44 protein-coding genes and 1 pseudogene are annotated in these 55,909 nt (G+C 36.5%); 6 read left to right on the top strand and 39 right to left on the bottom strand.

The window, feature by feature from the left end:
* Positions 1-113: 113 nt before the first annotated feature.
* Positions 114-542: a PTS galactosamine/N-acetylgalactosamine transporter subunit IIA gene (agaF, locus tag EDD61_RS11325; RefSeq protein WP_008690595.1), complete on the bottom strand. Its 429-nt coding sequence runs from the start codon at positions 540-542 to the stop codon at positions 114-116.
* A gap of 18 nt (positions 543-560) precedes the next feature.
* Positions 561-1,739: an SIS domain-containing protein gene (locus EDD61_RS11320; RefSeq protein WP_008690594.1), complete on the bottom strand. Its 1,179-nt coding sequence runs from the start codon at positions 1,737-1,739 to the stop codon at positions 561-563.
* A gap of 317 nt (positions 1,740-2,056) precedes the next feature.
* Between EDD61_RS11320 and EDD61_RS11315 the strand changes: the two genes are divergently transcribed.
* The gene (locus tag EDD61_RS11315) at positions 2,057-2,605 is read left to right on the top strand and encodes a hypothetical protein (RefSeq protein ID WP_008690593.1); all 549 of its coding nucleotides are present in this window, start codon (positions 2,057-2,059) and stop codon (positions 2,603-2,605) included.
* A 228-nt stretch (positions 2,606-2,833) separates the two neighbouring features.
* Here the strand turns inward: EDD61_RS11315 and EDD61_RS11310 are convergent, their stop codons facing one another.
* The 11 genes from EDD61_RS11310 to uvrA all read right to left on the bottom strand — a co-directional run bounded on the left by EDD61_RS11310 (position 2,834) and on the right by uvrA (position 14,798).
* Positions 2,834-3,748: a GNAT family N-acetyltransferase gene (locus EDD61_RS11310; RefSeq protein WP_008690592.1), complete on the bottom strand. Its 915-nt coding sequence runs from the start codon at positions 3,746-3,748 to the stop codon at positions 2,834-2,836.
* A 2-nt stretch (positions 3,749-3,750) separates the two neighbouring features.
* On the bottom strand, positions 3,751-4,053 hold the full coding sequence (locus EDD61_RS11305) for an AI-2E family transporter (RefSeq protein WP_008690591.1): 303 nt from the start codon (positions 4,051-4,053) through the stop codon (positions 3,751-3,753).
* 91 nt (positions 4,054-4,144) lie between these two features.
* Complete coding sequence (locus tag EDD61_RS11300; RefSeq protein WP_008690588.1) at positions 4,145-4,429, bottom strand: helix-turn-helix domain-containing protein; 285 nt, start codon at positions 4,427-4,429, stop codon at positions 4,145-4,147.
* Between the two features lie 24 nt (positions 4,430-4,453).
* Entirely contained in the window at positions 4,454-5,002 is a 549-nt protein-coding gene (locus EDD61_RS11295; protein ID WP_008690586.1) for a thermonuclease, read from the bottom strand.
* A gap of 37 nt (positions 5,003-5,039) precedes the next feature.
* A complete protein-coding gene (gene whiA / locus EDD61_RS11290) occupies positions 5,040-5,978 on the bottom strand; it encodes a DNA-binding protein WhiA (protein ID WP_008690584.1) in 939 nt (312 codons plus the stop codon).
* 5 nt (positions 5,979-5,983) lie between these two features.
* Positions 5,984-6,931 (bottom strand): gluconeogenesis factor YvcK family protein, encoded by a 948-nt coding sequence (locus EDD61_RS11285; RefSeq protein WP_008690583.1) that lies wholly within the window; start codon positions 6,929-6,931, stop codon positions 5,984-5,986.
* Between the two features lie 3 nt (positions 6,932-6,934).
* Positions 6,935-7,789, bottom strand: coding sequence for an RNase adapter RapZ (rapZ, locus tag EDD61_RS11280; RefSeq protein WP_008690580.1), 855 nt, complete (start codon positions 7,787-7,789; stop codon positions 6,935-6,937).
* An 851-nt stretch (positions 7,790-8,640) separates the two neighbouring features.
* The gene (gene trxB, locus EDD61_RS11270) at positions 8,641-9,564 is read right to left on the bottom strand and encodes a thioredoxin-disulfide reductase (protein WP_008978218.1); all 924 of its coding nucleotides are present in this window, start codon (positions 9,562-9,564) and stop codon (positions 8,641-8,643) included.
* Positions 9,543-11,015, bottom strand: coding sequence for a prolipoprotein diacylglyceryl transferase (gene lgt, locus EDD61_RS11265; protein WP_132225450.1), 1,473 nt, complete (start codon positions 11,013-11,015; stop codon positions 9,543-9,545). The genes trxB and lgt overlap by 22 nt, the downstream gene beginning before the upstream one ends.
* Before the next feature lie 10 nt (positions 11,016-11,025).
* Positions 11,026-11,970: an HPr(Ser) kinase/phosphatase gene (gene hprK, locus EDD61_RS11260; RefSeq protein ID WP_008690570.1), complete on the bottom strand. Its 945-nt coding sequence runs from the start codon at positions 11,968-11,970 to the stop codon at positions 11,026-11,028.
* Between the two features lie 14 nt (positions 11,971-11,984).
* Positions 11,985-14,798, bottom strand: coding sequence for an excinuclease ABC subunit UvrA (gene uvrA / locus EDD61_RS11255; protein ID WP_132225448.1), 2,814 nt, complete (start codon positions 14,796-14,798; stop codon positions 11,985-11,987).
* A 161-nt stretch (positions 14,799-14,959) separates the two neighbouring features.
* On the opposite strand from uvrA, the gene EDD61_RS11250 reads away from it, so the two are divergent.
* From EDD61_RS11250 to EDD61_RS14265, 4 genes and pseudogenes are all read left to right on the top strand, one after another.
* Entirely contained in the window at positions 14,960-15,451 is a 492-nt protein-coding gene (locus EDD61_RS11250; RefSeq protein WP_132225446.1) for a hypothetical protein, read from the top strand.
* Positions 15,452-15,499: 48 nt separating this feature from the next.
* Positions 15,500-15,979: an RNA polymerase sigma factor gene (locus EDD61_RS11245; RefSeq protein WP_132225444.1), complete on the top strand. Its 480-nt coding sequence runs from the start codon at positions 15,500-15,502 to the stop codon at positions 15,977-15,979.
* Entirely contained in the window at positions 15,966-16,754 is a 789-nt protein-coding gene (locus EDD61_RS11240; protein ID WP_132225442.1) for an anti-sigma-I factor RsgI family protein, read from the top strand. The genes EDD61_RS11245 and EDD61_RS11240 overlap by 14 nt, the downstream gene beginning before the upstream one ends.
* Positions 16,755-16,821: 67 nt before the next feature.
* A pseudogene (locus EDD61_RS14265) lies at positions 16,822-16,905 on the top strand (IS3 family transposase); the annotation flags it as partial.
* A gap of 41 nt (positions 16,906-16,946) precedes the next feature.
* Here EDD61_RS14265 and EDD61_RS11230 read toward each other — a convergent pair.
* From EDD61_RS11230 to EDD61_RS14120, 25 genes are all read right to left on the bottom strand, one after another.
* Positions 16,947-17,915, bottom strand: coding sequence for a hypothetical protein (locus tag EDD61_RS11230; protein WP_132225440.1), 969 nt, complete (start codon positions 17,913-17,915; stop codon positions 16,947-16,949).
* Positions 17,916-17,952: 37 nt separating this feature from the next.
* On the bottom strand, positions 17,953-18,150 hold the full coding sequence (locus tag EDD61_RS11225; protein ID WP_008690564.1) for a hypothetical protein: 198 nt from the start codon (positions 18,148-18,150) through the stop codon (positions 17,953-17,955).
* 1,317 nt (positions 18,151-19,467) lie between these two features.
* Complete coding sequence (locus EDD61_RS11215; RefSeq protein ID WP_132225438.1) at positions 19,468-20,322, bottom strand: DegV family protein; 855 nt, start codon at positions 20,320-20,322, stop codon at positions 19,468-19,470.
* Between the two features lie 132 nt (positions 20,323-20,454).
* A complete protein-coding gene (locus EDD61_RS11210; RefSeq protein ID WP_008690561.1) occupies positions 20,455-21,309 on the bottom strand; it encodes a DegV family protein in 855 nt (284 codons plus the stop codon).
* A 264-nt stretch (positions 21,310-21,573) separates the two neighbouring features.
* The gene (gene pulA / locus EDD61_RS11205; RefSeq protein WP_008690560.1) at positions 21,574-23,691 is read right to left on the bottom strand and encodes a type I pullulanase; all 2,118 of its coding nucleotides are present in this window, start codon (positions 23,689-23,691) and stop codon (positions 21,574-21,576) included.
* Between the two features lie 207 nt (positions 23,692-23,898).
* A complete protein-coding gene (locus EDD61_RS11200; RefSeq protein ID WP_008978209.1) occupies positions 23,899-25,068 on the bottom strand; it encodes a M20 family metallopeptidase in 1,170 nt (389 codons plus the stop codon).
* A 429-nt stretch (positions 25,069-25,497) separates the two neighbouring features.
* Complete coding sequence (locus EDD61_RS11195; protein WP_119983436.1) at positions 25,498-27,912, bottom strand: glycogen/starch/alpha-glucan phosphorylase; 2,415 nt, start codon at positions 27,910-27,912, stop codon at positions 25,498-25,500.
* Positions 27,913-28,058: 146 nt separating this feature from the next.
* Positions 28,059-29,117: a hypothetical protein gene (locus EDD61_RS11190; protein WP_243642723.1), complete on the bottom strand. Its 1,059-nt coding sequence runs from the start codon at positions 29,115-29,117 to the stop codon at positions 28,059-28,061.
* Positions 29,118-29,314: 197 nt separating this feature from the next.
* On the bottom strand, positions 29,315-30,367 hold the full coding sequence (locus tag EDD61_RS11185) for an NAD-dependent epimerase/dehydratase family protein (RefSeq protein WP_008978206.1): 1,053 nt from the start codon (positions 30,365-30,367) through the stop codon (positions 29,315-29,317).
* Positions 30,368-30,387: 20 nt separating this feature from the next.
* A complete protein-coding gene (locus EDD61_RS11180; protein ID WP_119983434.1) occupies positions 30,388-31,113 on the bottom strand; it encodes an IspD/TarI family cytidylyltransferase in 726 nt (241 codons plus the stop codon).
* A 90-nt stretch (positions 31,114-31,203) separates the two neighbouring features.
* Positions 31,204-33,936, bottom strand: coding sequence for a bifunctional glycosyltransferase/CDP-glycerol:glycerophosphate glycerophosphotransferase (locus tag EDD61_RS11175; RefSeq protein WP_132225434.1), 2,733 nt, complete (start codon positions 33,934-33,936; stop codon positions 31,204-31,206).
* 2 nt (positions 33,937-33,938) lie between these two features.
* Positions 33,939-35,597, bottom strand: coding sequence for a CDP-glycerol glycerophosphotransferase family protein (locus EDD61_RS11170; RefSeq protein ID WP_230327008.1), 1,659 nt, complete (start codon positions 35,595-35,597; stop codon positions 33,939-33,941).
* A complete protein-coding gene (locus EDD61_RS11165) occupies positions 35,590-36,738 on the bottom strand; it encodes a CDP-glycerol glycerophosphotransferase family protein (RefSeq protein ID WP_132225430.1) in 1,149 nt (382 codons plus the stop codon). The genes EDD61_RS11170 and EDD61_RS11165 overlap by 8 nt, the downstream gene beginning before the upstream one ends.
* A gap of 15 nt (positions 36,739-36,753) precedes the next feature.
* On the bottom strand, positions 36,754-37,797 hold the full coding sequence (locus EDD61_RS11160) for an acyltransferase family protein (RefSeq protein WP_132225428.1): 1,044 nt from the start codon (positions 37,795-37,797) through the stop codon (positions 36,754-36,756).
* A gap of 70 nt (positions 37,798-37,867) precedes the next feature.
* Positions 37,868-38,707, bottom strand: coding sequence for an ABC transporter ATP-binding protein (locus EDD61_RS11155; protein ID WP_008690543.1), 840 nt, complete (start codon positions 38,705-38,707; stop codon positions 37,868-37,870).
* 13 nt (positions 38,708-38,720) lie between these two features.
* Entirely contained in the window at positions 38,721-39,551 is an 831-nt protein-coding gene (locus EDD61_RS11150; protein ID WP_008978200.1) for an ABC transporter permease, read from the bottom strand.
* A 284-nt stretch (positions 39,552-39,835) separates the two neighbouring features.
* A complete protein-coding gene (locus EDD61_RS11145; RefSeq protein ID WP_207901037.1) occupies positions 39,836-42,001 on the bottom strand; it encodes an Ig-like domain-containing protein in 2,166 nt (721 codons plus the stop codon).
* A gap of 28 nt (positions 42,002-42,029) precedes the next feature.
* Positions 42,030-44,588: an RCC1 domain-containing protein gene (locus EDD61_RS11140; RefSeq protein ID WP_132225426.1), complete on the bottom strand. Its 2,559-nt coding sequence runs from the start codon at positions 44,586-44,588 to the stop codon at positions 42,030-42,032.
* Positions 44,589-44,684: 96 nt separating this feature from the next.
* Positions 44,685-45,551 (bottom strand): ATP-binding protein, encoded by an 867-nt coding sequence (locus EDD61_RS11135; RefSeq protein ID WP_132225424.1) that lies wholly within the window; start codon positions 45,549-45,551, stop codon positions 44,685-44,687.
* Positions 45,526-46,338: a hypothetical protein gene (locus EDD61_RS11130; RefSeq protein ID WP_132225422.1), complete on the bottom strand. Its 813-nt coding sequence runs from the start codon at positions 46,336-46,338 to the stop codon at positions 45,526-45,528. The genes EDD61_RS11135 and EDD61_RS11130 overlap by 26 nt, the downstream gene beginning before the upstream one ends.
* Before the next feature lie 2 nt (positions 46,339-46,340).
* Complete coding sequence (locus EDD61_RS11125; RefSeq protein ID WP_230327036.1) at positions 46,341-47,054, bottom strand: LytR/AlgR family response regulator transcription factor; 714 nt, start codon at positions 47,052-47,054, stop codon at positions 46,341-46,343.
* Positions 47,026-47,847 (bottom strand): hypothetical protein, encoded by an 822-nt coding sequence (locus EDD61_RS11120; protein ID WP_132225409.1) that lies wholly within the window; start codon positions 47,845-47,847, stop codon positions 47,026-47,028. Before EDD61_RS11120 ends, EDD61_RS11125 begins: the two co-directional genes overlap by 29 nt.
* 2 nt (positions 47,848-47,849) lie before the next feature.
* Positions 47,850-48,641, bottom strand: a complete 792-nt coding sequence (locus EDD61_RS11115; protein ID WP_132225407.1) for a hypothetical protein — start codon at positions 48,639-48,641, stop codon at positions 47,850-47,852.
* 191 nt (positions 48,642-48,832) lie between these two features.
* The gene (locus tag EDD61_RS11110) at positions 48,833-50,692 is read right to left on the bottom strand and encodes a fibronectin type III domain-containing protein (RefSeq protein WP_132225405.1); all 1,860 of its coding nucleotides are present in this window, start codon (positions 50,690-50,692) and stop codon (positions 48,833-48,835) included.
* A 142-nt stretch (positions 50,693-50,834) separates the two neighbouring features.
* On the bottom strand, positions 50,835-52,637 hold the full coding sequence (locus EDD61_RS14120; protein ID WP_243642722.1) for a hypothetical protein: 1,803 nt from the start codon (positions 52,635-52,637) through the stop codon (positions 50,835-50,837).
* Between the two features lie 158 nt (positions 52,638-52,795).
* On the opposite strand from EDD61_RS14120, the gene EDD61_RS11100 reads away from it, so the two are divergent.
* Positions 52,796-54,001: a D-alanyl-D-alanine carboxypeptidase family protein gene (locus tag EDD61_RS11100; RefSeq protein ID WP_165877210.1), complete on the top strand. Its 1,206-nt coding sequence runs from the start codon at positions 52,796-52,798 to the stop codon at positions 53,999-54,001.
* Positions 54,002-54,188: 187 nt separating this feature from the next.
* On the opposite strand, the gene EDD61_RS11095 is transcribed toward EDD61_RS11100, so the two are convergent.
* Complete coding sequence (locus EDD61_RS11095) at positions 54,189-55,742, bottom strand: O-antigen ligase family protein (protein ID WP_132225401.1); 1,554 nt, start codon at positions 55,740-55,742, stop codon at positions 54,189-54,191.
* Positions 55,743-55,909 lie beyond the last annotated feature (167 nt).

Raw genomic sequence — 55,909 nt, 5'->3', positions numbered from 1 at the left:
TCCATAGTTAAATTATACCAAAAAAATACGCCATTCTCTTATGAGTTTGACGTATTTTTATTTGTGAGGCTATTTCTTATTCGTTACAGCCTCTTCTTATATATTATGATTTTTTAGATGCCGTCTGAAGATTCTTCCTGAACAACTGGTTTAAATTCATAACGAACTACCTGATCTTTTCCTGTGTTCATAGCCATTTCTGTTAAAGCCCCTAAGTCTTCGATGAAAGAACGGCCCATATTCACTTCGATCAGCATAGGCAGGTTAGTACCAGCTAATACTTCGACATTACCTCTTGGATATCCAACCATTACAGCTGTTTTGAAAGGAGAACCTCCACCAAGATCAGAAAGTACCAAAATACCATCACAATCTTTTAAAGAATCTAAAGCTTTAGTTAATTCTCTTTCTAAGTCTTCCACTGAATATTCCTGTGGAAAGTCAACAGCTACATAGTTTTGTGGATCACCAGCAATTAATTTCAAAGAGCTAGTAAGACCTGTTGCGAAATTTCCGTGTCCAGTTACGATTAATCCTATCATGTTATTTACCTCCAACAATTATTTCTTTGTATATGGGTGCAAGATGACACCTTTTACTACACGGTTAACTTCTCCTGTAGGACATGGATTGTCTGGAGTAGAACCATATGCTAATGATTTGAATAATGCTAAAATCTGCGCAGCTACGATGTAGTTGAATCCTAAGAATGCATTGTCATGTTCATTTTTCAAGTTGCAAGCATATGCATAATCAACTAATTCAACGATTTCTTTATCTTCTTTATTCATGATCGCAGCAATTTTATTGCCTTTACGCTGTGCGCTCATTTCTTTGATCAAATCCACTTCATACTGGCGAGTATATGGATCATCACTAACATAAACAACTGTTAATGTTTCATCATTGATGATTGATTTAGGTCCATGACGGAATCCCATTGGCGTATCAAACATTGTAGCAACTTTACCTGCAGTAAGTTCCAACATTTTCAGCTGACTTTCCTGAGCGATACCTTTTAAGCAGTTTGCTCCAAGGTAAACGATACGGTTGAAATCAAATCCATCAGCGATTTCTTTAAATGTATTCCAATCATTTGCGCAAGTATTTTCAGCAGCTGTGATAACATCTTCTAATTCTGCTTTTACTTCATCCAGATTATCCAAGCTGAAGCATAACAGCGTTGCTAACATCATGTTAGAGAAACTGCTAGTCATAGCAAAGCTTTGATCGTGTGTTTCTGGAGTTAAATTGATAGCATATGCATTATCACGTTTTGCAGCTGCTTTACTCAAAGCACCTTCTGCATTACAAGTGATGAATAAGTGATATACATTCTTACCGCATACTTCATCCGCAACATCAACAGCACCTACAGATTCTGGTGAGTTACCACTTCTTCCATAAGATACTAACAGGGTTGGTTTGTCCTGAGATAAATAAGCTTCTGGAGTCGCAACGATATCGGTTGTTCCATAAGATTTTGTTTTGTAATTTGTACGTCTTGCAACATACGTATAAATAGAGTTACCAACAAATTCACTTGTTCCGGCACCTGTCAGAATGATGTCATAATCTTCATTCTTTGTAACATTTTCAATAAATGCCTTTAATTCATCTTTGCTGTCTTCGATCTGTTTGATGGTTTTTCTCCACGTTGCCGGCTGCTGGTTAATTTCCGTTGCAGTGAAGGTTCCCTTCAAACTTTCCCACTGTGCTGAGTCTTTTCCAAAAATCATGTTTCATCGCTCCTTTTCTGAATTTTGAAATCCTTTTCATTACGACTTCATTATATCTCACGATAGTAAAAAAAACAACGCACTGTGCATAAAGTTGTTAAAATGTGCAAAAACCTCACTAATTTTCGATATTGCCTTTTTTATAGCGTTAATTATCCGCTGACAGCCTTAATAAATGTGAAAGAAGCGGATTCTGATATGGGATAAGAAAATAGGCATGCGATGCTTTAAAAAGCATTATTTTCTTTGTATTTCTTTCTTTTAAGGTAGACGAACTTCTTGTTTCCATATATAATAAGCGTTAGAGGTGATTTTTAATGGCTATAAAAGGCAGAAAAACTGCGATGTCAGCAGAAGACAATAAAATAGGCGGTCTTAATGTATATCATGATGAAAAAGGACGTCCGGTATATCTTAACCGTATGAATCATGTAGGTTATGTGTTAACAGATAAAACCAAACCATTCCGTACCTATAGTTCGCGTTTCTTTATCGGTGGCATTGCCGCAATCTTTGCATATATGTTTGAGCTTCCTTTGATTATGTGTATTTTCTTAGGTATTGCAGCATATGCACTCATGGAATTCAAATTCCGTAAATTCCTGCAGACTTTGCCACAGATACCAAATTTCAAACCGGTTAATCACATGGGAACGATACAATCAGAAGCAAATTTAGATGCGAAAAAAATTGTCATCAAAATCTTTTTATTTATCGCTTTATCTGTATTGCTGATCATCAATGCATATCAGCAAGGGTATGAAGGTGTCATCCTGTATCTGAATTGGGCAATTGCCGTTGCCGCTGCTATCATGTGTATAATTGAAATCAGAGCGTTTCTATTCAAGAAAAACAACGTTGGTTAAGAAAAAAAACTGTAATCAAAAGATTACAGCATAAATTCATTGGGAAAGAAGAGAATTCTAAACGGCTATTCAGCCATGTATAAGAATTCTCTTTTTATTTCTTGATTTCGCAAAACAATCTTTTTAAAGCATACGGTATATTACAAAAAAAGCTAAAGATGTTATTTTCATCCTTAACTTTCTAAATATCTTTTGCTTAGGCATCTGCCAGTTTTACACTTGACTACCTTAATAATACTCATGCAGCCATAACGGCTTTTTTAAAATGGCATACGCTTCTTTGGGCGTTTTTGCTTTGGCATTAAACAGCTTATTGAACAATGGATAACTGTTAATGCGGGCCATCATAAAGGCTGAACGTTTAGGTATCGCCAAGGTAAAGATTTTTTCAAGTTTTTCACTTTGACTGACTTCCACGATAATAGCCTCATGATCACCAAGTATCTCTTTCATCATTCGCTGTAAAGCAATCGACTCCATATAAACAGCCTCTTTCACAACAAGATCATTTTTCTGCATTTGATAAATCAAATACCCGCAAAGCGTCCCATGCGCATCACGATATGTTACCAACTGCTTAATTCCCAGAGTCAACTCTTTTAACAATGTTTCATAATAGGCCACATCTCGTTCATAATATCCATCAAAATGACGGATAAATTGCCGATACGCCTTTAACAACTCTTTTGCTTCAGCCTCATGTGCCACTCGCAGTGGTATGATCTTATTAAGGTATTCCCTTTGAATGAGATATTGTTTGCGTTCATATAGTACCTGAAAGCCAAATTGTTCATATAGTCGCGGATTGAATGCTTTCACCAATGTAATTAAATGGTTATGACTCGCCTCATCCAATGCACTGTTCATCAATTCACGCATATGTCCGCGGCGGCGATAATCGGGTAATGTGCTAACTCCTAATATATAAGAGATATTCAATAATTTACCTTGAAACCGCATGACGTGTGTATTCATTTGCAGACTGGAGATAATACGATGATCCTGTTCCTGTACCAAACAAACACCTTCATCAAATAAATGACGGAAATAGAAGCTTAAATAATTACGATTTTGACTTGGATAGGCATGTTTCCATAATTCATAAACCTCAGATTTGTCGTCTCTTCCAGCTTCCTTTACCATGCTTACCACGCTCCATTATCATCTTTTTCTTCCGTTTCTGTATATTCAACATCAATGATATCATCTGTATCACTTGTTCTACGCTGATTGTCATACCTACGATAGTCTTGAAAATCCTCTTGATCATAAGAATCCATATCATCTTCAAACTTTTCCATGTTTTTTTGGATTTTATGTTTCATATATAAAATATAGAAAAATAATGCCAAGACGATGAATAGAATAATCGGTAAAACAATTGGTAAAATCATAAAGAATACATAAAGCAATAAAATAGCTACGATAATATAGATAAGAATGTCCATGATATTCCTCACTTTCATTAAAATATTACAGATTCATTATAATATAAAATCTTTGTTCTGTATATGAAAAGAGGGATTTCTCCCTCTTCTTCTATAATAAGTCTTTTTCGTGTACACCCAATGCTCTCGCAATTGTTTCCACTACCCGCAGCGACACATTCCGAACACCACGCTCAATGTCGGAAATATAATGTTGATGAACATGGCAGAGGGCTGCCAGTTCTTCCTGCGTCAAATGTCGCTGTTTTCTCAAAGAACGCACATTGCGTCCAAAGCGGGCTTCAATACGCAGTCGTTGATCTCCTCTACACTCTTTTTGCCGTCTTTCCAGCTCCTTTTTCGAAACATTGGGGGTACGTGCAATGTATGCCTGCATACACGCTTCCCACCTTTCTAGGTTCTATTGTATCATATTTTTATGACGTAAAGACGACTTTTTCGCTTTTTTATGAAAGCCATAATAGAGCAGCATACCTAACCATAAAAGAGTACATATTCCAAGATATATAGGCCCCTGAAAAGGATAACGTTTATGTTTTTTTTCTATCGTTGGTTTTGCCATCGTCTGTGTTGTTTTTGTTTCTGCTTTCTCCATTTGTTCCTCATATACATATTCAGGATTGCGTATTAATATATAAGCAAGACCCTGTGAAAGCAATTCTTCTTGTATAAGCGTTCCATCCGCAAACAGATATACACTTAACTTTTCATTAATTTGTGTTGTAGGATCTATTTCCATTGTTACATGATCTGCCTCCATTAAAATAGAACAGGTTTTCTTCCAAGCATTCTCATTTTTTAAATGGATATTAAATAAAGAAAGATTTAATTTACTTCCTTGACTCTCTGCTATAATCTGATCTTTTTGGCAGTCACTGATTTGTACTTCATAAGGCGTATTATGTAGAAAAGGAAAAAGTGCAGCTATTAGTATCATGAAGATTTTCATATCATCACCCTTTTTAGTCTGCACTTTTCTATTTAATTTATACCTTGCGGTACTGGTCGGCCATTTCCTTTAATTTTGCCAAGCGATGTTTCATACCTGATTTCGATATGGTTTCATCATATACATCTGCGCAATAATCACATAGCTCTAAAAGGCTAGCTTCCGGTAATTCCTTTCGCGCATAAGCAGCATGCTGAAGCTTTTCAGGCAATGCCTCTAAACCACGATAATTTTCAATCCATTGAATATCTTCCAATTGTTTTTTTCCCGCTGCCATACTTTTCATCTCATTTGCCAGCTCACAATTATCCAAACGTGTCAATGAGTTCATGAAATCTCGTTGAATACGACTATCTTCAAACGTAAAGACTGCATCACTTGCGCCGATATAACGAAGAAAATCACCAATCTTATCACTAGCCTTTAGATAGATTACATCTTGATTGCGGCGTTTGATATATTTTGCCGGCAAATCAAAGCGGTTCATCAGCTTTTGAATAAACTTTGCCAACCCTTCATTGTTGGTACTAATTTCTAAATGATAATTTGCTTTATTCGGTGAATTAACGCTGCCTCCAGCCAAGAAAGCTCCTGCTAAATATGCTCTGGCACAGCATTCTTTACGCAACATACGGCTAGATGGATGAGCCTGCAAACCTTTTTCGGTGAATATTTCCAAATCCTTTAAGATTTCCATTGCTTTATTTTCCACACGTATCACATAGATATTATTTTTTTTCAGTTTCATCTTTTTGATAACAGAAAGTCGTGTAGTTACATCATAACGTTCTTTCACCAATTTATAGATACGTTTCGCCGTTGTGGGATTTTCTGTTTTAATTGTCAGATGCACCCCATCACTAGTGAAATTCATCGTTGAACACATTTGTAAAACAGCGCTCAATTCTGCTTTCATACAGCAAGGATGCAACTCATTCGCCGCTATTTCCGATTTAACTTCCGTCGTAAAAGACATCTACATCATCCTAACTCTTTTTCTATAACTTCCTGAATTACATCTCTAATCTTATCTGAATCATGACGAATCAGCTGATCTTCAAAACTTAAGACATCACGATATAATATTTCATAATCATGCTGCTCTTCCTTTACCTTGACCGGTTCACTTCCCATAGCTAAATATTTATCAAGTAATTCTTTGCTGACAACATTATTATGCGTAATGACAATATCTACGGCATCCGCAAAGGAATGACGCTGTAAAGCCCGAATATGATCTTCAACTGAGAAATGATCTGTTTCTCCCGGTTGTGTCATCGCATTACAGAAATATATCTTTTTTGCTTTATTTCTTTTTAATTCATCCACCACACCATTGACAATCAAATTAGGCATAATGCTTGTATACAAGCTGCCAATGCCGTAGAAAATGATGTCCGCTTCATGAATGGCTTGTAGAGCTTCTCTAGTAGCTTCAACATCATCTTGATAAAAAACCTTTTCAATACGGTTGGAAAACTTAGGGATATTACTTTCACCGCGAACAATCGTTCCATCTTCCATAATAGCGTAAAGCGTAATGACCTGTAAAGAACTTGGTATGATATTTCCACGCACTTTTAAGAATTTTGAAAAGGCACGGATGGCCTCCATAAAACTACCGCTTGTCTGTGTTAAAGCAGTCAAAATCAGATTGCCTAAATTATGACCGCCGACATCACTGTCATCCCCGTCAAAGCGAAAATTCATCAGCGAGGTAAACATCGTTTCTTCCTCTGCCATAGCACACATCACACTGCGGATATCCCCCATAGCGGGGATATGAAATTGTCTGCGAATACGACCTGTACTGCCACCATCATCTGCGACGGTCACAATAGCGCTCAGGTTAATGTCAGGAATCTGTTTTAACCCTCTCAGCATAACCGATAACCCAGTGCCCCCGCCAATGACTGCTACATTTTTCATAGTTTAACCCACTTTCTTATCACGGTGTGATTTATAACAGGTATATTGATCACGATAATGAGAATACAGCCAATTGGTAATTGTCACACTGCGATGATGCCCACCGGTACAACCGATCGCTACCATAATGTGACTCTTATTTTGGTTTTTATATTGTGTGAAAACAAAATCTAAAAAGTTTTTTAAATGTCGGACATATTCTTTTGTCTGATCAAAACTCATCACATAATCATAAACCGGTGCATCATCACCCGTTTGTTTCTTCAGTTCCTCTATATAATATGGATTTGGTAGGAATCTGACATCAAAAACTAAATCTGCATCCATAGGAACTCCGTGTTTATAGCCAAAGGATACAAACGAAATCGAAAAGACACGGCGACTGTCTAACGCCAGCTTTTCCATCAACATGCTCTTTAATTCATGTTGATCCAATTTCGTGGTATCAATATGCATGATGGCATGTTCGCTTAAGGCATCAAACATATCGCGTTCCAATTCAATTGCCTCTTCTAAGGTTTTGGCCTTATGAAAGATGATCATGGGATGATGACGTCTTGTAAATTTGTAGCGCAATAGTAACTTCTCATTGCTGGCATCTAAAAAAACAATATGAATATTCACATCGATATTCTCAAAATACTGTAAAAATTTAGGATAATCCATTGCTGTTGTTGCCAAGGCAATGTTTTTATAGCGTGGATCCGGTTCGGTGTTGATAATTTTTCCCAGTGATGCAATTAACTGTACAGGGAAATTATCAATACAGTGATACCCCATATCTTCCAGAATACCCATGGCAGTCGTTTTACCTGCTCCAGACATCCCGGTTATTAACACAACATTCTGTTCATTCATCTGTATCACCTCGCTATAAGTTTACCACAGCGAGCACACATTCGCTACTTTTTCTCACAAAAGAATCCTCTTTCCCTAATCATAAAAAAGAAGCTGTTTCCTTCTTAGTAATCGGATAAAATCAATTACACGTAACAGCTGCTTTTACTGATTTGCTCTTTATCGAAAATGATATTTATTCTTGCTTTTCACTCAACTCTCCGCTTTTCATAATTAAAACTTTGTCGCAAAGGCAATCAATATCTTCTTTATTGTGACTGGCAATAATAATTATGCATCCCGCATCTCTTAGTTTTTTGAATAAATCTCTAATTCGATAAATACTAATCTCATCCAATGCATTTGTAGTTATGCAACAATGTTTCTACACGATAGAATTTTACAATCATGAAAACCGTTTTAATCACATTCGCAGTTAAGGCCATAATGAATGAACACCCTACAAGCGCCGGGAGGCATTTTTTGAAATATTGTGTTCTTGTCATACGCGTTATTTCAAATGATTTTATTGGTGGGATAAAAATTAATATAAATAAAAGAAACATCAAAATATCTCTTGTGAAAAGACTTGGATCTAATCCTGTAAATATATTAATTTCGTGTTCACTTAATACTTCTCCATAAATTCTATAAAACACAAGATGCCATCTTGTAATTAAAAACAGAATATAAAAAATATAGGTAACTGTAAAAGTACTTATTTGTCTTTTCCACATTTGGTTTCACCTTTCTTCCTGTAAGAAAACTATAGCACGAAAAAAAGCGATTCTTATGGTGATGTCTGAAATAAGGATATTCTTGTCTTAAATAAGAAAAGTCATATCTTTTTTACGGATATGACTTCTTTACCATTATAAACCTTTTATAACATGAAAGGCATGCTGTGCCGCAATTGCACCATCATTGGTTGCCGTTACAACCTGACGTAATTGTTTTTCAATCACATCACCTGCACCGTAAATACCTTTTACCTTTGTTTCACAGTTCTCGTCCACAACCATATAACCACGTTCATTTAGTACAGGCAAATCTGCTAAGAAAGAAGTTGCCGGATCTAAACCAATATATGGGAAAATGCCATGTGTCTCGATTGTTGTTTCAATACCTGTATCAACATTTCTTACTTTTAATCCAACCACTCGATTACCATCATCTATAACAGCAATTGGAATGTGTTTTGGAATGACATGGATTTTAGGATTCTCTCTAATTGCTTTTTGTACGATACTGTCTGCCCGAAATACATCTCGACGAATTATGATATTCACGCGGCTTGCGAATTGCGTTAAGTAATTTGCCTCTTCTAAAGCCGAATTACCGCCACCGATGACACAAACTTCCTGATTGCGGAAAAATGCCCCATCACACACTGCACAATAGGATACACCACGCCCGATATTTTCTGCTTCGCCTGGAATCTTCATCATACGCTCCTGTGTTCCGGTTGCGACAATAACAGCCTTTGCTTCATATACCTCACCATCATCACAGATAACTTTCTTATAATCTCCTGCATCTTCTACCTTGATAACATTCCCATACAGATATTCTGCACCGAATGCCGTAGAATGTTCAAACATATCACTAGCCAGTTTAGCACCGTTTGTTTCTATGGTTCCCGGCCAGTTACTGATTTCATTTGTCTTTACTAACTTACCTCCGGGTGCTCCCATCTCCAGCATAGCCACTTGTAAGCCGGCACGGCTTCCATAAATAGCAGCACTCATTCCCGCAGGGCCAGCCCCGATGATAACTAAATCGTAACGTCGCTCCATTCGTGATCCTCCTTTACCAAATTGATGATCTCTGTCATGTCATGTATTATAGCACAAGGTTTTTCTGCTTTCATCTCTTCTGCTCTTACCTCTTCATATACAAATGCGACGGAATAAGCAGCCATCTTCTTACAAGCCTGTATATCGGTCGGAGAATCTCCTATGTAAATAACATCATCGTGCGGCACATGGAGTTTTTCACATGCTTCCAAAATACCAACTGGGCTTGGTTTGGGCTCGCTGATTTCTTCACCACCTAAGATGACCTCAAAATATGCTTCTAAATCAAATTGCGCTAACCCCATCTTCACGATATCCAACAGTTTATTCGACATGACTGCTAAAGGATAATCATGTTCCTTCAGATAGGCAAGTGTTTCTTTCACATGCGGTATTTCCGTTACATATTCATCATGATGTGCATGATTAAACGCACGATAATAGGCAATGATTTCATCAACTTTTTCGACATCAAAATAACGTAAAAACGATTCTTTTAATGTCGGCCCTAAGAAGGAGTGCAATTCCTCATCCGTTAAGGTATGCTCTGGCAGATACTTTTTAAATGTATGGCGAAAAGAAGCAAAAATAAGTGCTTTTGTATCAACAAGCGTACCATCTAAATCAAAGATAATAGCAGGCTTACGGCGCTTAAATGGCCAAATATTTTTAAACAGGCGGTCAAAGGCACCAAGTATACCTAAGACACCTAATACGACCCCAAGCAAAGACACGACTTGTGCGATACGTAAAGGTCCAAGCATTAAAGAGTCGGTTCTCATTCCTTCCACAAAGAAGCGTACCATACCATACCATGCCAAATAGGCAAAGGCCAGATCACCACGTTTTCTTCTGCCATATTTTTTATAGACAAAAGTAATCAAAAGGAAGCCGACGATATTACCGACACTTTCAAACAAAAAAGTTGGCTGACGATAATATCCGTCAATATACATCTGATCTTTTATAAAGGAAGGCCAATGGGCATAAAAGTCACCACTGACAATTTGTCCATAGGCTTCTTGATTCATAAAATTACCCCAACGACCAATCGCCTGAGCTAGCATTAAATTAGGAAATATAGCATCTGCAATGCGCAAACCATCTATCTGATGACGATGGAAATACCAGACACCAAATAAAGTTCCGGCGATTACTCCACCATGAATCGCCAATCCACCTTCCCATATATAAAAAGCGGAAATAGGATCTGCAGCATATAGATTATTCCATTCAAAAATCACATAATACAATCTTGCCCCAACGATGGCAATCGGCAGCATTAGCAGGAAAAAATTTTCAAATATTTCTTCTTTATAGCCCCATTTGCGAACTTGGCGTAAGGTCAGATAATAAGCTACAAAGGCACCTGTCAAAATGATAATGGCATACCAAGTTATCTGAAACCCACCTATGGCAATAAAAGTTTTCATATCAGGAAAAAACGTCATAACACCCCTCCTAGTTCTCTTGCTTATTGCGTTCAATATAATCTAAAACGCGTTGTTCAAATTCTTTTGCGCTGTCCATACCCATTTCACTCAACATGAAGTTGGTCACGGCAGATTCAATAATCACTGCCATAGAACGTCCTTCACGCACAGGAACAACGATTTTCGGTATTTCTACGCCGAGGATGTTTTCGTGTTTTTTATCTTCTATGCCAACACGATCATAATCCTGATCAGGATCCCATGGTTCTAAAGTAACCTGAAAGTTGATTTCTGTTTTTGGCAATACCGAACTTACTCCAAACATGCGTGCCACATTAATTACACCAATACCACGGATTTCCAGCATGTCTCTTAATAATTCCGGTGATTTACCAATAATCTTATTATGAATACGATAACAATCCACACGATCATCCGCAACTAATAAATGTCCGCGTTTGATCAATTCCAAAGCAATCTCACTTTTTCCCATGCCACTTTCACCGCGAATGAGCACACCTTTTCCATAAATGGATAACAAACCGCCATGCAGACATTCACTGGTTGCCAGTTGTTCATCCAGAAAAGCCACCATATCGACGATTAACCGCCAAGTCGGTGAAGCAGAGCGAAAGATCGGAAAATTCTTTCGCTTTGCACATTTTCGCAATAATTCCGGGCATTCATGATTTTTTGTGATAATCAATGCCGGAGTTGCTTCATTGGTAATAAAGTCAAAGGATTTTCGCTGTTTTGCGACGCTCATCGTCTGAATATAAGCGATTTCCTTATCGCCTAATACCACCAGTCGCTTTACTTGACTGTTTTCAAAAAATCCTGCCAATTCAAGACCGGGACGATTTGTATCCGCGATGGAAATCGGGCGATCCAATGATTTATCATTTCCGGTAATCTGTTCAAAGTTAAATGCTTCCACTAAACGACGTACCGGGCAGCTGATTTTTTCTTCCATGATGACATCCTTTCCTACAGAACTTTTTTCAGATATTGTCCTGTATAGCTGTTTTCCACCTGTGCAACTTCTTCCGGCGTACCACATGCGATGATCGTTCCACCTTCATCTCCGCCTTCTGGACCAATATCGATCACATAGTCAGCTGATTTGATAACATCGAGATTATGTTCAATAACCAAAACAGTATCTCCATTGGATACAATGCGCTGTAATACTTCTAATAAACGTTTGACATCATGACTATGTAAACCTGTCGTTGGTTCATCCAACACAAACAATGTCTTACCAGTAGCCTTACGCTGTAATTCACTTGCTAATTTCACACGCTGTGCCTCTCCGCCGGATAATGTAGTTGCACTTTGCCCCAGCTTAATATAGCCAAGACCGACATCTTTTAAGGTTTGCAGCTTATGTTTTATTTTATGCATATTTGCGAAAAAGTCAATTGCCTCTTCCACACTCATTTCCAAAACATCATAGATGTTTTTTCCCTTATAAGTAACCTGTAAAGTTTCATCATTATAACGCTTACCGCCACATTCTTCACAAGGTACATAAACATCTGGCAAGAAATGCATGGAGATACGTAGGATACCATCTCCCTGACATGCCTCACAACGTCCTCCTTTTACATTAAACGAGAAACGTCCCTTATCATAACCACGCATCTTTGCTTCCGGTGTCTGTGCAAACAGGGCACGAATATCATCAAAGACTCCGGTATAAGTCGCTGGATTACTTCGTGGTGTACGACCGATTGGGTCCTGTGAGATATCAATAATTTTATCAATGTTCTTAATACCTTTGATTTTCTTATGCTTTCCTGCTTTGATACGCGTTCTTCCTAATTCATGCATGATGCCTTTGCTTAAGACTTCATTCACCAGTGATGATTTTCCACTGCCACTGACTCCGGTAACAACAATAAAGGTTCCTAAAGGAAATTGCACATCGACATTTTTCAAGTTATTTTCACAAGCACCGATGACCTCTAACTTTTTCTTATTACCTTTTCGTCGCTCACTTGGTACTTCAATTTTCATCTTACCACTTAAATACTGACCGGTAATGGAATTAGGATCCGCCATTACTTCTTCCGGTGTTCCGGCAGAAACAACTTGTCCGCCATGAATTCCGGCACCCGGACCGATATCGATGATATAATCACTTGCCCGCATAGTATCTTCATCATGTTCAACAACAATCAAGGAGTTTCCAAGATCTCGCATATCCTTTAACGTATTGATCAAACGATCATTATCACGCTGATGCAATCCGATACTAGGCTCATCCAGCACATATAATACCCCACTTAAGTGAGAACCAATCTGCGTTGCTAACCGAATGCGCTGTGCTTCTCCACCGGATAAAGTACCTGCTAAACGATCTAAGGTCAGATACCCCAAGCCGACATTATTCAGGAAACTCAAACGTTCACGAATTTCTTTTACGATTAATTTGGCAATTTCTTCTTCCTGTTTTGTCAGTGTTAATCCTTCCATAAAGACAGCTGCCTGACGCACTGACATCGTCGTCCATTCATAAATATTAATGCCGCCGACACGCACGCTTAAAGCCTGTTCATTTAAACGTCGCCCGCCACAGGTCGGACATGGTGCTTCTGCTAAGAAAGTCGCATACCATTCCCGTGACATCTGTGAACTGGTTTCCATATAACGTCGTTCGATTAAAGTACATACACCTTCGATAAACTCCGTTTTTTTCATCACATTCCCACTGCGTGATTCAAGTTTATAAGAGATCAGATCTTTAGAACCATACAAGACAATATCCAATTCTTTTTTGGTAAAATCTTTGATTGGTTTATCAATACTGATATCATAATAGTTTAATAAAGCCGCAAATTTTTGCCATTCCAGATTTTCCGTATTGACAATATTCTTATAATAAACGATACCACCCTGACGTATGGATTTTGTACGATCCGGTATCAGATATTCAACATCAACCTTTTGGGTAATACCTAACCCTTTACATGTATCACATGCTCCAAAAGGCGCATTGAAAGAAAACAATCGAGGTTCTAGCTTAGGAATGTTAAATCCACAATATTTACAAGAATAATTACTGGAAAACAAGACTTCTTCATGGTTATACGTGACGATTGCCAAGCCATCACTCATCTTTAATGCCGTTTCTAATGAATCATGCAACCGTGAACGATCGCTTCCTTTTACGATACGATCAATCACAACATCAATATTATGTTTCTTATTTTTCTCTAATGCCTCGACATCTTCCAATAGCTTCATTTCACCATCAACTCGCACGCGAAGATACCCTTCTTTACGTAAATGGTCAAATAAATCCTTATGCGTTCCTTTTTGACCATGGACGGCCGGTGATAAAATCGTTAAACGTGTCTTATCTTCCAGCTCCATGATTTTATCTACCATCTGTTTAATTGTCTGAGATGTAATAGGTTCATTATGCGTAGGACAATACGGTACACCGATTCGGGCATACATCAAACGCAAATAATCATAAATCTCCGTTACGGTTCCAACCGTTGATCGCGGATTATTACTCGTCGTTTTCTGATCGATGGAAATGGATGGGGATAATCCTTCAATAGAGTCTACATCCGGTTTTTCACTATTGCCTAAAAACTGACGGGCATAAGCACTTAAAGACTCCACATAACGTCGTCTTCCTTCGGCATAAATCGTATCAAATGCCAAAGATGTTTTTCCTGAACCGGATACTCCGGTCATAATGACAAATTTATCGCGTGGTACCTTAATATCGATATTTTTTAAATTATTCTCACGGGCACCTTTTATATCTATATAATCATGGCTCATATTTCTACCTCCAAACAACTACTATTATACATTAGTATGACCTTTTCGCCTAACTTTTCGCATTCTGAATCGCATTATTTTAAAAAAAACAAAAAATTTGAAAGGTTTTATAAAATAGCATCGTGTTATAGGTGTACAAGGTACTCAAGGAGGAATTTATTATGAAGAAGAAAAAAACAGTCGTCGTAATTGCAGTCGCTGCCACCCTTATACTCTCAATAACTTTATTGAAGGCAAAAGCTGACACCTTTCCACATTTTGGTGTTCATCATGGTTATGAAACACATGAACATTGTGACAATACACAAAAGCATAAAGAAACACACCATGCGATATCTCAAAACAAGGCATCTATAAAAACAGCCACCCCAAAACAAAAAAGCCCTCTTACGCCAACAACGGTGTCCACAAATACTACAAATACGCGTTCAGTAAGCAATAATGATGATTCGCAATATAGAAATCAGCAGCCTTGCGCTAACGAGAATAGACAGTGTCAAAACAACAACCAAACCTTATGCCCAAATTGTCAAAAGCAACATCGTACACAGATACCATGTCCAAACAAAGGTAACTACCAGATGAAACAAACACGTAGCGGAAGAAGTAATCACACTGCTTGTAATAGAGGATATCACGGAAATCACCACTAGGCAAAACAATTAGAATTCAGTATACTAAGAATAAGGGATGAGGAAACCATGCGAAGTGAAGAGGAAATGAGGACAGCGATTCATCGTTATGCGGACATGATTCGCAAAATCTGCTTTATCCATATGAAACAGGAGAGTGATGTGGATGATGTTTTTCAATCTGTCTTTTTGAAATATGCGAAACAATCAAGCTTTCATGATGATGAACATGAAAAGGCATGGCTGATTAGGGTGACCATCAATGAATGTCATGATACTTTAACTACATGGTTTCGCCGTAAGGTCATTTTGAGTGATGAATTGGAAAGTTATGCACCCGGTGTTACTTCTATGCATTCCACAATGTTGGATGCTGTTCTTCATTTGAAACCAAATTATCGCAATGTTATTTATTTATATTATTATGAAGGTTATAAGATTCGTGAAATTGCAGATATTCTGCAAAAGAAAGAAAATACGATTCATACCTGGCTGAAACGAGCAAAAGATGATTTGAAAATCATGCTGGGAGGTGATGATCTTGACTAATCCATTAAAAGACTTAGATCAGCTGCATGCCAGTGAAGAAACGAAAGAAAAAACATTACAGTATGTTTTATCAAAACAACGTCATAAGAAAACATTGCCAATATGGCAAGGAGCACTCGTATGTGCGATCAGTGTTTTGTTGGTTATGCTTTGGCAGCCTTGGAAAGTTGATGATCTTCCAACAAAACCAACTTCACCGGCAGCCATTGCCTCAACCATCACCTTAGATGTGAATCCAAGTATGGAATTATCTGTGGATGCGCAACATCGCATTTTACAAACAAAAGCTTACAATAAAGATGCGAAACAGATTTTAGCGAGCATTGATCTTAAAAACAAAGAACTTGATGAGGCATTAACTTTATTATTTGCGAATGCTACCTATCAGAAATATTTAGCAAATGGTATCTTGGAAGTCGGGATCTATGCCGATGATGCAGCTCTGCAAAAAAGTCTAGAGGAAGAAATTGGCGCTTATCTGAAAAGCAATGCTACGGCAAAACGATATCACTGTGCATCTATTGATTCCAAGACACATGAAGCGGCCAAGACGCATCATACAAGTCAGGGCAAATATCGTGTGATTGAACAAATACGTTCTTATGATGCAGCTTATACAATTGAAGAATTGTCAAACTATAGTATGAAAAAATTATATGCGCTATTAGAACAATACGATGATTCCGCTGTACCTGAAGGCTGTCATAGTGAGCGTGCACATGAGAGTAATCAGGAAACACATCATCAAAACCGTCATCATGGCAATCATGATTAGTCCCTTTAAAAGGGACTTTTGTATTATAAAGTTAGGAGTTAAATCGATTTAATTCCTAGCTTTTTATTATAATACACAAAGAATCACAGTAAAATTAAAAGGATTAACTCCTATACAATATAGGAATCAATCCTTAATCAGTCGGGTGTGATAATCTGTGTCCAACTTTATGGGTTCACTTCAATCCTAAGACTAACTGCTCTGATTGTAATGAAGTGCTTGTATTTTCTTTATCACTTCTTGTCTGTAATTTTCAATATCTAAAGTCCTTTTTCTACCCGCTGTTAAGTGCATAATCGGTAAATCAATTTTTTCAAGATCATTCAACAGCAATAGCGGTTCTTCAAAAACGCAAAACGATTGTCCCGTTTGATAATTGTTGCTTTCTTGATAAATTCTAAAATCCTCGAATAAAAATTCGTTTTGAGGAAGTATGATATTTTTCGCTTCTTCTTTATACAAGTACCTTGCAAAGTTATACAATCCAAATGCAAAAAAGGAAATTTTTCTTGTAAACGGATTTTCGCCATAATCTTTTGATTTTTTATGTGCTTTACAGAGATTAGCTAATTCCAATGAAAATTTCTCCCAATCTTTTTCAAACAATGAAAGGAAAGTGCTTATCACTGCCATTTCTTCTGATGTATGTTTTCCTTGCAAAAATCCTTTGCTTTCTTCAATCACATATTGTTTCCACGCAGGTTCTTGATAATACAGATACATCACTAAATTTGTAATACTGCACGCAGATTTTAACCCATTCTTACTAAGTCCGTTTTCTTTTGGAAATATATTTTCAATATCACGAAAGCGGTTTGCACAGAATATATGCGGTAAAACATTCCAAGCGTAAATGGAATGGTCGCAACTGCTGTTTGTTATTGTGAGTTGTCCCCATGTTACTGCCGAATTGAATGCATTATTTAAGTAGCTCATATCCTTTTCTTGTAATGCTAGATAACTTCCTAAATAAACAATCTTTTTTCCGAAATTTTCATGCAATAATTTCAGCCATATAATAATTTGTTCTTCTTGCTTTTTACTTTGACAGTATTTCATATATTTCTTTAATCGCTCATCAATATATGCGTCCATGTTGGCATATCCGAACATTTTATCCACATTTTGTAAATAAAGTTTTATAAGTTCCTTTTTATCCATAGAGTCCCTCATTTCACTTGTAAAGTTCCGATGTTTACTATATAAATGCTTTAAGACCAAGTAAAATAAGCACAATAGCTATTACTGGAACAGGCATTATACAAATAAGAAATACATTTAATTTTTTCTTTGCCTCGTATGTATCTTCTTGTTTCGTTTTTTTGATTTTTTGCAAAACAATAAATGGAAAAGAAAGAAAAATAAGAACACCTATTAAAATCATTGCAATATTCATTTATATAATCCTCCTTGATAAGTTTATATATTTGCCATGTGAAATAGATACTTTTTATATCACACCTTATAAAATGCAGTTTTACCTTGTAAATACAACGTTTTACGTTTGTAAATGTCTATTGTCTTTTGTTTTTTCTGCCCCCCTTGTTAGATAACGGGGGCTTAATCTTCGCTCGCCACAGGCTCACTCACAGACGAAGTGAACCAGCCACTTGCAAGACATGGCAGAAAAATCCGAGAGATTTTCCTGCCACCGTGTCTGGATCACTCCGTCTCTACAACTAATAATATAGCATAATATAAAACGGGAATTTTTCATATTACTCAACTACATATCCATATTCTGTATGTGGTAAATATCTTACAGTTATTTTATCCCCTATATCACTACCTGTTCCCTAATACTTTAATGAATGTTCTTCTCTCGTTTTATCATCTCTAATATGTATTCTTCTTTCACTATTAGAGTTTTCTCCAGACATTGAGCCTTGTGTGACTTCGCCTGTAACTTCAACTAAATCACCAGAGAGTAAATAAGGTATATCCAAACAACAAGGAACAGTTATCAATATACCGAAAATCTGTGCCCATTATGAATAAAGATTTATTCTGTTTTTTTCCAAAGCCAAACATAAAAAACCTCCTTAGATAAAAAACAAATTGTTTAAAAAATTTATTTATATTTCAATAAGATTATAACATTTACCCAGTATGTAGTCATTACTTTTCTGCTATCTGTCATAATATTTTTTATCCCATGTCTTATCAAGAGTGCAAGCATTGCTTACGCAACAGGCTCTTGACAATTCATGTTCTAAAAAATGATTAATAGTCAAGCAGAAAAAGAATACTTATGCTGTATCGTACCAACAAAAAAGACATCTCATATTCTGTATGAAATGCCATTTTTGCTTTTTTATGCTGTTTTCTTTGTCGTATCAAGGTTCTTTCAATCGTAGTAAATTAGTGGTAAATTTCTTTTATTTTTCGTTTATATTACTTAAAATCCCTGTGATTATGCTGATAATCAGATTTTTGCTCTTTTTTTCACTGAAAAAATGAAAATTATAAGGCAAACCATTTAACATAAGATCAATAATTTAACATGCATCTAGGTTTTGATGAAATGAGAAACCCAAACCTTATTTCAACGCTTGACACGATATTATTGGAATACTAACTTTTAAAAAAGGCTTGAAAAAGTTCTTTTGGGCACATGGCTTTCATATAAAACACATGAAAAAACAGGATTTGATTGATTTCATCTTCTCCTGTTTATTCTAATCTTTAGCACGTAAGTTATTGGTCTTTTTCCTTACTCCTGTATCATTTTAAAATATTGTACAGCCTGACAGCCTCTGCCGGTATGTACTCCCACGACACTTACCAGCTTAATGATTTGATGCTTTGCATTAGGAAAGGCTGCTTTGATCTTATTCATATAATATTCTGCTTCTACTGCATCATCCGCATGTGCGACTGTTATCATATAACTATCATCCACATGCTCATTACGCATGATTTCAATCGCCATATCCATTGCTTTATGCATGGTTCTGACCTTATCCACAACATCAATTTTTCCATTGGTTTCTTTATTTATTTTCAGAATTGGTTTGATTTTTAATAATCCCCCTAAGGTTGCGGCCAACGGTGTTAATCTTCCGCCACGCTTTAAATGCTGTAGATCATTAGGCAACAACAAAGTATCTGTCGTATCCACGATACGAGATAACACATCTTTGATTTCTTGAATTGTCTTGCCTTCTTCATGCAGCCTTTTGGCTGTCTTTATCATATATTCCTGTACCACCGCCGTAACATGACAATCAACATAAGCAAATGCTAAACCTACTGTTCTGGCACACATTTCCATAGCGTTAATCGTACCGCTTAGTCCACTGCAAATCGGTACGGCAAAAATTTGTTCATATCCGTCATTTTTTAAATGTTCAAATAAAGCCTCAATTTTCCCAAGTGAAGGCAATGAAGTAGATAGCATCACCCCATCACGCATAAGTTCATAAATGCGGTCAATACTTAATTCTTCCAGATCTTGATAGTTTGTATTGTCATAGCTCACCTGTAAAGGTACGCTGAAAATACCTTCCTTTGCTAATTCTTCAACTGTTTTACCTGTTCCACTGTCTGTCACAAACGCTGTTTTCATGGTAAACCCCTCCAATATCTAACACATATTATACTTTATTTCATAGAAGATGAAAAGCCATTCGCCAGAAGTTGTCATTCTTCTTGGGATGGCACGTAAAAAGAGGAGGCTTCCTCATTCCTCCTCAAATGTTTACATTTTAACTTTGCGGATGTATTGTATACCCAAGCATCCTAACCCGGTGTGACAAGAAATCACAGCACCAATGAGCCCAAAATAGAGTTCCATTCCAGGGAAAGCCTCTTCCATCAAAGTTTTCAGCTTTAACCCTTCCTCTTCTGAACCACTATGTAAAACGGTTAAGGTATACGCATCATCAAGCTTTGTTTCTTGAAATGTAGTAACGGCTTTGCTCATCGCCTTTGACATCGTACGCACCTTGTCAAATACATCAATTTTACCTTGTGAACCTTCATCCAGCTTTAAAATAGGCTTAATTTTTAACAAACCACCTAAAGCAGCTGCTAACGGTGTTAATCTTCCGCCACGTTTTAAATGCTGTAAGTCGTTAGGAATGATCAATGTATCACTATGTGCCACACTATCCTGCAAGCGTTTCACTATTTCTTCTGCCGCAACCTCCTGTTTTACTAACTGCTGCGCGCATTTTGCTAAGTAGCACTGTATATTACAAGTAGAATACGTTTCAATAATATGCAGCTTCAGTTCACATTCTTTCGCAACTGCATGCATCACGCTGGATGTTGAAGATAAGCCACTTGTTAAAGGTATCGCGATTACATCTTCATATCCATCTTTTTTTAATTTATGGAATAATTCTTCAATGATTCCCATTGGCGGCATTGATGTTGTCGGCATTTCACCTTGTTTCAACATCTCATATATTTGTTCTACCTGGATATCCACCCCGTCCAGATACATGTTGTCGTTTACAATAATTTGCAATGGCAGATAATAGATACCCAAAGCATCTGCCTGTTGTTTATTTAATCCGCTTCCGCTGTCGGTTACAATCGCTGTTTTCATAGGTAACCCTCCCTTTCGTGTACGGCTTATCATTACATTTCAGGTTATCAAACAATCCTGATTTGCTTTTATATTATAACAGATGAAGTTTGAATGTCAAACGACAATTCGGAAAGGATGTATATGCCCATACTAGATAGCATATATCTAGATACCTTTTATTATAAAAAGCTTACCCCTCATAATAAAACGTCTATTGTCATACATACCACTAGCATCACTTAAAGGAAACTTTAGGTACATTTACAATAGACGCTTTTTTCATCAAAGCTTTCTGGTAAAGACAATGACACTGTATGGTTCTACATTTACTTTCTGAATCAAAATATCCTCTGCCTTGCCATTGTAATACAATAATTTATAAGCCGTATTCATATCGTGAGTGAAATACTCCTGTGAAGGATTGAACAGAATGATCATTTCTTCTGTATCATCTAGCAGTTTGTAAATCAATGCCTTATTTTGGATGGTGTCAAAATGCACATGCTGTTCTACATCCTCCTTGCGGCAATAACGCAGACAGGCATGTGCTCTACGCAGCTTAATCAGCTCTTTTGTACATTCCACGATGTCTTGATACTGATTCCGACGCAGATAATCTATTTTATTTATCTCATCACTTTCTTCATACGTATTTGGTAATCCATGCTTACTACGGGCAAATTCTTGACCGCTGTGTAAGAAAGGAATCCCTTGCGCTAATAAAACCGCCGCAATCATCATCTTATGCTTTGCGATGCGGATATCTTTGCTATCTTCCTTACAGCATTCTTTCAATTTATCCCAGCTAGTCATATTATCATGACATTCCACATAATTCACAACATTTCGAGGATTGGCAAACATAGCTTCCATTCCTTCATTTGTACAGCTGGCACTTAAACAGTTTTTCATAATATCAATCAGATACAATGCGCCACTGCAATATCCTTTTACATTCACTTCATTGCTTGCCGTGCGACCTTTTACAACATCTCGGAAACGATCAGAGAAATGTGCGATAAATGGCATTTGAGCATTATTGCCAATGCTTGCACGCTGACGGAAATCTAAGAAACTTGGCATATCCCAACCTTCCCCATAGATCATAAAATCTGTATTAATTGCGCAACATTCCCGATAGACGGCATTCATGGTATCAATATCTAAAATGCCCATGAGATCAAATCGCAATCCATCGATATGATAAGTTTTTACTAAGAATTTGCAAGCATCGATAATATATTTAGCACACATGCGACGTTTACTGTCTACATCATTCCCACAAAAAGTACCATTAGAAAAATCGCCTTGCTCATTCATTTGAAAATAATAACTAGGGACCGTCTTGTCAAAGAAGCTTTCTTCCTTATCATATACATGATTAAAGACTACATCTAAATTGACACGAATGCCTGCTTTATGGCATTCTTCCACCAGTTTCACAAATTCAAATATACGGCTATAAGGGTTATTCGGTTCACTGCTGTAACTGCCTTCAAAGACCCGATATTGGACCGGATCATATCCCCAATTGTAATGTAATAAAGGATAAATTTCATCAACAGATCCAAAATCCATGACCGGCATCAGCTGTACATGTGTAATGCCTAATGATTTTAAATAAGAAAAACCCGTCTGCATGCTTTTTGTTTGTTCATTTTCTTCCACAAATCCACGAAAAGTTCCAGGACAGCTTACTCCGATATTGCTTTGCATCGTAAAATCACGCACGCTTGTCTCATACACAATTGCATCACATGAACTTTGCAATGGCGGTAAAGGATAATCCTTTACACGAATCTTTGCCAAATCAACAATAGCCGAACGTCTGCTGTTTTCTATGGAAGATACACCATATGGGTCAATGGTCTCTTTCCATTCGCCATTTACTCTGACAAGGTATACATAGGTCGCATTTTCTAAATTTTCTAATATCGAATAACGAAATACCCCATGTTCACTACGTTTCATCTCATACGTATACGTAACATCATTTTTCATGATTTCTAACTTTACACGATAAGCTGTAGGTGCCCATAATGCAAAAGATGTGGCTTTTTCATTATACGTATAACCTAAATCGTCCCCATCATAATAAAACAATTCATCAAATTTCGCTGTTTTTACAACAGCGCTGTATTGTAAAACGGTAGCGCGTGCATGTTGATGCACTACATAATACTCATTTCCTATTTCAATTGAATCATAAAGAGCCAACGTATATTTATTGTAATTGCTATGAGTTGTTTCAATAGACTGAATATGGAGATCATAAATATGTCCTCTGGTGTCTTTCAAATAAAACTTATTACTGACACCTTCATAGCTGTTACGAGACATAAATACAGTTATCTTATCAAAGTCATCCAGATAAGCTTCATAATATTTCTGTTGTCGCATATTTTATCACCTTGACCTTATTATAACAGACTTTCTTCTTTTTATCATTCTCAAGTGGAATTTCCTAGCAAAGCACCTTATTTTAATATCATTTCCGGCTAAAAAAGCTAACGGCATCTTTTCATCGTTTGTATGCATACATGCTTACATCTTTGCTAAGCAGTTGCATCTTGCCTCATATTGTTCCTTAGAAAAAGGATGATTCCTTTAACGTTTCAGCGTTTTATGAAATTCATCCTGTACCTTTCGTAATAAATCTTCTTCCATGAGTAATCTTCTTCCAAGGTTCGCCAATGCGATGGCACCATCACGTAAAGCTTTTCTTCCTGCCTCATGAATGGTAGCTGCTGCCATTTCTTTTGAATGTCCATTGACGCATGCATCGGCAATCTTGATATAGCCATGCAATGCCGGGCAACAATAGCTGACACTTCCGATATCACTAGAGCCATTTGGTACCTCATCTACCGGTTTCACATCCGTTCTGCCTAATGCCACATATTCTTCTTTCAACAAATCACATAAGGTATAATTTATGACACAGTCTTCATAAGGGCATTCATATGTCGTTACCTGATAGGTACAGCCACTCGCTTTACAAGCTCCCTCAACACAATCAATTGCTCGCTGACTGAGCTCTTTTACATACTGCATAGAGGTTCCACGGAAATAATATTCCAAACTGGCATAGGCCGGAATGACATTGGCAGCTTCACCACCATCACGAATAATACCGTGAATATATGTATTTGGCAGTGCATATTGGCGTAGCAGATTAATGCCGATATAGCTCATAACCGCTGCATCCAAGGCTGATTTTCCATGCTCAGGTGAACAACCATGTGTATTTACACCATAAAATTCAAACTTCAATGGTAACAATGCCAAAGTTCTGCCCCCGACTCCATCTTCCGTATCTGGATGAATCATCATCGCCACATCCACATCGTCAAAAACATGCGCATTCGCCATAGACACTTTCCCACCGAAATTCTCCTCTGCCGGTGTTCCTATCACACGTATTTCTCCGCCAATATCATCAATGATTTCTTTTAGGGCCACTCCCGCAGCAATGGATGTTGCCGCAATCAAATTATGTCCGCAACCATGTCCCACTTCCGGCAAAGCATCATATTCGCATAAATATGCAATTACCGGACCTGCCTTGCCACTTTTATACACTGCTTGAAAACCAGTTGGCACAACGAAAGCCTTTTGCGTTTCAAAACCAAAAGATAATAACCCTTCACTTAACAACTCCATCGTTTCAAATTCTTCATTACCGATTTCCGGATGATCGTACATATGTTGTACATAGGACATATAAGTATCTAAGTTTTTTTCAACACTTGTGATTAACTTTTCTTTTAACTCCATCTTCATTACCCCTTTTCTGTTGCCTATTATTTTAACGAAATTCACATAAAATTGCAAATACAGCTTTTTATAAAGTAAGTATCCTCAAGTCGTGCGTGTATCTATGCCCTTTTCCATCGTTAACACTTCATAAAAACCCCTTTATGCATCAAGGGAACAGGATACCTCTTTGCGTGAGCGTTCGTTACCGCACTTATCCTTTTTGATAAGCTGGGATGTAGTAATAGTACACAACAGAATTAAGCTTATCGCTCCTCATTTATGTGAATGCTTGAAATTATGTATTTGGTAAGCATTCTTTCCCGTGTTTATGAAGAAAAAAATAGCCACATGAGTAAATTTAAGCATAAAAAAAGGAAGCATGACACGATTGCGAAATAGTGCAATTGCCATACCTCCCAGTTGATTATTTCCAAGGAAAAATCTTTCTTATTTAACCGTCACCGGTTTAATATTCCAAATATCACGTGCATATTCATGGATCGTACGATCACTTGAGAAATAGCCAGACTGTGCGATATTTATCAGACACATTCTTGCCCATGCTTCTGCATTACGATAGCGCTGTTCAATATTGCCCTGCGCATGCACATAAGCTTCAAAGTCTGCCAACAACAGATATTCATCATTTTTGAACATCAGTTCATTATAAATCTGCTTGAAATCTCTAGGATCATTTGAGAAGGTACTGTCTACCAAGCTATTGACAACCTTCTGAATATCACCGTTTTGATTGTATTTTTTCCAAACATCATAAGAATTTTCATGACGAATCAAGGCCACATCATCTGCACGAAGACCGAAGATTTCAGCATTCTCATAGCCGACACGTTCTACGATTTCCACATTAGCACCATCCATCGTACCTAAGGTAATCGCACCATTCATCATAAACTTCATATTACCGGTACCGCTTGCTTCTTTACCGGCTGTAGAAATTTGTTCTGATACATCGGCAGCATTCATCAGGATTTCCGCAATGGATACCCCATAATTCGGAATGAATACGACCTTCATATAACGGTTAATATCACTATCGTTATTTACCTTATCAGCCACACAGTGAATCAGCTTAATAACTTCCTTCGCAAAGGTATAGGAAGGTGCTGCTTTTGCGGCAAAGATAAAGGTTCTAGGATAAATACGGAAGTTAGGATCTGCTTTCATACGGAAATAGAGATGAATGATGTTCATCACATTTAACAGCTGACGTTTATAAGCATGTAAACGTTTCGCCTGTACATCAAAGATGGAATTTACATCAATGTCAATGTTCAAGGTATCCTTAATGTACTTCGCAAGTATTTTCTTACGTTCCATTTTCACATCCATAAATTTCTTCTGAACTTCGCTGTTATCTACATACTTCATCAGATCTTCTAATTTTTCAGGATGTTTTTTGAATGCAGGACCAATGGTCTTTTCTAACAACTGTGTTAATTGTGGATTAGAATACAACAACCAACGACGATGTGTGATACCATTCGTCTTATTGTTGAATTTGCCAGGATATAAATCATTGAAGTTCTTCATTACATCTTCTTTTAAGATTTTAGTATGCAAAGCCGCAACACCATTCACACTGTGCGAACCGATGATGGCAAGGTTTGCCATATGCACTTGTCCATCCTTGATTACACAACATTCATTCATTAAATCAGAACGTCCTAAATCATGAGAGCAGGCATATTTGAAACGACGGTCGATTTCTTCGATAATCATATAAATACGTGGCAATAAATCTTGTACATACTGAATCGGCCATTTTTCCAATGCTTCACTTAAAACAGTATGATTCGTATATGCCATCGTTTCTGTTACGATTTTCCAAGCATCATCCCATTCGTAACGGAAATCATCCAACAGGATACGCATCATTTCCGGAATACACAATACCGGATGGGTATCATTCAACTGAATGGCATTCATTTCCGCAAAGTTGTCCAATGTTCCATATACGCGTAAATGCGCATCTATAATGTTATTTAATCCTGCCGCAACAAAGAAATATTGCTGTTTCAAACGCAATAATTTTCCATGTTCTGTAGAATCATCCGGATAAACATTACGGCAGATTTCACGAACTTCATTTACATATTCATTCAAGTTAGCCGCATCACATGCATCATCGGCAACTTCTGCACTCCACAGACGTAACGTATTGGTCAGTTTCGTATCATAGCCAACCACAGGTACATCATATGGAACTGCACGAACAACCAAGCTTGGCACATGGTTTACAACCGCCTTGCCATCTTCTCCCATCCACATGTCCACATGACCGCCGAATTTAACATTGACTGCATGCTTTGGTTTTCGCACTTCCCAAACGTTACCTAAAGACAGCCATTGATCAGGTACTTCTACCTGTTCATTATTTACAATTTTCTGTTTAAATAATCCATATTCATAACGAATACAGTTTCCATTGCCCGGTAAATTCAAAGATGCTAAAGAATCCAGGAAACAGGCAGCCAGTCTTCCCAGACCTCCATTTCCTAATCCTGCATCACTTTCCAGGTTTTCAAGTTCATTAATATCCAGATCCAGATCAGCTAAACCTTCTTTGACTAAATCATAGATACCGAGGTTCATCAGGTTGTTTGTCAGAAGACGTCCCATTAAGAATTCCATAGAGAAATAATACATCTGCTTGCTTTTCTTCTCTGCGATGGCATTCTTAGAGTCGTTCCAGTGAACACTGGCATAATCTCTAACCATTTCCCCTAAAACCATGTATTTTTCTGTTATGTGCGCCTGTTCGATAGAACGGCCGTAGCGTTCAATAATTCTTCTTTTAAACTCTTCTTGAAACTCTTTCTTGTTCTTGAATTCGTTTATCATATACTCGCTTACTCCTCTCAGTAACATATTAATTTTACAATATTTGTCTCTTAATTACAAATGAAATTAAGAAATGCATACAGTTACTATATTCATTATGCGAAAGATGTGTGAATTCATTCAACTGTAAAGGCTTTCTTTATTTTTTAGGTAAAATCATTCTCAGTTTTTTCCTTTTGATTGTACTGTTTCCTATCTTGATAATGGTTATAATCCCTCTGAAATTGCTTGTTCACTTCGCTGTCTTTATTGCCGCTGATACCATAAGATTGCTGAATATAAGCGGCGATCATGCCACTTACCTTCTCCGCCCCATATACATTCATATGATAACCGCCATCTTTTGTGTCCGTTAGCCAGTTGATCTTAGATGAATAGGGCTCTAAGTTCATATCCAGATAATCGACCTGTTCTTTTTCAGCAAATTTACTTACCAAACGCGCTCTGGAAAAGGACCATTCTCGAGCACCCGGTACGCGCAACAATAAGATTTGCATTTTCTGTTCTTTCGCAAGTCTGATCAGCTCTTTCACCCCTTGTTGATTGATTGCATCAAGCTCTGTTATCTGTTCATTATTGTGCATATAATCACGATCATAGAATGGTTCTATTTTGGTATTCATGATGAAGCCATGTGTTGTATGTTTACTATCTAGTTGCTGTTTAGTTGACGTCAAACGTTTTCGTATGACATCTCTTACATAGGAGTGAAGTAACGTTGCTTTGGTTTGTTCATCCATACTGGTATCCGTATAAGAAAGCAAATGTCGTATAGCTTGCATGCGTTCTTTCTCCGGTTTCATGGCATTGATTGCCGCGCAATTACGCGCTAATCTTCCTTCATTTTGGGCACGAAATAAATTTGCGTCAATAATCAACACTTTTGGCTTTTGATAGCGCAAGGCGCTTTTTAATAGGTAAGTACTGGTCCATGTTGTCTGTGTCGCACTTGCCAGTGTATAGGAGATGATACCTGTTTGTTTCCATACGATCAAAGGATTGATGGAGCGAGTAAAATTACTATCACCAAGAAATAAGATATCTAAGCTATTCTCTTTTTTTTCATAAAAGCCTTGGATTCCATCACTTTGTGCAGTTGTACATTGATCGAGATTTTCCGCAAAGATTTCTTTTTGCGTATTCCCTTTCAAGAAGAAACAAAAACATACACATAACAATACCATACCCTTCTTCATTACTTTCATATGACCACCTGCCACCTGCATTATACTCCTAGTTTCATACGACACATCTTAACTTTCCTTAACTACTTATCTTTTTTACTCTTTCTATATGAGGATAACAATCACGCGATAGGAACAACCCAATCTTTTATGAAGAAAAGAAAAAGTCTTATTGCTTACAATCTTATAAGATCATGGCAGCAATAAGACTTAAGTTGTTATAATCTTCCGTTTGCTTTTTCATACTCCAAATAACGTAAAGTTCTTGTAAATCCTTCTTCAATTGTGTTAAGTGGTTGCCAACCAAGCTCGCGCAAGCGTTCACTCGATAAGATTCCCATGGTAAACGGTGCACATCCTGTGTTCGCATCCTTAGGAATATCAAAGCATAACTTTAAATGTTTCTCGGGATTTATCTTCACTAACAATTCAGCCAATTCACGAATAGAAACTTTTCCGTTTTCATCTCCAATGTTGTATGCCAGTTCTTCCCCATTTAGTAAAATGCGCCACATTCCGGCAATGGCATCTGCGATATAGGTGTAAGTTCGCACACTGGATCCATCACTTTTTAATACAATGTCTTCATTGAATAGGACATTCTTCAAGAAGTCCGCCTGGACACGGCCATCATAAATGGACATGCCTGGACCATATGTATGGGCTAATCGTGCAATTTTCGTATTTAAACCATACTGCTTATGGAAGGAAGCACACATGGTTTCAGCCGCTTTTTTCCCTTCAGGATAGCATGATCTAGCATCTAATGGGTCCACAAGACCATACGTATTTTCATAGAAGAATTCCTGGTTTTCATCTGGCTGTCCATAAATTTCGCGGGAAGAAATAAACATATAGCCTTTGGCATTCTTCTCTTTCGCTAAACTTAGCGTATAGAAAGCTCCAAGTGTGTTAGCCGCAATCGTACCTACCGGATCTTCGCGCATGATCAATGGACTGGCCGGGCTTGCGGCATGAATGATATAATCAACCTTTCCATCATATACCATCGGCTTACTAACATCATGTGCCACAATTGTTACGGCCGGATTGTTTGCTATATCTTCCGGTATCTTTTTGGGATTACGCACAACACAGATAACCGTAGCATTCATCTTTCTTGTTTCATTTAATGCTAAAACCGTTCGCACAAAATAGGTTCCTACCATTCCGCTGGCACCGGTAACCAAAACGGCGGCATCTTTTAATTTATCCCAAGCGATATCCTGTGCGCAGATACGTTGTAAATCTTCTTTTACTATTGGATTCATAGTAGCCTAGCCTCCTCAATCTATTTTAAGCCTAAGATCTGCTCATTTTCACGATATTGCAATAATGCACGTAAAATATAGAAATCTTCTGGCGTCGTTACTTTAATATTTCCGCGATTTCCTTCAACGATGTACATTTTCTTACCCAGATTTTTATATAAGTTACAAGAATCGGCAATATCAACATAGTCTGGATTTAGTTCCCGCATTTTCTTATGCGCCTCCATGATTTCACCTAAGTAAAAGCTCTGTGGTGCCTGTGCTGTAAACATTTCTTTTTTCAATGGCATCTCTTCTACTTCTTCGCCGCCTTTACTTAAAATCGGTGTTTCAAAGAAAGAGGTACAGGTAACAGCACTGCCATGCTGTTTTACACATTCTATGTTTTTCTGGATCACTTCTTCACTGACAAACGGGCGTACGCCATCATGAATCAAGACGATGGCATCCTTGTCATTTTCTGCATCCGCTGCACGCAATGCACGATAGATGGAATCCTGTCCGTTGCTTCCACCTTCCACAATGCCGCACACCTTCGTAATCGCAAAACGTTTTGTCAGATCTTGTAATGTCGTGATATAGTCTTTTTTACAAGAAATATAAATCTTATCAATGGATGGACTATTTTGAAAATTGTCCAAGGTATGAATAATGATTGGTTTCCCATTGATTTCTAAAAATTGTTTTGGCATTCCGGCACCCATGCGTACCCCGCTGCCACCGGCAAAAATGATTGCTATATTCATATGAATCCTCCTCGTTTGTATCTGTTTTTATCAGCCTTATTATACTCCTAAACAGAGGTTCTAACAACTGACGATTTCGTAATATATCATCTAAACACGCAGCTTATCGATGTCGATTTGTTTTTGGAATTTCATAATTTCCTGATAAATTCGCTCACAATTATGATGATCATTTTGAGCATAGAAATTATCTGCGCGCTTGCGATACTCCTCCTTCATGACACAGCCTGTTTTCATATATTCACATAACATATCAATCAGCTGCTCACTCTTTGTACATATTTCACCAAAGCCCATCGTATCGTAGAAGAAGATACCATCATCATAATGTGGCGGCAAAACATCCGGATGGAAATACACAATCGGTTTTCGCATATACGCAAAGTCAAATTGCACACCGGAATAATCGGTAACCATTAAGCTGGATTCGGTTAAGATTTTTTCATAGCTCAGATCACCAACGGAAGGAATAACTTCTAATTCATCATTTTTGGTAAAGTCCTCAAGCTGCGAACTTAAGATTGGATGCAGCAAGAATTTAATCTTATATCCATAAGCTTTTGCACAACGTAACAAACGTTCATTGTTGATTAAATTGTTATACACATGGAAATATGTTGAATTTTTAAATTCCGGATTATAGCCTCTTTGTTCACCTTCACTGGTTGTTACAGGCAAGGCATTGTACATACGCCATGTCGGTGATAATAAGATCTGTTTCTTATCGTTATTAATTAAGCCGTCATAACGTCCGATTCCGGTTAACTTCAAAATATCAAATCCCTGATAGCCATAAGCATGTTTTGATAAATTTTCATACTCAAACTTACTTGCTAAAAAATACATCAGGGTATTATCTATGATACGGCGCTGGGCGATTGCACACTTTTGCACCGATAATCCATGCTGCAGACACATGGAGCCAAAGTTACATAAGCCTCTGATATATTTAGAAGTACTCTTATTATAACCATTAAATGGGAATAAATGAGAATTCGTTATTAAGACAATATCGGCGTGGACAAAAACAAGTTTATGCTTTAACGAGCCGTTCTTTAAAGGCGTATAGCCATCTTCCTTCAACTTTCGATAATCACTTGTATTTTCATTGATCAAATAATACTTCGTGATGCCATCATCAAATTTGGCACTATAGCGGTATAAATACTCACAACTGTCTCCGCCTTTATACAGCTTATCCAACATGAGCCAAATGCGTTTATTCTTATACCATGGATACGTGATCCAATATAACCAACGAAAGCCTAAGGCCGCAAAATCCTTTTTATGATGGTTTTTAATTAAATTTAATTGAAATTGTATCTCTCGTTTTATGACATTTGTCTTCGTCGCTTTTTTAATGGTAATACCATTATCGGCATGATGACATAAATATTTATGGAAGCGCCAGTAGGAATACCGCGGTGTCTTGGATAGTTTTGCCCAATGATTCGCAAATGAAATCTTCATCTGATATTCTTCTCCCTGAATGCGGGCATAGAAGGTAATTCTCTGCATTGTTTTTTTCTCATCTAAAGGAAATTCCAGATGATATGTGAGACGGCGATATCCTGGGACCCCAAAGTATTTTGTTAAGGAATATGCATCAGTATCTACTACCGGATATTCTTTCCCATTAAATTTTGCGTAATATTCTACCTTCCCATGCTGAAAGATACTGATCAATGAACCATCGATCCAAACCTTTCCCTGAATGTAATTCATGACATTGATCGTAAAGCGATGTTTATTCAAAGAAGAGATGCGCAAACCATGAAAACACATTTCTACATCCCGCTCATTCTCTTCATCCAAAACACTTTGATAGGTGTATGCTACTTGATCTTTTCCATATTTGATACGCAAATACATGCAACGAATCTCTGGATTTTTTGTCATATAGAACAATTCATCTTGATTCAAGAGATAATAATCATCAATTTGTAGAAATAATGTTTGGACTAAGTCTAAATACGTATCTAGTTTTTTCCCTAAGACGACTTTTTTATTACGATTATCTTTATTGGCCATCATTCGACAATTTACATAATAGACACAATAATTTTGTAAAAAGGCCGGAATCGTTTTCTGGGTTTTTTTCGCATATTCTAACAATGGGAAAAGATAGCTCTGCAAAGATTCATGATACCAGCGTGCATCATGGGATGGAACATGATAAAGCACTTGATTTTCACGTGGCGCAAAGTATTCATATTCCGCTTTTGCTACGGTGGCATAAACCGGTTTTTCTAATAGAAGCTTCATCACCATATCGGTGCCTGCTTCAAATGGCAGGGTTTCATTGAATCCTATCCTTTTGATCATTTCACTATGAAAGATGGAAGAATCTAAAGCGGTATGTAAAGCAGAATACTCTTTTGACAGATCATAGACAGTGTCTTCTTCAATAAAAAGTTTACTTAAAATGTGCTGTTTGCGTGTTTTTGTCATCAATGGGTTATTACAATAGGATTTACCGACAACAAAGGTAGCGGCAGGATTTTCTTCCATTACTTTCATTGCTTTCTTGATAAAATGATGATTCATCGTATCGCCGGTTTCCATAAACATCACATAAGTTGTATCAACATATTGCATCGCCTGATTCAATAAGGCTCCTCGCATGTTGGCATCACTTTCTATAAGCTTTGCATGAAATGATGACAATGCTTCTTTTTCAACTGTTTCCCTATCTTTTGGTGCACAGACAAGGATAAGCTGAAAAGCTTTTTCTTTTTGTTGGCGCAGGCTTTCGAATGTTTTCGCTAGCCCTTCTACCCCATTCTGCATCGTCAATACAATTGTCAGTTTTCTTTCATCCATACTCAACACCTCTCGCCTTTCTCATGTAAAAGGATGCTGTCTATCACGATATCACTCGACAGTTTCTCATGTGTATCAAAGCATTCTTCAATAAATGCAGCCAGTTTTTCCATTTCAAAAGTTTTATTACGAATGGTCGATAAGACCTCATCAAACGTTGTACACACCTTGCCGCACGCATCATCCAAACTGCGATGCACCCCTCTACGCAGCTGATAATAATCTTTATCAAACGCATAGAAAATGATTGGCTTTTTATGTAACGCAAATTCATAAATATTACTTGAAAAATCTGTAATTAAGATATCCGTAATATAAAACATATCATTGATATCACCATATTGTGACAGATCTTTCACATAGGTTGCATAAGCAACAGGAATATCCACTTTTTCCTGAATGAAAGGATGCATCTTAAAGATAAAGGCATAGTCTTGTTCACAAAGCTTTGCAATACCATCCATATCAATCTTATCATATGGATAATATGCATCACTTTGCGTATTTCCTCGATAGGTTGGCGCAAACATGATGATCTTACGACCTTTTAATTCCGGGAAATCCTGATAGAACTTCATTTTATAAGCGTTTATACGTTCTTCATCTAAATAATTATCCAAACGTGGCAATCCGGTTGCTAAAAAGTGCGAACGATCAATTCCGAAAACTTCTTCATATACCGGAATTAAGCCTTTACTGCCTACTAAGGCATAATCATATTTACGATGACATGAATCTTTCGGTAATGGTGAGCCGGCTTTTCCAAAACGTGAATATCCTACCGATTTAAAGCCGACTCCGGCATGCCATGCCTGTATCAGTTTTGTTTTAGAGCTTAAAGTAATCGTTTTAAAAATAGGGACATAGTCATCCACAAAAATATAGTCCTGTTTCGCAATGAGCCACAACAATCTTGACCATGTAAAGAAAGTTTTAAACTTGCTTTGCTGCAAGGTTTTTGAGAACGAATAACTTATTTTAAAAGTTTTATCTAAGCCGCGTTCTTTCATACGATCATCAATCGCTTTTAAATTACCGCCAATCGGTGTTCTTGTTTCAGACATGAAGAGCACATGTTTGCCATCCTTTTTACGACAGCTGCTTAATACCGCAAAAATCCCTCTGATTGCTGCTTTGGTAAGAATAAAAGCTACTTTTCGGCATCCTTGTTTCAAGGATTTTGATTCTAATCGCACATCTTTTCGATTGGGATGGTCATTTCTTTTCATATAGGTGGTAAAGGCACATAAAATCAAATCTTCTTCATCCCCATGGATGACCAAAGGAGTCTGCGCCGCTTTTTTCTGTAAAACCGCCATATCGCTAATCTGAAAATTAATGGCATAGGCATAGCATTCTTGACCATAACGATACAGCTTATCCAATTGTTCCAGTTTATATCCACATGCCGCTGTGATACTGAGATAATATTTTTCATGATCTTTTTCATAATAAAAATACCATTTCCCATTATCTAAAAGTTTGGTTTCATTTATGTTTACCATATTTATCGTCAGCTTATTGTCTACAGGTTGTTCCAGAGGATATACTTTTTTTAAATCCGTCACATAAAAATGGCAATCCTTGATGGCATCCCCTTGTAAAGATAATGTCAGATAAATATTATGCCAATAAATATCGGTTATGATAACTTTATTCATGTGCATCGTTTCCTTCTTTCATCAAATTCAATATAAAATCGGCAATATGAAGACTTGTGTTCCCATCATATACCACATATTTTTTGCAGAAGCGTTGTAATTCATCCATATCATACGGCTCTTTTTCAATAGAATCAATAATGACTTTAGGATCTTTACTGATGACTCCGGGAAGCTCGTTTTCATAGTCAATCGCAAGACCTCGTTTACCGGTATAATTTTGCATATCAAAATTATAAAAATACAGAGGGATATTTAATAAAGCCGCTTCATAAATAATACAAGAATAATCACTGATAACAGCATCGGCAACAAACAACATATCAAAGGAGGTAAAGGAAGTATCAACCAATACATGAGGATTGTGAATCGTCAGCTTTGATAATGGATGCCGTTTTACCACTAGGATCTGATCATCATATAAGGCATCACACAGTTTATCAACATATGTCTGCATCATCGTTTCCTTTTTTCTAAATGTCGGAACATATAAAATAACTTGCTTTTCTTTCAAGATTGGATATTTTTGATATAGCTTTTTACGCATTTCTTGTTTATAAGAAGCATCAGTTAAGATATCCACTCTTGGCAAAGGATAAATGCGTACAATGTCTTCGGGGCAATGAAATCCCTTTGCTAAATCGGCTTGATAAGCAGGGGAACTGGCGAATACATAGGAATACTGTTCATGCATGCGCATGGCCGTCGCAATCTTCGTACTTGTTCCTTCTGCCGTATCCAATGCGGTATAACCAAATTTTTTCATCGTTCCTATTGAATGCCACATCTGAATGATTTTTAAAGAACGTCTATGTTTCAAAAGGGAGATGACGATACAATAGGTATCTAAGACGACCACTTTACTGCTGGCAATCTCTTTCATCTGCTTCAACATATGAAAGGCATATTTGATTTTATCTTTGTACGATGATTTTAATCCGCCATCCAAGGTGTGACATAAAAACACGACATCAACGGATGCATCTTGTTGTTGAAGAGCTTTTTTCAACAAGATGAAATCTATGGATGGTGTATTTGACTGTCGGGATATCATGACAACTTTATTTTTTACCGGTAAAAGTTTTATGAAAAAATATAAAACATTTAAGGCTGCGGTACCTAGCTTAATAATTGCCTGCATCTTTTCACTCCGTTCTTAAAATCGATGAATTATGTTTTGTAACCTTTTGGGCATTTTTACTATAAAATATAAATAACGGTTAATAAACCATATAAATATCACCATAATGAAGTATATGATGATGGATGCTAACACGGCATAAAACTGACTTGTTAAAAAAATCGGGAAAGCCGCCTGGAGAATACGTAACATAGGGATGTGCAAAGCTAATATGATGATGGTATTCTGTCCGATATAGGATAATAGCTTCGAGTGGAAATTAAACTTTTTCGCAAGAAAGATGAGAATGAAGGATAATGTGAAAGAACTAATCAGCATATAGGTGATATTGCGATACAGCTCATTGCTCATATCTACTTGCTTATTGATAAATGCCGAAAAGGTTCCCACACTGAACAACAGAAAGATTTTAAAGCGATAATGCTCCTTAAAGGCATTCATGAAATTCGTAAAATACTTTCTTATCAAATAGCCACACCCATAATAAAATTGCGCAACTAAAGATACATCAAAATGGAATGGAGCATCCAAAAACTCTTTTCCCAACGGTGCCATAACACCGATGACACCCAAGATACACGACATTAAGAAAACCGATTTATCATCTTTTAAATAATAATGTATCATATAATAAATAACCTCAGCAAATAATAAGGTCATTAAAAACCATGTCGCATTGGATGGAGCTCTGACAACGGCGCTATTGGAATAAAAGACGCCGAATAAAACTTCTATCAAAGAATCCGGTTGGATCATATGGGTTTTCATGTTGATGTACCAAAAAGGTAAAGATAATATATTTAACATGATGTAGGGATGAGCTAGTTTTATGATTTTATCTTTCACACAATCCATGATCGTCGTATATTTATCAGGACGAAATGTTAAGCCGGATATCATGAAAAATAATGGCATATGGAAGGAATAAATAAAACGAAATAATTTTCCTTCTTTAAACTTTAACAGTGAATGACCTAAAACGACGAAATACATGGAAATAGCTTTTAATTGGTCTAGCCACACTAATCTCGTCGTTGTATTTTCAACTGCTTTATCCATAAAAAACTCCTTTCATTGCATGTTCTTTCCCTTTCAACTATAGAGCAAAAGCAACAACGATGTTGTTGCTTTATTTTTTCGTGAATAATTTAGATAAGAATCCCTCTTTATAGTTATGAATGATTCGCTGTTCAAATTTTTCGTTTAACATTTTTTTCTTTTCTTTATCACTCATTGCATTCAATTTATCTACATACTCTGAATAGTGGTCACATACTTCATTAATTTCCCCAAATTCAATAAGCTTTCCACCTTCAATCCACATTCCCGTCTTACAGAATTCTCGTACCTGTGGCAATGCATGTGAGATAAAGAAGATTGTCTTTCCTTGTTCATCACGCAGTTTTTTCATACGATTCATACATTTCTGGGCGAATCCTTTATCTCCTACGGATAAGGCTTCATCGACAATAAAGATATCCGGATCCAATGCCAGAGATATTGAAAAACCAAGTCTTGATTTCATACCGCTAGAATATTTTTTTACCGGCTGATATAAGAAATCGCCTAATTCTGCGAATTCAATAACATCCTCCGTAATTTCCTGAATACGTTTTTTAGAAAGGCCCATCAAAGCACCCTTAACGTTGATATTTTCTAAGCCGGTCAATTGTTGATTCAGCCCTGTATTGATGGAAATTAAGGCTTGTTCTCCACTAACATTCATTTCCCCGCCATCGATATCGGATATACCGGCTAAAATAACGGATAACGTTGATTTACCGGAGCCATTGGTTCCTAACACGCCAACAACATCGCCTTTTTCAACTTTGATACTAATATCTCTTAACGCATAAAAGCTTTCGTTATCATTTGACTTTTGTCCGTCTTTTTTCTTTAATTTATAAATTTTAGAAATATGATGTAATTCAACCGCATAAGGGTTTGTTTCATATGTATTTTTTGCCATTCTTATCACCTGCCTAAATTAAGTCAATGAACTTACGTTTAAACTTATACATCAGCATACAGCCAATTACAAATAAGACAATCGTTACTCCCCAGAAATAAATCGTCTGTGCCGGGTGAGCAAATATCCATCGGTTATAGAAAATACAATCACGGTAGCCATTTACGATATAATACACTGGATTTAATTTCATAATAATGTTTAAGATATTATGAAATGGAACACTTGCCGCAAAATGACATTCCCAAATAACGGGTGAAAAATACATCAGCATTCGCATTAGCGAAGTTACCAGTTTTCTGACATCTCTCCACAACATCGTTAAGACGGATAAGATCAAGGTGACAGATTCAACGAACATAAAGGAACAGATCGTGAAATAAATCAATCCTAACCAATATACATTCGGGAAGAAACCGCACATAAATAACATCACGATTGCAATCAGCATCATACAAAGGTGATTAAAGAATTCCTTCGCACAAATCGTTGCCGGTAAGACACTGACAGGGAATTTCATTTTAGTAATAACGCTGGTTTTGGAGAAAATGGCATTACAACCATTCTGGATACATGGCTGAATAAACCACCATGCAGCATACCCAACGACCAACCAAGGCAGATAATTAATTTCAATACCATCATGTTTGATAGGTTTTCTTGACCATGCCAAACCAAAAATCAGGAAATATGTGAGCACCTGAATTGCCGGTGATGCAAAATTCCAAAATAATCCAAACTTAGAGTCACGCATATCCGCAAGTAATTCATACTTCGCGATGCAAAATATACGATATAAGTTAGAGAAGTTTTCTTTTACTACATACTGTACGCTTTTAAACATATACAATACTCCTTTTTTCATTGCTTCCTATAAGCACTATTTGCACAATCTACCACATTATACAACATATAGCAAGTAGAAACTAGAGTTTTTTTACCATTTCTAAAGGGAACATGCATTTCTTACCATCGTATAAAAGAGGTAATATTTCACGGATACATGATGATTATAGAGGAAAAAGCGTATGACAGGATGAAGATGGTACAAGTAAAGAAAAGTGTTTCTTACGCACAACATTCGCGATAGAAACACTTCTTTATCTTTCCATAAGATGGTTTTTAAGCTTACTTTGTTTTGCAAGGTTTCATCGAACTATAAGAGCCATAATACTTTTTACCATCCATTGTCTTATAAGCTCTTACTTTTATATAATACGTCTTATTTCTTGATAGTTTTAAGGTTTTACTTGTACCACTTGTCACATACTTCAGTTTTCCTTTAGCACTTGTGGCATAAGCTATTTGATACCCACTTGCTCCGGTGGCTTTGGCTGTCACCTTTAAGCTTCCTTTGCCTGCCTTGATACTCACACTTGGTTTTTTCGGTACGATTTTAAAGCTTCTAGTGATTGTTCCACTATAGTTGCCTTTTCCAGTGATTTTTACTGTGCCTTTGCCAGTAGCTACATTTTTTCCATAAGACAGTGTGTAATCACGTCCGTTTTTCAAGGTCGTCTTTCCATATTTCACCGTAATGGATGGTTTGATGGCCTTTCCTGTATAGGTTCTAGTAGAAAGACTGTTATAGCTTAGTGTGGATACGCTTCGTTTATTGATCGTAAATGTTTTAACGATTGTGCCGGTATAGTTACCTTTTCCACTAATCTTTACACTTCCTTTACCAGGTGAAATATTCTTTCCATAAGAAATCGTATAATCGCGCCCATTCTTTAAGGTTGTTTTCCCATACTTCACGCTAATGGATGGTTTGATCGCCTTTCCCGTATAGGTTCTTGCAGAAAGTCCGCCATAGCTTAATGTGGTAACACTTCGTTTGCTAATTGTAAATGTTTTTGAAATCGAACCGGAATAATTCCCTTTCCCACTGATTTTTACCGTTCCTTTGCCTAATGAGGTATTCTTCCCATAAGAAACTGTATAATCTGTTCCATTCTTTAACGTTTTCGTACCATCTTTTATGGTAATAGATGGTTTGATTTGTGAGCCAGTAAACATACTGTTTTTTACTGTAATATTAGTCTTTGTTATGGATGGGAGAATGACCGTAATCTTTGCCTTCACTTCTAACCCTTCTGGTGTTTTCGCATATATATAAGTATTACCTGCATTTACAGCAGTTACTTTACCATTATTATCAATTTTGGCTACTTTACTGTTACCTGTCCTCCACGTAACGGATTTAGATGCGCTAGTAGGTGAAGTCGTTAGTTTAAAAGTATACGTTGCGTTTTTCTCTAATGCTTTTGATGCACAATTCAGTGATATCTTTTCCGGTATCGTTATAACATTCAATCCTTTTTGCTGACATATAGTATATGCATAAGAATCTTTATAGCATCTTATGGATGCTTTCACACATCCACTAAAAGCTGATGTTCTGACATCATCAACGAAATTTGTCACATTTTTCCCAATTGTTAGTTGTTTCATCTCACCACTATCATATCCGCTTAGCCAAAATGCATATTGCGATATTGTTTTTGTATTATTAGGAACAGTATAAGATTGTCCTTTCGCATTTGGATAATATATGAGTTTAGAACAGTCTTTATTGAAAAGAACACCATCAATAGTTGAAAAATTTTGATTTTCGGCATCAACTTCAAACGCTTTTAGCTGTTTGCATTTACCGAATGCAGGTGGCATATTAGAAATAGCTACTCCAAAAGCGATATCTTTTAATGCCTTATTAATTTTTAATTTTTGAATATTAGAATCATAAAAAGCTCCAAAACCAATAGAAGTCAAGTTTCCAGTATCCAACGTCTGTAAATAACGATTAGAAATAAAAGCAAAATTCTCTACCTCTTTTACATTCGCTGGTACCTTAAAGCTAGTTTCCGGTTTTCCTGCCGGATAGTATCGTAATGTAGTTTTTCCTTTATCATAAAGTACCCCATTCAGACTAGAAAAATAAGCATTATCTATCGCTACATTGATTTCTTTTAACTTATTATATACTTCCGCATATTTATCAAGGCCATAGGCATTTCTTTTAATAGCCAGTTCTTTTACTGGATAGCCTGCAATTTTGGCAGGCAAGGTAAATACCTCTGTATCTTTAGGTAATAACACTTCTACATATGCATCTTCATAAGGAATATGCCTAAAATAACAGTCTGTTGTTACATCATATTGATAGCCATCATAGAAATCATCTGCAGCTTTGCTTACCTCTGAATAACTCCGCGTTTTCCCCTCTATCGGCAACGTCATACAAGACATCGACAATATCCCAATAATCATACTTATTATAATTTTTTTAATCATCTGCTATACACCCTTTCTCAATAATCAATTATTTTGTCTTTATCCGTTTCATCGAACTATAAGAGCCATAATACTTTTTACCATCCATTGTCTTATAAGCTCTTACTTTTACATAATACGTTTTATTTCTTGATAGTTTTAAGGTTTTACTTGTACCACTTGTCACATACTTCAGTTTTCCTTTAGCACTTGTGGCATAAGCTATTTGATACCCACTTGCTCCGGTGGCTTTGGCTGTCACCTTTAGGCTTCCTTTGCCTGCCTTGATACTCACACTTGGTTTTTTCGGTACGATTTTAAAGCTTCTAGTGATTGTTCCACTATAGTTGCCTTTCCCGCTGATTTTTACTGTGCCTTTGCCAGTAGCTACATTTTTTCCATAAGACAATGTGTAATCACGTCCGTTTTTCAAGGTCGTCTTTCCATATTTCACCGTAATGGATGGTTTGATGGCCTTTCCTGTATAAGTTCTAGTAGAAAGACTGTTATAGCTTAATGTGGATACGCTTCGTTTATTGATCGTAAATGTTTTGGTGATCGTGCCGGTATAGTTGCCTTTTCCACTAATCTTTACGCTTCCTTTACCAGGTGAAATATTCTTTCCATAAGAAATCGTATAATCGCGCCCATTCTTTAAGGTCGTTTTCCCATACTTCACGCTAATGGATGGTTTGATGGCCTTTCCCGTATAGGTTCTTGCAGAAAGTCCGCCATAGCTTAATGTGGTAACACTTCGTTTGCTAATTGTAAATGTCTTTGAAATCGAACCGGTATAATTCCCTTTCCCACTGATTTTTACCGTTCCTTTGCCTAATGAGGTATTCTTTCCATAAGAAACTGTATAATCTGTTCCATTCTTTAACGTTTTCGTACCATCTTTTATGGTAATCGATGGTTTGATTTGTCCTCCTGCATAGGAATATTTACTTCCCATTGTACATGAAAACTTTTCTATGCCGCGTTTCTTTATCACAAAACTTTTTGCTATGCTACCTGTAAAGTTCCCTTTTCCTGTTATGATAACCGATGCGTTACCAGCATTGGTATTATTCTTATATGTTATCGTATAATCCGTATTATTCAGTAATACCTTGTCACCGTATTTTACAGTGACAGAAGGTTTTATTTCTTTCCCTGTATAGGTCACAGAATTGATACTACTCATCGTTGCTTGTGAAAGACTTTTTACTTTTGGCAGTACGATTTTGCTTGGTGTCGAGACAGAGCCTGTATTCCCTAATAAAAATCCTATATTTCCACCCCACGCATAAAGCTCACCTGTATACATTAACGCTAAAACAGAGTTATCTACTAATTTAACTTTTTTGACATTTGTTAAAACTTTTATCGGCTTAGTAGAATTCGTCTTAGTTCCATTTCCTAATTGTCCAAAAGAATTAAATCCCCATGTATAGACTTCTCCGTTATTCGATAAAGCAAGACCATTACAAATTGATAACTCGATAGATGCAATGTTTGATAATATTTTAACCGGCCTTTTTTGATTTCCCATTGCTTGCCCATTACCTATTAAGCCATTATCATTATTGCCAAACATATATAAGTCATCATCTTTTGTAATAACTGCCGTAACATTTTGAAATAAAGAAACCGACTTTACATTATCCATAATCTTTACTGGCTTCGTCACTTCATATTCCATATCATTCCCATTACCAATTTCACCATAAAAGTTTTTACCCCACATATATAGAGAACCATCTTTTTTAATAGTGGCAGTACGATCGTTGTTTATGCAAAAAGACACTACATCACTCATGACTTTTACTGGTGTGTCTTGTTCCGTATTCGTTCCATTACCGATTTGCCCATTATGATTATTTCCCCATAAGAATAAATCACCATTAGTTTTCAAAACACCCCAGAATTGATCTTTTATGTCAAAGTCTGCCACATCATCCAATTTCATCTGACCATTTTCACCAGTTCCCCATAGGTATAAATTGTCCGTTGCAGATAAAGCTCCGGTATAATATTTATAACTTTTATACTTCACAGCATTACTTATTAATTTTTTAGGTGGTGTGCTCGTTTTACTTCCTTGACCCGTCATCGCAGACAAAGAATCACCGCCCCATGTATACAGATCGCCATTTTTCTTTATAGCAGCACAATCTGATCCCGGTATATAGGTTTTGACATCACTCATAATTTTCGTTGGTGTAAGTTTCTTAGTATCCCAAGATGCTGAAATACCCAAATCTCCATATCGATTTGATCCATTAGTATATATACTTCCATCTGTTTTTAAAATAACGGTTGACCTTGCTTTTTTTTCAACCGCCTTGACATCCCCCATAATGCGCGTTGGCATATGTTTGGCAGTCGTCGTATTGTCCCCTACTTCGCCATTCGTATTACGTCCCCACATATAGAGACTACCATTTTTCGTAACGGCTGCACCTTCCATACTATCCGAAGCATCAAAGTCAACAACTTGATATCCATCATCTTCTGCTGCCTTTACCTTTGACATCCCTAATGTTGTATTTTCCACATCGACTGGCAACATCATACAAGATATTGACAATACACCTGCAAAAATACCTTTTAAAATCTTTTTCATCTTTGTTGTTCCACCTTTCTTTATTCATCAATCATTTTTATTATAGTCGAAAAAGAAATCGCTGCCTTACGAATAATGACATGAAACTTGATGTTTTTACGATATGGTACCAACATTTACATTTTCCATAAACACGCTGACGCTTACCTCATGTCCCTTATCCTGGATTAACATATCGCCATGATACTTTTCAGCTGTCCGCTGTAAAATTTTTAACCCCAGTCCATGCGGTTCACTCGTGTCTGTTTTTGTCGTTTTCCCGCTGTTTTTATCAATGTGTAGATTGGCAGGTTTTGCGTTTTCTACCTTAACGATCAGCTGATTCATTTTTAATGCCGAAGTTATTTTTAACATGCGCTGTGTTTCATCAACTTGACAATTTGCCTCAATTGCATTATCTAATAAGTTCGCATAGACACATATCAGGTCGACATATGCAATATTGAGCTGTTGTGGTATTTGCACTTGGATATCAAAAGGAATGTGCAAGCTTTTCGCTAAGAGTGATTTATTATACAGGATAGCATCTATCGTTTTGTTATCACAAAAATCTACTTGATAAAGCTGCTCACTGTTGGAAATAATCTCATTTACCGCTTCATGGAACGCTTTTTCACTCATTTTATCTGCATTCATTTGTAGATTTTTTAACATATGTGAAACTTGCTCTTTGATATCCTCCAATTGATCATCCAATTGCGCTTTCACCTTTTTGTGTTCTTCGGCATACTTTTGTTGCTTCAGCAGCATACTTTGTTTTTTCTCTTCTTCAATGTTGCGAAATATTTTACGAAATAAATAATATAGCACGATGCAGGAAATGACCTGCAATAAGAATACTCCTGCAAATACATACATATCACTTGTTTTATGCCATTGTCCAAATGCTAAAACAATGAAGATCAGCACTTGCATGATACCTAATAAACCGATTTCCTTATTCTTCTTTAAAAATTGAACCATGCTGTTCCTCCTGATGTAACAGCATATGTGCTGTTTCCATATAATTTTGTAAATCATGATGTAATACATGCTGGTACATTCGATTATCTTCACAATTTCTTAATAACAATTCATAAGAAGCATAAGATGCTTTTACCTTTTCTTGTCTTTGATACATAAGACTGACATGATGTGCTTCATAACAAAAGATGATAAAAAAGACACTTTGGACAATTCCTGTTATAAAGTAGTTGATTTCGTTTTTCGGACAGCAAAGTAAATAAAATACCGGTGCTAAAAAAATAGTAAACATTCCGCTGGCACACAATAATAACAAATATTCCGGATTTTGGGGTGGTGTTGTTAGAAAATATGAACGTAGGATTTTTTGTACAAGATAAGCAAAGCCCCAAGTAATCAGAAAGCATATGCCATATACCCATGGTTGTTCCAACAATATCGTCAATATATCAATATGAAAACCATACATAACAACAAAATCGAATAGAAATTCCGGTAAGAACAAAATCATAAGATATGTAATCATGACAAATAGTTGATATTTAAATTGATCTTTAAATAAGAAGATGACAAAACCAAACATTAACGTATATGCAATCAGTGATCGTACGACTCTGTCACTTGACAAAAATGGCAACGTATCACAAATCATAAAGATGAGCGCGAAAATGCCGTATTGCCATAGTTTCCCTTTGAAAGTAAGGCAGCGATAGCAAAACCATACGAATACGATGTTTAACATTGTCTGGTAAAATAGCTGAAAAGATGTAACTGATAAGATATTCATAACTACACCATGCTTTCATCCATTAGATGATAAATTTTTTCTTTTGCGGCTTTTTCATAGCTTCGACTGACAGGCAATTCTTTTCCGTTTTTCATAATAATTTTATCTCTTGAAAACGAACGAATGTAATCAAAATTGATGATAAAGCTATGATGAATACGAATAAATAAATCCTCCGGCAATTGATTCATAATATCATCGATCTTCTGATAAACGGTTTGTTCTTCATCACACATAATAATATTTGTTTTACGTCCTTCCCGTTCGATATAAATAATATCGGGAATACTTAATAAGATAACTTCTTTTTTCCAATGAATCGGCAATATGTTACGCTCTTTATTGTGATAATGTTTAATGGCTTTTGCCAGTGCTTTAGGAAAGCGATTTAAGGTATTTTTTTTATAAATGAAATAGACATGGTCAACTTCATACACAAAAGGAGCGTACGCTAAATAAGCGCTTATAAAAATAACTGCCGTATGCGGGTAGATCCGCTTAACTTGTTTTGCTAGTTCAATACCATTGGCATTTGACAGACGAATATCCATAATGAGAATATCTATCCCCTTCCCTAATTTCATATGTTCTTGCAAACCTTCAGCATCCATATAACAAGTGATTTTATATTGCTCCCCTTGCAAATATTGTTCACATAATGTTCGATATTCTTCCAATTGGATATATTCATCTTCTACGACTACGAGTTGCATCATCATTCTTCCTCCTCTGTAATGTTTTGACTATTTCTAATTGATTTTGCAAATCATGGCGAAAAAGTCGTACATATTCATTTCTTTTCTTTACATCGTTTAAATACTGTTCATTCACTTCTGTATAAAATACTTGGTGGTTATGGAATGCTAATTCACTCCTTTTCTTTCGCACATACCCCCATAGGGTAATCACACTTCCGACTAAGCAGGCCATTGCCAATACAAAACATATTCGCATATCATTTTTATAATAACCGCCGATAATAACAAATAACGGGAACAATACAATCATAAAGAAGGTTAATAGAAAGATTATCCATAAATACAGGTCGATTGATATGGAAAGATGGTCTCTTTTTCGTATACTGCGAGAACATAAAACCATGCATGGGTATATCAAAAGAAGTGATAGAAAGATAACATCCATATGCTCTGCATAAAAAGAAGCGATATCCCCATTTAGTAATAACAGCACAAAGTCAAATGGCAATTCCGACAAGATCAACAGACAACTGATTACTAGAATATGGAAGACATATCGTTTTGCTGATCCTTTATAAAAGATATGTTGAGCGAAATACCAACATACATATGTAAAAATATTACGCATCACTACTTGATGGATAAGTATGGTTTCGGTAATCAGAGCTGCCACAGAGCAAATAATGATACATGCAGGCAAAGACAGTTTCTTATATTTTCGTTCTAGTAAAGAATCAAAGAAACAAGCAATGCCAATCGATAAGAGCACATTATAAATTAAAAAATTTAAAGATGTATACGCTGTTTGCATTCTTATTCATCTTCCCTTCTTTCAATAGTATTATCTTTTCTATACATGCGTTCTAATGCCGCTAATTGATTTTTTAAGTCATGACGCAAGATCTGCTTATATTCCACCTTATACTCCTTCATCTGTTCAACCTCTTCTAACATCGCCTGTGTATTACTTTGCATTCGCTTGATTTGCAGCATACTGTCATAGTATTTTTTCAATACATAATGATTTCCCCATAGCAGCAAGATTTCCATCATCAATAAAACTGGTGATTGTGCTTCTAAAAAATCTTGCAAGTAAATTAACAACGGTATAAAAAATATTAATACGAAATAAGATAAAAGCAGCACTGTCAGATAAACATTTATGTGTAAAACCGTTTGTCGTCTTTTTCTTAAAAAATATGACACTAGCCATAAACCGATAAAATTCCAAAGCCCTAATAATGGCATGGTTAGCGGATACTGTTGTAAAAACACTTCAGGTGAATACGTGGTGCAATTTATTACATAAAGATCCAGAGGTATTTCAAAGATTGGAACCATCAGCATAAGGATTACCAGAACGACCATTCTCCATAATAAACGATCTTTATATAAGAAGCAGATAATAAAAAGCAAACTGCTAAAATATAAGAATTCGCGCATCAAGAGTTCTTCATAAAAAATATTCATAATAACAATGGAACTAAACAAATTACAGATAAGATGAATACACAAGGAAGTTTTTCCATGAGCTCTTGTCAAGAGAGTATCAAGATAATAGGTGACGGCAATTGCATATAAAAAATTATAAACAGCAACATTCATTTCATTCTCACCTACCCCGATTTTACGTATATATATTATCTCATATATTTCTTTTTAAATATGTCAATAATTACATGAATTGCGATATTTTTACAATATATCCTTACAATTGCTGCACTATATAGGAAAAGCGTTTAACCAATTAGAAGATGATTGGCTAAACGCTATTTTCATCGCTATTCAGATTCTTATTATTTCGTTCTTATGCATCTTAACGTGCTGTAAGAGCTATAGCATTTTTTATTGCCAACGATCTTATAAGCTCTTACTTTTACATAATACGTCTTATTTCTTGATAGCTTTAACGTTTTACTCGTACCACTTGTGACATACTTCAGTTTTCCTTTGGCACTTGTGGCATAAGCTATTTGATAACTGCCGGCACCTTTTGCTTTTGCCGTAATTTTTAAACTGGCGTTGCCAGGTACGATACTGACCGTTGGTTTTACAGGCACGATTTGGAATGTTTTCGTAACACTTCCGGTATAATTTCCTTTACCGATGATTTTCACTGTACCGATTCCGACTGCTGTGTTTTTCCCATAGGTGATCGTATAATTTTTACCGGATTTTAATGTTGTTTTGCCATTTTTCACGGTAATGGCAGGCTTAATTGTTTTTCCTGTATATGCTTTATTCACCAAACCTGAAACACTTAGTTTTGCTACATTGCTTTTTGTAATCGTGAAAGATTTATAAATGGTACCGCTGTAATTTCCGGCTCCCAGTATGATCATAGAGGCGCTTCCCACTGCTACATTATTGGCATAGGCAACCTTATAATCACGACCATTTTTTAAAGTCGTTGTACCTAATGTGACAACAGGACTTTGTTTGATTGGCTGGCCTGTATAAGATTTATTTACAATCCCACTAACTTTTGCTGCTGCTAAACTTTTCTTACTTATCGAAATTCTGGCAAAACTTTGCAATGCCCGATAGCTTGGATGTTCTATTTTAAAATAGATCGTTGCAGAACCTGCTTGTGTCCTTGTCGGCTTTTTCGTTGTCCATGTACCATTAGCACCTACTTTATAAGACACAGTGCTTCCGGCAGGATATGCGCTTAAACTTATACTATGTGCCTTGCCATCATAGACTCCGGTATAGCCTTTGGCCATCACTTTACTGGTTTTTTCTTTTGTTAGGAAAAACAATCCTTTTTTATTAGTTTTAAAGTCTAAGATTCCCGATTGCTGAATGGCTCTTCCGGCATATGAAATCGTACTCTTGTTAGGATTAAAGCTATATAAGTTATAATTGCCATCCGCAAGCCCTTTGGTTCGCATGAAAACATGTGCAACACCCGGAATGATTTCTGATCCTTTATTGACTTCGATGGCATATGCGTTTGTGACATTATGTGCCTTCAAATAGGTTGTTAACTGTGTGTTTGTGACTTGATCTTTTACGGAAGGTTTAAAAGATCCGCTGGTTTTTGTTATATCCTGAAAGCTCATACTGTAATCATAGACAAAGCTATGATCTCCGGCATGAAAAACAACAGGTACTTGGAGTGTTTGCAGAGCTTTTAATTCGGTTGAGGAAAAAGTCGTTGGGTGCATTTTGCGATAGGTAATGGATTGCCATTGGCCAAAGGCATTCGCCGTATCAGATAAGTCTAAATTATTGCGCGTAGGTAAGACAAACGTATTGATCTTATTTTTCTGCTTTGCTCGAGTATACTCATTCATTGCATACTTCAGCCACTGATCAGGCTGCTGTATTTCACCTGTTGCCGTATAGTTATAAAAATCTGTATAATCGACTTTAAAATCCGTATTATGTAAACCGCCTTTTACGGCTGTGATCGTTCCTTTGCCATTTTTTCCATGCGCATTATGTTCATCTTTATAATAAAAATATTCATCATGAGAACGTAATGGAATATCAAATGTAGCAATTGCACTCCTTGTAGTATAGGTTGCTGCCTTGCTCATGGCAACAACTGTATGGCTATTAAACATGGAAATACATACAGCACTGACCACAATAGCAATCATTGTCTTTTTCCATTGAAAGCTGCTAAAATTAATTTCAATATTTTTCATAAACCCCTCAACTTATCCCTTTTCTTTTCTTGGTTTTATTATATCTTACTTTCCCTATTTTGATAATCCCTTTTTGTTCATCGCTCATAAAAAAAACACTGTATCTACTTACACGAAAGGTAAATCCAGTGTTTTCTTATATTTACTTAGTCTTACTAGGTTTCAGCGTACTGTAAGCGCCATAATACTTTTTACCATCTATCGTCTTATAAGCTCTTACTTTTACATAATACGTCTTATTTCTTGATAGTTTTAAGGTTTTACTTGTACCACTTGTCACATACTTCAGTTTTCCTTTAGCACTTGTAGCATAAGCTATTTGATACCCACTTGCTCCGGTGGCTTTGGCTGTCACCTTTAAGCTTCCTTTACCTGCCTTGATACTCACACTTGGTTTTTTCGGTACGATCTTAAAGCTTCTTGTGATTGTTCCACGATAGTTGCCTTTTCCAGTGATTTTTACTGTGCCTTTGCCAGTAGCTACATTTTTTCCATAAGACAGTGTGTAATCACGTCCGTTTTTTAAGGTCGTCTTCCCATATTTCACCGTAATGGATGGTTTGATCGCCTTTCCTGTATAAGTTCTTGTAGAAAGACTGTTATAGCTTAATGTAGACACGCTTCGTTTATTGATCGTAAATGTTTTGGAGATTGTGCCGGTATAGTTACCTTTTCCACTAATCTTTACGCTTCCTTTTCCAGCGTTGGTATTTTCACCATAAGACAGTGTATAGTCTTTTCCCTTTATTAATGTTGTCGAACCATATTTCACCATAACATTAGGATTGATGCGTTTACCGGTATATGTTCTTGTGCTTAATCCTGTTATGGATCCTTTTGCGATATTGCGTCCTAAGACTTCGATCTTAGCACTGCCCGTTAAAGCCTTATAGTTAGGATGCTCAATCTTGTACGATACCGTCGTTGTCCCTGCACTCGTTCTTGTTGGTTTCTTTGTTGACCATGTACCATTTGCACTTGTACGATAGGATATCTTACTGCCTGATGGATAACCACTGAGATTGATGGTATGTGCCTTCCCATCATAAGTACCGCGATATCCCTTTGCGGTGGCCTTCATCACTTTTTCTTTTGTTAAGAAGAATAAACCCTTCTGAGAAGTTGTAAAAGAAAGGACATCATCCTTTTCCACAGCTCTTCCTACATAAGAAATAGCATTATTAATTGGATTATAGTTATAAAGATTATAATAACCATTCGCCAGATTTTCCGCGCGCATATGAACATTCGCTGTACCTGGCATGATTTGCGAATTGGCATTTACTTCAATGAGGTAAGGCGCATTCACATCATGGCTCTTTACATATGCCTCCAGTTTGTTATTCATGATTTGGTCATGGGCTGATGGGGTAAAAGAACCATTTGTATTGGTAATTTTCTGAAAACTCATGTTATAGTCGTAAAGATGTAAATCATACCCCGAATGAAATACCAAAGGGATCGATAGTTTCTGCATCGATGCTAATTCCGAAGCGACAAAAGCGGTAGGATGTTTGTAACGGTGTTTTCGCATATAATTAAGAAAAGCATCATCGCCATCTGATAACTCTTGGGTAGGAAATACAAAGGTCGTAATCTTATTCTTTTGTTTTGCCATGTTATACTCTTTTATGGCATATTCCAGCCACGTATTTACTTTTTGAATTTCTCCCGTTGCTGTATAGTTATAATAATTATAATAGTCCACCGTAAAATTCGTATGATCATAACCGGCTTTGACTGATTCAATCGTACCATAAATGCCTGTATCATAATGATCATTTTTATTTGTTTTCCTATTATACTTAAAATAATTTCTATTATCCGTCATGCGAAAATCAAAAGTTGCCGTTATTGTCGTATTATTACTATTTTCTTTGTAATCAAAAGCTGCTGTTTTAATTATCTCGTCTTTTGTTTCCTTCGTATTTGCATGTAGCGGCATATATCCACATAAGGATATTCCTAAACGCTTATATCTGAATTTTTGAAATAGGGAAATTTCTTGATTTTGATAAAGTCTATGTTACTATTAAAGAGATGATTAGGGTGATGAAAATGAGAAAGCTTTTCCTATCTATGTTACTTAGCTGTTTTCTTGTTATGAACATGAATGTCCTACATGCTAAGGAGAATACGCAAGATGCAATAGCTGCCACATTAAAAAGTAAAGATGTTATCGTCATGAATCGTGATACGAAAGAAATACTTTTCGCAAAAAATATAAAGAAACGTATTTATCCGGCATCGATGACAAAAATCATGACGGCAATCGTGGTAATCGAAAATACGAAGCACTTTGATAAAATTGTTGAAGCAGTGCCATCAGATACTAAGGTTATTCGCGATGAAGCTAGCATTGCAGGGCTATTGATCGGTGAAAGAATGCGTATACAGGATGCTTTATCCTGTATGATGTTGGCATCAGGAAGTGATGCAGCTGAAATGCTAGCACGCTATACTACCGGTAATACGAAAGATTTTGTCGATCTCATGAATAACAAAGCAAAAGAATTGCATTTACAAGACACACATTTTACGAATGTATATGGAAAATACGATAAACAACATTATACTACTGTAAAAGATATGGCCCTCCTTATGGATTACGCTATGGAGAATCCCATCTTTCAAAAGATAGTTGCAAGTGATCAAGTGAAAATAAAAACGAATGCCTTTGAAGAGCGCATTGCTGAAAACTTTGTGTATGCTACATTTGATAAAGCAAAGTTGGATCATTCTTATATTACCGGGGCAAAAAGTGGCTCTATGGATGAAACCGGATTAAATTTAGCAAGTACCGCTGAAAAAGATGGGCGTCGTGTGGTGATAGTGAGCGCGGAAGCTCCCATTGATGAAAAGCACACCAATCACGTAGTTGATGCCGCTCATTTATATCAATGGTATTTTACGAATTATCAAAAGAAAATAATTTATAAAAAAGGAGATACGGTTGCAATCAAAGGGAATATCTTAACGCCTTCCTTTCATGTCGCTCTTCCTTCCGACATCTATATCGAAGCTCCACAGGGCGTCTTTAACGCTTATGAAAAAACATTTGTTTCAACTAATCAGAAAATGATTGTCAAACCAAATGATGTTGTCGGTATCCTTACCATAAAAACAAAGAATACTACGACAACATATGAAATTATCAGTGATGGCTGGCATATCGCAATCAGTGTATATGTGATTGCCACTCTCCTTATCATCTTAATTCTTTGGCTAATCATGAAAAAAAGAAGACAATCAAAGCCGCCGATTCTCATAACGAAAAACAAGCAAAAACCAATGAAAAAAAAGCCCTGATTTCCTATATCTTAAAACGCTAAAATCAAAGCTGATATACGACAGGCTTATAAAAGTGATATCCGATGACCTATCGAAAAACTATCATCATCATAATTTTTATATGCAAATCGAATTTTTGCGTATTCCCCTACTCGTTTGCATCCTATACGCATAAGAGTATGCGTTACTACCATATTTTATTTGCTTAATTATTTACATCTTGTTTAATGGGTTGTGTTTGTTCTTGTCGGATAAAAGATTCTCCTATTCCTAAAAACATAAATAAGAACGGTGTTGTAATTGGCTGATTGATATTTACGATTGCTTGTATGAAATAGCAAAGCATTGTCGCGGCGATGGCAAAAGCATACGGTTCTTTTTTTATAAATATCCAAAGACGTTTTAAACTGCTGATCAATGTCGAAAGATAGCATAACAAGCCTACGATGCCGGTTGTCACTAAGTATTGTAAGATTTCATTATGGGCATTATCATATAGAGCCATGGTTTCACCAAATGTATCAATTAGTAAAAGCCGTGTCGTATCAAGCCCATGTCCGAATAAAAGCTGAAGAAATGGCAGCTGTGTATAACTGTAGAGCACCCGATTCCAGATCAATCCTCTTCCCGTACCCCATGCATCATTATAACGCAGATAGTTAGCAAAGGTGCCTAATGGCTGTTTTGTATCGATAAAGGAATAATACAGAAAAAGTCCTATCGCTAGGATAACAATCAGTAACAACAATCCTCGCCCTACTTTTTGAATACCTTTAAAATACTTTTCACAAGGGCTTGTGTAAACATCCATCAAGAGATACGCAATCCCCACGATAACAAGAAAAATCCATGTGATTGGGCGATAAGCGATAAAGTGTGAAAACGTATGCAATTCTCTGCAGCTATCTTGCATAAAATAGATAAGAATTCCCATCAGCTTGAAAGTACCTAAAAAATATAAGAGAACAATAAAATAGCGTTTTAGGTACTGTATGTTTTTTAAAGCGAAGTAGGCGATAATTAACAAGAGGGTAAAAATGCCGAAATAACCACTATCACTATTCGCAATCATAAGCCCGATAAAACAAAGGATCATACTGATGGAATATAGAATCTTACTAGTTGTATTCTCACAATATAAATATAAAACGATAGTTAAGGGTAAAGAAAGACAAATCAAGGATGAAAAGAAATTAATATTTCCCATGGTTGATAAATAAAAGTTACTTTGATAATCACTCACCTCTTGAAAAAAACCAAGTGGATCAATGTTGAAAAATTGCAACATGCCGATAATAACAACCACGCCTACACTGCCTAAAAATAGTAAAAGAATCGATTGTTGTTGCTGGTATAGACGCGAAACGATCGCATATGTCCCTGCTAAAAAAAGAGCAAAGATAAGACCGGTATGACGGATCATGCCATAGCAAGAAGCACTTGGATAAGAACTTATTATGGTTGTTATCAAATAACTGCAAAGGCATAGAAAAAGCAATTTATCCGTAATCGATAAATGTATAAGTTGTTTCCATGTCGTTGTTTGATTATCTTTTTTTAGCTGTAGCTTATGTAGAGCATACAACACACCGCTAATCAGTAACGTGATTGCGGTAATTGTGATATAAAAATAGTATTTAGAATCATTCAGATTATAATAATAGTCGGTAAACCAGAATAGAAATAAACTGTTGAACAGAAAAAGATAACAATATGCCATCTTCCTTGCCATAATTAAATAACCGGTTTCTTTCTCCATAACAACACTCCCCTATGTATGCTTTATGTATAGTATAGCACTTTTTTATGCGCAGCTACATCGTTTTTTTGTATCGAGTAGGGTGAAATAAATCACCCTCTCACACCACCGTACGTACGGTTCCGTATACGGCGGTTCGTTTTAATTTCAAAGCGTGTCTCTCTATA

Origin of the sequence: Longicatena caecimuris (assembly GCF_004341945.1) — a bacterium.
Classification (GTDB): Bacteria; Bacillota_I; Bacilli_A; order Erysipelotrichales; family Erysipelotrichaceae; genus Longicatena; species Longicatena caecimuris.
This window is presented reverse-complemented; position numbering and strand designations above follow the sequence as displayed.

What these genes read in the sequence shown, in the direction of transcription:
- EDD61_RS11230 (WP_132225440.1), bottom strand. Translation starts at nt 17,915, where the DNA reads ATGGATAAAAAGGAACTTATAAAACTTTATTTACAAAATGTGGATAAA.
- EDD61_RS11185 (WP_008978206.1), bottom strand. Translation starts at nt 30,367, where the DNA reads ATGAATCCAATAGTAAAAGAAGATTTACAACGTATCTGCGCACAGGAT.
- EDD61_RS11170 (WP_230327008.1), bottom strand. Translation starts at nt 35,597, where the DNA reads ATGAATAAAGTTATCATAACCGATATTTATTGGCATAATATTTATCTG.
- EDD61_RS11240 (WP_132225442.1), top strand. Translation starts at nt 15,966, where the DNA reads ATGATCTTGACTAATCCATTAAAAGACTTAGATCAGCTGCATGCCAGT.
- EDD61_RS11190 (WP_243642723.1), bottom strand. Translation starts at nt 29,117, where the DNA reads ATGAAAGTAATGAAGAAGGGTATGGTATTGTTATGTGTATGTTTTTGT.
- EDD61_RS11095 (WP_132225401.1), bottom strand. Translation starts at nt 55,742, where the DNA reads ATGGAGAAAGAAACCGGTTATTTAATTATGGCAAGGAAGATGGCATAT.
- EDD61_RS11195 (WP_119983436.1), bottom strand. Translation starts at nt 27,912, where the DNA reads ATGATAAACGAATTCAAGAACAAGAAAGAGTTTCAAGAAGAGTTTAAA.
- EDD61_RS11145 (WP_207901037.1), bottom strand. Translation starts at nt 42,001, where the DNA reads ATGATTAAAAAAATTATAATAAGTATGATTATTGGGATATTGTCGATG.
- uvrA (WP_132225448.1), bottom strand. Translation starts at nt 14,798, where the DNA reads ATGAGCCATGATTATATAGATATAAAAGGTGCCCGTGAGAATAATTTA.
- EDD61_RS11135 (WP_132225424.1), bottom strand. Translation starts at nt 45,551, where the DNA reads ATGGTTCAATTTTTAAAGAAGAATAAGGAAATCGGTTTATTAGGTATC.
- EDD61_RS11110 (WP_132225405.1), bottom strand. Translation starts at nt 50,692, where the DNA reads ATGAAAAATATTGAAATTAATTTTAGCAGCTTTCAATGGAAAAAGACA.
- EDD61_RS11225 (WP_008690564.1), bottom strand. Translation starts at nt 18,150, where the DNA reads ATGAATATTGCAATGATTTTAATAGGTGTTCTTATTTTTCTTTCTTTT.
- EDD61_RS11150 (WP_008978200.1), bottom strand. Translation starts at nt 39,551, where the DNA reads ATGTTTAAAAGCGTACAGTATGTAGTAAAAGAAAACTTCTCTAACTTA.
- EDD61_RS11210 (WP_008690561.1), bottom strand. Translation starts at nt 21,309, where the DNA reads ATGAAAACAGCGATTGTAACCGACAGCGGAAGCGGATTAAATAAACAA.
- EDD61_RS11305 (WP_008690591.1), bottom strand. Translation starts at nt 4,053, where the DNA reads ATGGACATTCTTATCTATATTATCGTAGCTATTTTATTGCTTTATGTA.
- EDD61_RS11295 (WP_008690586.1), bottom strand. Translation starts at nt 5,002, where the DNA reads ATGAAAATCTTCATGATACTAATAGCTGCACTTTTTCCTTTTCTACAT.
- EDD61_RS11200 (WP_008978209.1), bottom strand. Translation starts at nt 25,068, where the DNA reads ATGGAGTTAAAAGAAAAGTTAATCACAAGTGTTGAAAAAAACTTAGAT.
- rapZ (WP_008690580.1), bottom strand. Translation starts at nt 7,789, where the DNA reads ATGAATGAACAGAATGTTGTGTTAATAACCGGGATGTCTGGAGCAGGT.
- EDD61_RS11140 (WP_132225426.1), bottom strand. Translation starts at nt 44,588, where the DNA reads ATGAAAAAGATTTTAAAAGGTATTTTTGCAGGTGTATTGTCAATATCT.
- EDD61_RS11300 (WP_008690588.1), bottom strand. Translation starts at nt 4,429, where the DNA reads ATGCAGGCATACATTGCACGTACCCCCAATGTTTCGAAAAAGGAGCTG.
- EDD61_RS11180 (WP_119983434.1), bottom strand. Translation starts at nt 31,113, where the DNA reads ATGAATATAGCAATCATTTTTGCCGGTGGCAGCGGGGTACGCATGGGT.
- EDD61_RS11315 (WP_008690593.1), top strand. Translation starts at nt 2,057, where the DNA reads ATGGCTATAAAAGGCAGAAAAACTGCGATGTCAGCAGAAGACAATAAA.
- EDD61_RS11245 (WP_132225444.1), top strand. Translation starts at nt 15,500, where the DNA reads ATGCGAAGTGAAGAGGAAATGAGGACAGCGATTCATCGTTATGCGGAC.
- EDD61_RS11215 (WP_132225438.1), bottom strand. Translation starts at nt 20,322, where the DNA reads ATGAAAACAGCGTTTGTGACAGACAGTGGAACAGGTAAAACAGTTGAA.
- lgt (WP_132225450.1), bottom strand. Translation starts at nt 11,015, where the DNA reads ATGACGTTTTTTCCTGATATGAAAACTTTTATTGCCATAGGTGGGTTT.
- EDD61_RS11310 (WP_008690592.1), bottom strand. Translation starts at nt 3,748, where the DNA reads ATGGTAAAGGAAGCTGGAAGAGACGACAAATCTGAGGTTTATGAATTA.
- trxB (WP_008978218.1), bottom strand. Translation starts at nt 9,564, where the DNA reads ATGGAGCGACGTTACGATTTAGTTATCATCGGGGCTGGCCCTGCGGGA.
- EDD61_RS11115 (WP_132225407.1), bottom strand. Translation starts at nt 48,641, where the DNA reads ATGAATGTTGCTGTTTATAATTTTTTATATGCAATTGCCGTCACCTAT.
- EDD61_RS11175 (WP_132225434.1), bottom strand. Translation starts at nt 33,936, where the DNA reads ATGGATGAAAGAAAACTGACAATTGTATTGACGATGCAGAATGGGGTA.
- EDD61_RS11160 (WP_132225428.1), bottom strand. Translation starts at nt 37,797, where the DNA reads ATGGATAAAGCAGTTGAAAATACAACGACGAGATTAGTGTGGCTAGAC.
- agaF (WP_008690595.1), bottom strand. Translation starts at nt 542, where the DNA reads ATGATAGGATTAATCGTAACTGGACACGGAAATTTCGCAACAGGTCTT.
- EDD61_RS11285 (WP_008690583.1), bottom strand. Translation starts at nt 6,931, where the DNA reads ATGAAAAATGTAGCAGTCATTGGCGGGGGCACTGGGTTATCGGTTATG.
- EDD61_RS11120 (WP_132225409.1), bottom strand. Translation starts at nt 47,847, where the DNA reads ATGCAAACAGCGTATACATCTTTAAATTTTTTAATTTATAATGTGCTC.
- hprK (WP_008690570.1), bottom strand. Translation starts at nt 11,970, where the DNA reads ATGGAAGAAAAAATCAGCTGCCCGGTACGTCGTTTAGTGGAAGCATTT.
- EDD61_RS11100 (WP_165877210.1), top strand. Translation starts at nt 52,796, where the DNA reads ATGAACATGAATGTCCTACATGCTAAGGAGAATACGCAAGATGCAATA.
- EDD61_RS11155 (WP_008690543.1), bottom strand. Translation starts at nt 38,707, where the DNA reads ATGGCAAAAAATACATATGAAACAAACCCTTATGCGGTTGAATTACAT.
- EDD61_RS11165 (WP_132225430.1), bottom strand. Translation starts at nt 36,738, where the DNA reads ATGCAGGCAATTATTAAGCTAGGTACCGCAGCCTTAAATGTTTTATAT.
- pulA (WP_008690560.1), bottom strand. Translation starts at nt 23,691, where the DNA reads ATGCGACAACAGAAATATTATGAAGCTTATCTGGATGACTTTGATAAG.
- EDD61_RS11320 (WP_008690594.1), bottom strand. Translation starts at nt 1,739, where the DNA reads ATGATTTTTGGAAAAGACTCAGCACAGTGGGAAAGTTTGAAGGGAACC.
- EDD61_RS11130 (WP_132225422.1), bottom strand. Translation starts at nt 46,338, where the DNA reads ATGAATATCTTATCAGTTACATCTTTTCAGCTATTTTACCAGACAATG.
- EDD61_RS11250 (WP_132225446.1), top strand. Translation starts at nt 14,960, where the DNA reads ATGAAGAAGAAAAAAACAGTCGTCGTAATTGCAGTCGCTGCCACCCTT.
- EDD61_RS11125 (WP_230327036.1), bottom strand. Translation starts at nt 47,054, where the DNA reads ATGATGCAACTCGTAGTCGTAGAAGATGAATATATCCAATTGGAAGAA.
- whiA (WP_008690584.1), bottom strand. Translation starts at nt 5,978, where the DNA reads ATGTCTTTTACGACGGAAGTTAAATCGGAAATAGCGGCGAATGAGTTG.
- EDD61_RS14120 (WP_243642722.1), bottom strand. Translation starts at nt 52,637, where the DNA reads ATGCCGCTACATGCAAATACGAAGGAAACAAAAGACGAGATAATTAAA.